The organism is Arthrobacter sp. Y3224198 (assembly GCF_059090025.1).
Window position 1 is genome coordinate 1 of sequence record NZ_JBNHFG010000021.1, and the last position, 48,303, is coordinate 48,303.

44 protein-coding genes are annotated in these 48,303 nt (G+C 67.8%); 19 read left to right on the forward strand and 25 right to left on the reverse strand.

Annotated elements, in window-relative coordinates; all coding sequences use genetic code 11:
• A partial coding sequence (locus AC5RUF_RS11800; RefSeq protein ID WP_494130699.1) for a DUF4129 domain-containing protein occupies positions 1–415 on the forward strand: 415 nt, incomplete at its 5' end.
• 443 nt (positions 416–858) lie between these two features.
• On the opposite strand, the gene AC5RUF_RS11805 is transcribed toward AC5RUF_RS11800, so the two are convergent.
• A complete protein-coding gene (locus tag AC5RUF_RS11805) occupies positions 859–2,340 on the reverse strand; it encodes an NAD-dependent succinate-semialdehyde dehydrogenase (RefSeq protein WP_494130700.1) in 1,482 nt (493 codons plus the stop codon).
• A 146-nt stretch (positions 2,341–2,486) separates the two neighbouring features.
• Positions 2,487–3,365: a 16S rRNA (cytidine(1402)-2'-O)-methyltransferase gene (rsmI, locus tag AC5RUF_RS11810; RefSeq protein WP_494130719.1), complete on the reverse strand. Its 879-nt coding sequence runs from the start codon at positions 3,363–3,365 to the stop codon at positions 2,487–2,489.
• A 133-nt stretch (positions 3,366–3,498) separates the two neighbouring features.
• On the opposite strand from rsmI, the gene AC5RUF_RS11815 reads away from it, so the two are divergent.
• Together AC5RUF_RS11815 and AC5RUF_RS11820 are read left to right on the forward strand one after the other, a co-directional pair.
• Positions 3,499–5,076: a dolichyl-phosphate-mannose--protein mannosyltransferase gene (locus AC5RUF_RS11815; protein WP_494130720.1), complete on the forward strand. Its 1,578-nt coding sequence runs from the start codon at positions 3,499–3,501 to the stop codon at positions 5,074–5,076.
• Positions 5,077–5,118: 42 nt separating this feature from the next.
• Complete coding sequence (locus AC5RUF_RS11820; protein ID WP_494130701.1) at positions 5,119–6,927, forward strand: AMP-dependent synthetase/ligase; 1,809 nt, start codon at positions 5,119–5,121, stop codon at positions 6,925–6,927.
• 85 nt (positions 6,928–7,012) lie between these two features.
• Here AC5RUF_RS11820 and AC5RUF_RS11825 read toward each other — a convergent pair whose 3' ends face one another.
• Positions 7,013–8,737, reverse strand: coding sequence for a TIGR01906 family membrane protein (locus AC5RUF_RS11825; protein WP_494130702.1), 1,725 nt, complete (start codon positions 8,735–8,737; stop codon positions 7,013–7,015).
• 96 nt (positions 8,738–8,833) lie between these two features.
• The gene (locus AC5RUF_RS11830; RefSeq protein WP_493998446.1) at positions 8,834–9,820 is read right to left on the reverse strand and encodes a stage II sporulation protein M; all 987 of its coding nucleotides are present in this window, start codon (positions 9,818–9,820) and stop codon (positions 8,834–8,836) included.
• A gap of 60 nt (positions 9,821–9,880) precedes the next feature.
• Between AC5RUF_RS11830 and AC5RUF_RS11835 the strand changes: the two genes are divergently transcribed.
• Positions 9,881–10,681 (forward strand): RDD family protein, encoded by an 801-nt coding sequence (locus tag AC5RUF_RS11835; RefSeq protein WP_494130703.1) that lies wholly within the window; start codon positions 9,881–9,883, stop codon positions 10,679–10,681.
• A gap of 55 nt (positions 10,682–10,736) precedes the next feature.
• Here the strand turns inward: AC5RUF_RS11835 and ahcY are convergent, their stop codons facing one another.
• The 3 genes from ahcY to AC5RUF_RS11850 form a co-directional block, all read right to left on the reverse strand.
• The gene (gene ahcY, locus AC5RUF_RS11840) at positions 10,737–12,203 is read right to left on the reverse strand and encodes an adenosylhomocysteinase (RefSeq protein ID WP_493998375.1); all 1,467 of its coding nucleotides are present in this window, start codon (positions 12,201–12,203) and stop codon (positions 10,737–10,739) included.
• A 43-nt stretch (positions 12,204–12,246) separates the two neighbouring features.
• Complete coding sequence (locus AC5RUF_RS11845) at positions 12,247–12,423, reverse strand: Trm112 family protein (RefSeq protein WP_493998376.1); 177 nt, start codon at positions 12,421–12,423, stop codon at positions 12,247–12,249.
• An 89-nt stretch (positions 12,424–12,512) separates the two neighbouring features.
• Entirely contained in the window at positions 12,513–12,902 is a 390-nt protein-coding gene (locus tag AC5RUF_RS11850; protein WP_493998377.1) for a DUF3499 domain-containing protein, read from the reverse strand.
• A 159-nt stretch (positions 12,903–13,061) separates the two neighbouring features.
• Here AC5RUF_RS11850 and AC5RUF_RS11855 point away from each other — a divergent pair, with 159 nt between their 5' ends.
• Entirely contained in the window at positions 13,062–13,565 is a 504-nt protein-coding gene (locus tag AC5RUF_RS11855) for a metallopeptidase family protein (protein ID WP_494130704.1), read from the forward strand.
• Between the two features lie 27 nt (positions 13,566–13,592).
• Here AC5RUF_RS11855 and AC5RUF_RS11860 read toward each other — a convergent pair whose 3' ends face one another.
• From AC5RUF_RS11860 to AC5RUF_RS11870, 3 genes are read right to left on the reverse strand one after another with little or no spacing between them, the layout of a single operon-like run.
• Positions 13,593–15,269, reverse strand: a complete 1,677-nt coding sequence (locus AC5RUF_RS11860; protein WP_494130705.1) for a DUF5719 family protein — start codon at positions 15,267–15,269, stop codon at positions 13,593–13,595.
• Complete coding sequence (locus tag AC5RUF_RS11865; RefSeq protein WP_494130721.1) at positions 15,266–18,748, reverse strand: glycosyltransferase; 3,483 nt, start codon at positions 18,746–18,748, stop codon at positions 15,266–15,268. The genes AC5RUF_RS11860 and AC5RUF_RS11865 overlap by 4 nt, the downstream gene beginning before the upstream one ends.
• Entirely contained in the window at positions 18,748–19,287 is a 540-nt protein-coding gene (locus tag AC5RUF_RS11870; RefSeq protein ID WP_493997957.1) for a WhiB family transcriptional regulator, read from the reverse strand. The genes AC5RUF_RS11865 and AC5RUF_RS11870 overlap by 1 nt, the downstream gene beginning before the upstream one ends.
• 347 nt (positions 19,288–19,634) lie before the next feature.
• On the opposite strand from AC5RUF_RS11870, the gene AC5RUF_RS11875 reads away from it, so the two are divergent.
• Positions 19,635–20,363 carry a TIGR03089 family protein gene (locus AC5RUF_RS11875; RefSeq protein WP_494130706.1) on the forward strand — a complete coding sequence of 243 codons (729 nt, stop codon included), beginning with the start codon at positions 19,635–19,637 and terminating at the stop codon, positions 20,361–20,363.
• Here AC5RUF_RS11875 and AC5RUF_RS11880 read toward each other — a convergent pair.
• A complete protein-coding gene (locus AC5RUF_RS11880; RefSeq protein ID WP_493997955.1) occupies positions 20,341–20,910 on the reverse strand; it encodes a GtrA family protein in 570 nt (189 codons plus the stop codon). The genes AC5RUF_RS11875 and AC5RUF_RS11880 overlap by 23 nt on opposite strands.
• Before the next feature lie 231 nt (positions 20,911–21,141).
• Here AC5RUF_RS11880 and AC5RUF_RS11885 point away from each other — a divergent pair, with 231 nt between their 5' ends.
• From AC5RUF_RS11885 to manA, 4 genes are read left to right on the forward strand one after another with little or no spacing between them, the layout of a single operon-like run.
• Complete coding sequence (locus tag AC5RUF_RS11885) at positions 21,142–22,260, forward strand: 5-(carboxyamino)imidazole ribonucleotide synthase (RefSeq protein WP_494130722.1); 1,119 nt, start codon at positions 21,142–21,144, stop codon at positions 22,258–22,260.
• Between the two features lie 3 nt (positions 22,261–22,263).
• The gene (gene purE, locus AC5RUF_RS11890; RefSeq protein WP_493997917.1) at positions 22,264–22,791 is read left to right on the forward strand and encodes a 5-(carboxyamino)imidazole ribonucleotide mutase; all 528 of its coding nucleotides are present in this window, start codon (positions 22,264–22,266) and stop codon (positions 22,789–22,791) included.
• Positions 22,792–22,798: 7 nt separating this feature from the next.
• Entirely contained in the window at positions 22,799–24,418 is a 1,620-nt protein-coding gene (locus tag AC5RUF_RS11895; RefSeq protein ID WP_493997916.1) for an LCP family protein, read from the forward strand.
• A gap of 49 nt (positions 24,419–24,467) precedes the next feature.
• Positions 24,468–25,784, forward strand: a complete 1,317-nt coding sequence (gene manA, locus AC5RUF_RS11900) for a mannose-6-phosphate isomerase, class I (RefSeq protein ID WP_494130707.1) — start codon at positions 24,468–24,470, stop codon at positions 25,782–25,784.
• 113 nt (positions 25,785–25,897) lie between these two features.
• On the opposite strand, the gene AC5RUF_RS11905 is transcribed toward manA, so the two are convergent.
• Complete coding sequence (locus tag AC5RUF_RS11905) at positions 25,898–26,926, reverse strand: lipid II:glycine glycyltransferase FemX (protein ID WP_494130708.1); 1,029 nt, start codon at positions 26,924–26,926, stop codon at positions 25,898–25,900.
• A 127-nt stretch (positions 26,927–27,053) separates the two neighbouring features.
• Between AC5RUF_RS11905 and AC5RUF_RS11910 the strand changes: the two genes are divergently transcribed.
• Positions 27,054–27,917 carry a TspO-related membrane protein gene (locus AC5RUF_RS11910; protein ID WP_494130709.1) on the forward strand — a complete coding sequence of 288 codons (864 nt, stop codon included), beginning with the start codon at positions 27,054–27,056 and terminating at the stop codon, positions 27,915–27,917.
• 111 nt (positions 27,918–28,028) lie between these two features.
• Here the strand turns inward: AC5RUF_RS11910 and glpX are convergent, their stop codons facing one another.
• Positions 28,029–29,069: a class II fructose-bisphosphatase gene (gene glpX / locus AC5RUF_RS11915; protein ID WP_493996919.1), complete on the reverse strand. Its 1,041-nt coding sequence runs from the start codon at positions 29,067–29,069 to the stop codon at positions 28,029–28,031.
• A gap of 156 nt (positions 29,070–29,225) precedes the next feature.
• On the opposite strand from glpX, the gene AC5RUF_RS11920 reads away from it, so the two are divergent.
• From AC5RUF_RS11920 to AC5RUF_RS11940, 5 genes are all read left to right on the forward strand, one after another.
• A complete protein-coding gene (locus AC5RUF_RS11920; protein ID WP_494130710.1) occupies positions 29,226–29,819 on the forward strand; it encodes a DUF4245 domain-containing protein in 594 nt (197 codons plus the stop codon).
• Positions 29,820–29,902: 83 nt separating this feature from the next.
• Positions 29,903–30,541: a carbonic anhydrase gene (locus AC5RUF_RS11925; RefSeq protein WP_493996926.1), complete on the forward strand. Its 639-nt coding sequence runs from the start codon at positions 29,903–29,905 to the stop codon at positions 30,539–30,541.
• A gap of 41 nt (positions 30,542–30,582) precedes the next feature.
• Positions 30,583–32,007, forward strand: a complete 1,425-nt coding sequence (locus tag AC5RUF_RS11930; RefSeq protein WP_494130711.1) for a class II fumarate hydratase — start codon at positions 30,583–30,585, stop codon at positions 32,005–32,007.
• A 132-nt stretch (positions 32,008–32,139) separates the two neighbouring features.
• Positions 32,140–32,841, forward strand: coding sequence for a TetR/AcrR family transcriptional regulator (locus AC5RUF_RS11935; RefSeq protein ID WP_493996922.1), 702 nt, complete (start codon positions 32,140–32,142; stop codon positions 32,839–32,841).
• Positions 32,838–34,538 (forward strand): MDR family MFS transporter, encoded by a 1,701-nt coding sequence (locus tag AC5RUF_RS11940; RefSeq protein ID WP_494130712.1) that lies wholly within the window; start codon positions 32,838–32,840, stop codon positions 34,536–34,538. The genes AC5RUF_RS11935 and AC5RUF_RS11940 overlap by 4 nt, the downstream gene beginning before the upstream one ends.
• Positions 34,539–34,655: 117 nt before the next feature.
• On the opposite strand, the gene AC5RUF_RS11945 is transcribed toward AC5RUF_RS11940, so the two are convergent.
• The 4 genes from AC5RUF_RS11945 to AC5RUF_RS11960 all read right to left on the reverse strand — a co-directional run bounded on the left by AC5RUF_RS11945 (position 34,656) and on the right by AC5RUF_RS11960 (position 37,984).
• Entirely contained in the window at positions 34,656–35,126 is a 471-nt protein-coding gene (locus tag AC5RUF_RS11945; protein WP_493996924.1) for an NUDIX hydrolase, read from the reverse strand.
• 4 nt (positions 35,127–35,130) lie between these two features.
• The gene (locus AC5RUF_RS11950; protein WP_494130713.1) at positions 35,131–35,655 is read right to left on the reverse strand and encodes a prepilin peptidase; all 525 of its coding nucleotides are present in this window, start codon (positions 35,653–35,655) and stop codon (positions 35,131–35,133) included.
• A 60-nt stretch (positions 35,656–35,715) separates the two neighbouring features.
• On the reverse strand, positions 35,716–37,038 hold the full coding sequence (gene phoH2 / locus AC5RUF_RS11955; protein ID WP_493998049.1) for an RNA 5'-3' helicase PhoH2: 1,323 nt from the start codon (positions 37,036–37,038) through the stop codon (positions 35,716–35,718).
• Between the two features lie 184 nt (positions 37,039–37,222).
• Positions 37,223–37,984, reverse strand: a complete 762-nt coding sequence (locus AC5RUF_RS11960; RefSeq protein WP_493998048.1) for an isoprenyl transferase — start codon at positions 37,982–37,984, stop codon at positions 37,223–37,225.
• 175 nt (positions 37,985–38,159) lie between these two features.
• Between AC5RUF_RS11960 and trhA the strand changes: the two genes are divergently transcribed.
• Entirely contained in the window at positions 38,160–38,909 is a 750-nt protein-coding gene (trhA, locus tag AC5RUF_RS11965) for a PAQR family membrane homeostasis protein TrhA (RefSeq protein WP_493998047.1), read from the forward strand.
• On the opposite strand, the gene AC5RUF_RS11970 is transcribed toward trhA, so the two are convergent.
• From AC5RUF_RS11970 to mca, 3 genes are read right to left on the reverse strand one after another with little or no spacing between them, the layout of a single operon-like run.
• On the reverse strand, positions 38,906–41,059 hold the full coding sequence (locus AC5RUF_RS11970; RefSeq protein ID WP_494130714.1) for a thioredoxin domain-containing protein: 2,154 nt from the start codon (positions 41,057–41,059) through the stop codon (positions 38,906–38,908). The genes trhA and AC5RUF_RS11970 overlap by 4 nt on opposite strands.
• Before the next feature lie 9 nt (positions 41,060–41,068).
• Positions 41,069–41,395, reverse strand: a complete 327-nt coding sequence (locus AC5RUF_RS11975; RefSeq protein ID WP_493997756.1) for a hypothetical protein — start codon at positions 41,393–41,395, stop codon at positions 41,069–41,071.
• A 51-nt stretch (positions 41,396–41,446) separates the two neighbouring features.
• Positions 41,447–42,364 carry a mycothiol conjugate amidase Mca gene (gene mca, locus AC5RUF_RS11980; RefSeq protein WP_493997755.1) on the reverse strand — a complete coding sequence of 306 codons (918 nt, stop codon included), beginning with the start codon at positions 42,362–42,364 and terminating at the stop codon, positions 41,447–41,449.
• Between the two features lie 66 nt (positions 42,365–42,430).
• Between mca and AC5RUF_RS11985 the strand changes: the two genes are divergently transcribed.
• Together AC5RUF_RS11985 and greA are read left to right on the forward strand one after the other, a co-directional pair.
• Positions 42,431–42,895: a DUF4307 domain-containing protein gene (locus tag AC5RUF_RS11985; RefSeq protein ID WP_493997754.1), complete on the forward strand. Its 465-nt coding sequence runs from the start codon at positions 42,431–42,433 to the stop codon at positions 42,893–42,895.
• 246 nt (positions 42,896–43,141) lie between these two features.
• Positions 43,142–43,633, forward strand: a complete 492-nt coding sequence (greA, locus tag AC5RUF_RS11990; RefSeq protein WP_493997753.1) for a transcription elongation factor GreA — start codon at positions 43,142–43,144, stop codon at positions 43,631–43,633.
• Positions 43,634–43,657: 24 nt separating this feature from the next.
• On the opposite strand, the gene AC5RUF_RS11995 is transcribed toward greA, so the two are convergent.
• From AC5RUF_RS11995 to AC5RUF_RS12015, 5 genes are all read right to left on the reverse strand, one after another.
• Entirely contained in the window at positions 43,658–44,236 is a 579-nt protein-coding gene (locus tag AC5RUF_RS11995) for a rhomboid family intramembrane serine protease (RefSeq protein WP_494130715.1), read from the reverse strand.
• A gap of 5 nt (positions 44,237–44,241) precedes the next feature.
• Complete coding sequence (ilvA, locus tag AC5RUF_RS12000; RefSeq protein ID WP_494130716.1) at positions 44,242–45,483, reverse strand: threonine ammonia-lyase; 1,242 nt, start codon at positions 45,481–45,483, stop codon at positions 44,242–44,244.
• A complete protein-coding gene (locus AC5RUF_RS12005; protein ID WP_493998105.1) occupies positions 45,480–46,778 on the reverse strand; it encodes an AI-2E family transporter in 1,299 nt (432 codons plus the stop codon). The genes ilvA and AC5RUF_RS12005 overlap by 4 nt, the downstream gene beginning before the upstream one ends.
• A 48-nt stretch (positions 46,779–46,826) precedes the next feature.
• A complete protein-coding gene (locus AC5RUF_RS12010; protein ID WP_494130717.1) occupies positions 46,827–47,801 on the reverse strand; it encodes an aldose 1-epimerase family protein in 975 nt (324 codons plus the stop codon).
• 40 nt (positions 47,802–47,841) lie between these two features.
• A partial coding sequence (locus AC5RUF_RS12015) for a GAF and ANTAR domain-containing protein (RefSeq protein ID WP_494130718.1) occupies positions 47,842–48,303 on the reverse strand: 462 nt, incomplete at its 5' end.

Here is a 48,303-nt window from a genome sequence, read left to right on the forward strand (position 1 = left end):
GGGCGCGGCGCTGGCCCCGTGGGCGCTGCGCCGGAACCGGACAGCCCGCCGCCGGGCGGGAGGAGGTACCGCCCCGGCCTGGGATGAAGTCGCCGACCTGGGCCTCGACTACGGCTATCCGGGCACGCCGTCGGACACACCTCGCGGCTACGCCCGCCGGCTGACCGCCGATGCCGGTCTTGCACCGGCGGCCGAGGAGGCGCTGAACCGGATCTGCCGTGCATACGAAGAGGAGGCCTATGCCCGCACCGGCACTGCAGCCCGCGGCGACGGGATGCCCGCCCGGGCCCCGGTGCCGGCGTGGTCCGATGTTGAGGCGCTCCACGCCGCCCTGCGGACGAATGCGGGCACGTTTACCCGGCTCAGGGCGCGGTTCCTGCCCCCGTCGCTGGCGACCCGCTTCCGGCACGGGTAACCGCGGGTAACCCGGCAGGAACAGCCGGAGCCCGCCCGCGGTGTTTAGCGGGCAGGCTCCGACTTCCCACGCTCTGTGACTGCTGTTACCTACGGGGTCACAGCAGCCACACACGTACCGAAGAGTGGGAAGTTTAGCGGCTCTGGTAGGCCCGTCCCGTCAGGCCCCGCCAGGCCGGTCCTTCCCGGACTCTGTGACTGTTACCTATGGGGTCACAGACGCCACATCCGTACCGCAGTGTGGGAAGTTCGACGCCAGGGAGGCCTCCGCCTGTTCCACCAGGCCGGTCTTTCCGCTCTGCGATACCCGTGCTGCTGGTGTGACCCCTGCGACCACACTGCCCACATGGAGGAAGTCTCCGGGGGGGGGGCAGGCAGCGGGATGGAACCGCTTCGGGCGCGCCGCAACCTGTTTCGGTTTTCCAGGGACGGGTCGGTACGGGTTTAGCCGGCGTAGGGATCGGCAATGCCGATGTACTGCGTGTAGAGGTACTCCTCGATCCCTTCGGCGCCGCCTTCACGGCCCAGCCCCGACTGCTTCACTCCGCCGAACGGAGCCGCGGCGTTGGACACCACACCGGCGTTCAGGCCAAGCATGCCCGATTCCAGCTTCTCCCCGATCCGGAGCCCGCGGTTCAGGTCCCGGGTGAAGACGTAGGAAACCAGTCCGTACTCGGTGTTGTTGGCCAGTGCCACGGCCTCGTCTTCGGTGGAGAACGTGACGACGGGCGCCACCGGCCCGAAGATTTCCTCCTGCAGGATCCGTGCACCGGGGGCCACGTCCTTCAGCACCGTCGGCTGGTAGAAGTACCCGGGGCCGTCCACGGGCTTCCCGCCCACCAGCGCCACCGCACCGCCGTCCACGGCGTCCGTCACCAGGGCGTGGACCTTATCCCGGGACTTGGCATCAATCAGCGGACCCACCTTGGTCTCGTCCTCGGTGCCGCGTCCGGTGGTCATGGCGCCGACCCGGGCGGCAAATTTTTCGGCGAATTCATCCGCCACGGTGTCCTGCACGATAAAGCGGTTGGCGGCGGTGCAGGCCTCACCCATGTTCCGCAGCTTGGCGGCCATCGCACCATCCACGGCCTTCTCCAGGTCCGCATCTTCGAAGACGATAAACGGCGCGTTGCCGCCCAGCTCCATGGACGTGCGCAGCACGTTCTCCGCGGCGTCGCGGATCAGGCCCTGCCCCACGGGGGTGGATCCGGTGAAGGAGACCTTGCGCAGGCGCTCGTCCTTGAGGATAGGTCCGGTCACGTCGCCTGCGGAGGTGGTGGAAACCACGTTGAGCACACCGGCCGGCAGCCCGGCTTCCATCATGACCGCGGCGAAGAGCTGGGAGGTGAGCGGAGTCAGCTTGGCCGGCTTGAGCACCATGGTGCATCCGGCCGCCACTGCGGGGGCGATTTTTCGCGTGGCCATCGCCAGCGGGAAGTTCCACGGCGTGATCAGCAGGCACGGTCCCACCGGCTTCTTGTTGACCAGCAGGCGGGACTTGCCGTCCGGAGAGGTGCTGTAGCGGCCCGAAACGCGGACAGCTTCCTCGGAGAACCAGCGCAGGAACTCTGCGCCGTAAGCCACCTCGCCGCGGGCCTCCGCCAGCGGCTTGCCCATTTCCAGAGTCATCAGCAGGGCGAAGTCCTCGGTGCGTTCGGTCACGAGTTCAAAGGCGCGCCGCAGGATTTCCCCGCGCTCACGCGGAGCGGTCCGCGCCCAGGAATCCTGTGCTGCGGCAGCGGCGTCCATGGCCCGGGCGCCGTCCTCGGTGCTGGCGTCGGCGATGCTGAGGAGGGTCTTGCCGGTGGCGGGGTCTTCGACGTCGAACGTGCGGCCCGTCGACGCGTCCTGCCACTGCCCGTTGATCAACAGGCCGGTGGGGACCTGCGCCAGGAGTTCGGCTTCACGGTCTGTGGGAATACCCATGGGGGTTGCCTCCAAAGTTCATCGGATCCACGCGGGCACTCCGCCCGCTGTCCCCTTCACCGTAGGCTTCCCCGATCGGCCGTGTAAATGCGGATGTGCACTAGGACACAGCGGAACCTCTGTGCAGATGTCCAGCCGGCCGCCGGTCAGCCCCGCGCTTCGAGCACCGCCGAATACAGCTCACGCTTGCTGATCCGGGCGTCCTCGGCCACGGCGGCAACTGCGTCCTTGAGCCGGATACCCTGCTGCACCAGTCCGTTGACGGCAGCCACATGGTCGGCGGCCTGCTCGGGGGCGGCATCGGGCGCACCCTCCACCACTACGGCAATTTCTCCGCGGACGTCCCCGGCCTCGGCCCATTCCAGCAGTTCGCGCAACGGGCCGCGCAGCACCTGTTCATGCAGTTTGGTCAGTTCGCGGGCAATGGCTGCCCGCCGGTCGGAACCGAACGCGGTGTCCAGTGCCCGGAGCATGGGTTCCAGGCGGTGCGGAGCTTCGAAAAACACCATGGTCCGCTGCTCCCCCGCCAACTGCGCCAACCGGGTGCTGCGTTCGCCGGGCTTGCGGGGCAGGAACCCTTCAAAGCAGAAGCGGTCCGTGGGCAGGCCCGAGAGTGCCAGTGCGGTCAGCACGGCAGACGGGCCGGGGGCCGCAGTCACGGTCAGGCCTTCCTCCGCCGCCGCTTCCACCAGCCGGAACCCGGGGTCCGAGACAGCGGGCATCCCGGCGTCGGTGACCATCAGGAGCGTGCTTCCACCACGGACCATGTCCAGGAGGTCCGCGGTGCGGGATGCCTCATTGTGCTCGTGGTAGCTGATGATCCTGCCCCGCGTGGTGATGCCCAGGGCGCTCACCAGCCGGTGCAGCCGCCGCGTGTCTTCCGCGGCAATAATGTCCGCGGTTTCCAACAGGCCGATCAGCCGGTTGGTCGCGTCTCCCATGTTGCCGATAGGGGTTGCTGCCAGGACGATCTGTCCGGGCCCCTTGGCTTGGTTGTCTGAACTGCCTGAATCGGTGCCCGCCATACTGCCGGTTATCTTGCTTGAGTCCACCCTCTAACCCTACGCGACAGGCTATAGAGTGGTGCGCGTGAGTCTCACCGCCGCCCCGAGAACCCGCCGCAGGTCCGCGCCCCTGCTTGACTCTCCGAACCGGGCCATGACCTATGAGGCACTTCGGGATCGCCTGCTGGGCGGGTTGGTCGTGCCGCTGGGGCGGGCCGGCTGGCTCCTGCCGCTGGTGATGGCCGTGCTGGGCGGCGTGCTGCGCTTTGTCCGGTTGGGCGAGCCCGGTTCGCTGGTCTTTGACGAGACCTACTACGTCAAGGACGCCTATTCCCTGCTCCAGTCCGGCTACGAGCGCGAGTGGCCCGAGGACGCCAACGATGCGTTCAACGCCGGTGCGCCGCAGAGTCCGCTCGACGGACCCGAATACGTGGTGCACCCGCCGGTCGGGAAGTGGATGATTGCCCTGGGCATGGCGCTCTTCGGCGCTGACAACGGTTTCGGCTGGCGTTTCGGCGCGGCGCTGACCGGCACTTTAACCGTCCTGGCCCTCGGGTTGATAGCGGCCCGGTTGTTCTCCTCGGCGACCCTCGGCGCCCTGGCGGGGCTGTTCCTGGCCGTGGACGGCCACCATCTGGTGCATTCGCGCACTTCCCTGCTGGATGTCTTCCTGACCTTCTGGCTGGTGGCAGCTTTCGGCGCCCTTCTGCTGGATCGGAGGGACGGACGGCTGCGCCTGGCCCGGGCCCTGTCGCGCGCTGCGCCGCCGGGATTGGCGGGCGGCGCCGGAGCCGGGCCTGCGGATCGGGCCCTGCTCTACGGTCCGTGGCTCCTGTGGCGTCCCTGGCGCCTTGTTGCCGGCGTCTGCCTGGGGCTGGCGGTGGGCACCAAGTGGTCGGCGCTGGCGTTTGTGGCGGTGTTCGGGCTGATGACGGTCCTCTGGGACGTCAACGCCCGCCGGGTGGCCGGGATCGTCCGCTGGGAGGGCGCTTTCCTGCGCGGCGGCGTGCCGGCCTTCCTGACCATCATTCCGGCTGCACTCGCCGCGTACCTGGCTGCATGGACCGGGTGGTTCCGGTCCGACGACGCCTACAACCGGCAGTGGGCGGTGGAAAACCCGGACTCGGGCCCGGGCTGGCTGCCGGCATCCCTGCGGTCCCTGGCTGAGTACCACCGCAGCGCATACGCCTTCCATAACGGGCTCTCCGCCGAGCACAGTTATTCCGCCTCCGCCTGGACCTGGCTGTTTATGGGCAGGCCCACGTCCTTCTATTACGAATCCTCGGCCTACGGCGAGGACGGCTGCGCAGTGGACAGCTGCTCCTCCGCTGTCACCTCCGTGGGCAACCCCCTGATCTGGTGGGCCGCGGCCCTGTCGCTGCTGGTAGTGCTCTTTTACTGGATCGGCCGGCGCGACTGGCGGGCAGGTGCGGTCCTGTCCGGAGTGGCTGCTGGATACCTGCCCTGGTTCGCCTATCCTGAACGGACCACGTTCTACTTCTACGCGGTGTCATTTGAACCGTTTCTGGTGCTGGCCCTGGTCTACGTCCTCGGCCTGGTCCTGGGCCGGAGCACCGACACGCCGCAGCGGCGGCGGACGGGGTTACTGGTTGTCGGCTGTTTCGCAGCGGGGGTCCTCCTGCTCTCGGCATTCTTTATGCCGGTCTGGACAGCGGAAACCGTCCCGTATTCTGTCTGGCGGCTGCGTATGTGGATGCCCAGCTGGATTTAAGTCTCGTTACCCATGTGCAACGGCACAGAAAGAGAGGGATAAGTGCGCGAGTCCGCCACTGACCTCCTGGTTAGTCTTCCCGCAGATTCAAACGTCACGGATCTGTTGCTCCAAATGCATTCAAAAGACCCATCCCGCGTGCTGTACGCGGTCAAGAACGGCAGTGAGTGGGAAGACATCACCGCCGCGCGCTTCCTGGCGGAGGTGACCCGCCTGGCAAAGGGGCTGATCGGGTCCGGTGTCCGTCCCGGTGACAGCGTTGCCGTGATGTCCCGAACATCCTATGAGTGGACCGTGGCAGACATGGCCAACTGGTTCGCCGGGGCGGTGACCATCCCGATTTACGAAACGTCCTCCCCCTCCCAGGTCGAGTGGATCCTCTCCGACTCCGGTGCCCGCCACGTCTTCGTCGAGGACGAGCGAAAGGCCGCCGTCGTGCAGGCGGGCATTTCCGGGCTTGAGGGCGAATTTGCCGTGTGGATGATGAACGACGGCGACGTCGCGGATTCGCTGACCGCCCTCGCCGCCGCCGGCAGCGAGGTCAGTGACGAGATGCTGGAGGCGGCCCGCAGCACCGCGAACCTCGACGACACCGCCTCCATGGTCTACACGTCCGGCACTACCGGCCGCCCCAAGGGTTGCGAAATCACGCACGGCAACTTTGCCCTCTTCGGCGTGAACGTCATCGAAGTGCTCCCGGAGATGCTGAAGGTCCCGAACCCGACCACCCTGATGTTCCTGCCGCTGGCGCACGTCCTGGCCCGCGCAGTCCAGGTGGGCTGCCTGCATGCCGGCGTCAAGGTGGGCCACTCCCGCAGCGCCTCGGACCTGATGTCCGATCTCAAGTCCTTCCAGCCGACGTTCCTGCTGGCCGTGCCCCGGATCTTCGAAAAGATCTACACCGGTGCCCAGGCCTCCGCCGAAGCCGCCGGCAAGGGCAAGGCTTTTGCCGCTGCCTCCGCCACCGCCATTGCCTACTCCGAGGCCAAGGACTCCGCAGCCCGCGGCGGCCGCGGGCCCTCCGCGGCGCTGACCCTGAAGCACAAGCTGTTCGAACGGCTTTTCTACCCCAAGGTCCGGGCGGTGCTCGGCGGAAAGGCCGCCTTCGCCATCTCCGGCGCCAGCGCGCTCAGCCCCATGCTGGCCCATTTCTTCCGCGGCAGCGGCGTGACCGTGCTCGAGGGCTACGGCCTCACCGAAACCACTGCCCCGGCAAGCGTGAACCAGGCCAGCCGGACGCGGGTGGGTTCGGTGGGGTTGCCCATGCCGGGCACCACCATCAGGATTGCCGACGACGGCGAGGTGCTGGTCCGCGGTGCAGTGGTCTTCAAGGGCTACCACCGCAACCCGGAAGCCACTGCTGCCGCCTTTGACGGTGAGTGGTTCAAGACCGGCGACGTCGGCGAGCTGGACGGGGACGGATTCCTGCGGATCACCGGCCGGAAGAAGGACCTGCTGGTCACTGCCGGCGGCAAGAACGTGGCCCCCGGCCCGCTGGAGGAGAAAATCCGTGAGAGCCGCCTCGTCTCCCAGGCCGTTGTGGTGGGCGAGGGCCGGCCCTTCGTGTCGGCACTGATCACCCTTGACGATGAGGCGCTGGAGGCCTGGAGCCGGGAGAACGGGGCCCCGTCCGGTGCCGCCGCTGATGATCCCCGTATCCAGCAGATGCTGCAGGAGGCCGTGGACGCCGCCAATGCAACGGTTTCCCGGGCCGAGCAGATCCGGAAGTTCGCGGTCCTGCCCAAGGACTTCTCCCTGGAGTCCGGACACCTGACGGCCACGTTGAAGCTGCGCCGCAACGCGGTCATCTCCGACTACGCCGACGAGGTGGAAAAGCTCTACGCGAAGTAGCCGGGCAAACACAAAGAATCCCCCGCACCGGAAACGGTGCGGGGGATTCTTTGCGTCCGGGCCGGGCCCGGTGCGTGCTGTGTGCCTAGAGCGCGTTCAGCGATTCCGCGTATCGCCGGCGGGCGTCCTCGCGGGCCTGGCGGACGCTTTCGCGGCGAGCCTTCGTGGGCCAGCAGGTGGCGAGGACGACGGCGCAGGCGGCCAGCACCAGCGCCGCGATCACAATTCCGGCGTCCATCCAGAACTGTGCGGGGAAGAGCCGGATCAGTGTGTCGTCCAGGCGGAACGTCCAGTTGCCGTTGGCGAAGAAAAGGGTATGCACCTGGGTGAAGAACTGTTCCCAGCCCAGGACGGCCAGGACCACCAGCACGGACATAAGGGCCAGCGTCGCCACCGCTCCGGCAAAGAGTGCGCGCCGGACGCCTCCCGGGCTCCGGCGCCTCAGGTACAGGAGGGCGAAAAGGCCGAGGACCACCATGACGGCAGCGGCCGCAAACGCCCCCGTCAGCACCGCTTTGACGTCGGCCATGTGGCTGACCTCGCTCGCCAGGTACAGGGGCTGCCCCCCGTCCCCCACCAGGTCGCCCAGATACCGGGACCCGCTCAGGTTAGTGAGGTAGTCCACCGCGTAGGAGCCGTAGGTCATCCGGTCATCGGTGGTGAAGCCGTAAGCGTCGCCGGGGAACCCCGGGCGGTGGTACTCGGCCCACAGGAAAAGGGGGGTGGCCACGGCGCGGATCGCTGCCGCCAGCACCACTACGGGGAAGAAGACGGCGACCATCACCTGCAGCACCCGGGCCAGCACGGGTTTGCCTGCGGCGGCCTTTTCCCGCTCCTTGGCCCGGCGTTCGGCTTCCTCCGGCGTTACCACGGCGGGATGGGCCTCAACGTCGGCATCCTCGCCAACACCGGCTCGGTCGGTTTCCCGGGCGTCGGCGGGCACATCCACGGCTCCGGCCGTGCCTGCCTGCCCGCCGTCCGCATCCGGGCCACCGGTACGGGCGGCCGGCTCTCCGGCCTGCTCTTCGCCGTCAACCGGCTGCGCTGTCCCGGCCCGTTCTGCGGTCGTGTCCTGTTCCATGGCGGGGGAAAGATCATCATCGGCCGTGACCGGCCGGTTGCCGTCGCCGCGGACCGGGCCGCGCGCCTGGTCCGGCATGGTTTCCAGGCCCGGTTCCGCCGCCGGATGCCTGTCCCGGCTGCCGTCGCGGTCCAGGGGGTCGTGACGGCCCTGGGGGTCGCCGCTGCCCTCAGCCACGTCGCCGTCATGACCGTCGTGGTTGTCCCGGCGCCCGTCAGGGCCGCCGTCGTGCTCATAAGCGCTGAGGTTCGGGAGCGTGCTGGCCCGGCGCATCGGAAGCTCGCTGCGCTGGGCCAGGCTTGGATGTCCGCCGGGCACGGTTGCAGCGGATGACCCCGGGGCGGCCGGTGCCGCGGAAGCACCGGAAGCGGTTGAATCAGCACTGCCGGCGGCAGGGTCCACAGGGTCGGGGACGTCTCCGTCAGCCCGGTCGCTTTTCCCGGCAGCCGAAACGTCGGAGGTTGTTCCCGGGGCCACGGCATCATCGGCGGCTGTTCCGGTGCGGTCCCCCTCCGCCGCTGAGCCGGCAAGAGTATTGAACTCCGCGTCCCAATCGGCGTGTTCATCCGGGCCCGGAAGAACGGGAGACCCGGCGGGACGGGCGGAGTGGGCTCCCGAGCGGGAACCGATCCGGGAATCCGGTTCGGCCGGCGCGGAATCGGCGGCACCGTTCGGAGGCTCTCCCGGCGTCGTCGGTCGATGCGTGGGGGTTTCGTCCTGGCTTGCCACTCTTCCTCTTTCACTTCCCTGAACTGTTGACGCTGGTCTTACCTCGACATTACCGGGACAGTACGGGTCAGTCGCGTACGCCACCCCGCCCGGGGCCTAGGCGGTGCGCAGCTCGGCGCCGGCGTCGCTTGCCGTAAGGTCCCCGCGGTGACCGTTTCGGTACGCGCGGCGGCCCAAAACCAAGGTGTAGGTCCAGTACGCGCAGAACACCAGGAACCCGATGGCCAGGCGCAGCCACGGGGGCAGCGGGCTGGGCGTGACAAACCCTTCCACCAGCCCGGAGACAAAGAGCACCAGGACCAGGCCAAGGCCGACGGTCATCAGTGACCGGCCCTCCCGGGCCAGCGCCGCCATGCGCGGACTGCGCCCGGGCGCCACCAGCGTCCAGAAAATCCGCAGGCCTGCGGCACCGGCGATGAAAATGGCGGTCAGCTCCATAAAACCGTGCGGGAGGATGTACGTGAAGAAGACATCCAGCCGGCCGTGGGCGGCCATCAGCGCAGCGGTCGTCCCCAGACTCACCGCGTTTTGCAGGAGGATCCACGGCACCCACACACCGGTGATGCCAAATGCCACCGCCTGCACGGCGATCCACGCGTTGTTGGTCCAGACCATGCCCGCGAAGGACGCCGTGGGGTTGTAGTAGCTGACGAAATCCTCTTCCACATACCGGCGGAGTTCCGCATCGCTTCCCATGGTGGCGAGCACCCCCGGCGTGTTGAACGCCCATACCCCGCTCAGCCAGGCGACGAGGAGGAACGCCGCGCCTACGGCCGCTGTCAGCCAGCGCACCCGGTAGAACGCGGCAGGAAGCCCCTGGACAAAAAAGCGGGCGGTTTCCTCCACGGCGTTGGAGCGGTTACCGGTGAACTTTGTCCGGGCCCTGGCCAGGCGCATGGACAGGGATGCGGAGAGGGGACCTTCAGGCGCCACCGAACGCACAATCGACAGGTGCGTGGAGGCACGCTGATAGAGCCGGAGAAGCTCGTCCGCCTCGGAACCACTCAGCCGGCGTCGGCCGGTCAGTTCATCGAGGCGCGTCCAATCGGCACCGTGTACGGCGGTGAAGGCATCCAGGTCCACGGGTACACCCTAACGGGTCGGTACAGTGGTCCTCACCAACGGCTTTCCAGGAGGACACGCGTGAGCAGCATTATTACCGGCGAGGCAGTGGTTCTGGACCTCCGCCCCGCCGGCTTCGCTCCCCGGATGGCCAGCGCCCTCATCGACGTCCTGGTAGCCGTCCTGGCCTATGTCCTTGTGGTGCTGCTGTTGGGGCAGGTCCTGGCGGAAGCGGACTTCAACCTGCTGCGGGCGCTCCTGGTGGGCTCGGCGGTCCTGGTGTTCGTGATCGCCCCCGCTACGGTGGAAACGCTGACACGCGGCAAGTCACTGGGCCGGCTGGCCTTGGGGTTGCGCATAGTGCGCGACGACGGCGGGTCGGTGCGGTTCCGGCACGCCATCATCCGGGCGGTCACGGCCGTGCTGGAAATCTATGCCCTGTCCGGGGCCCTGGCCTTCTTCGTCGCCGTGTTTAACGCCCGGTCCAAGCGCCTCGGCGACGTGCTGGCCGGCACCTATGCGCTGCAGGAGAGGGTGCACTCGGCCCCGCGGCAGCCGGTCGTTATTCCGCCCGAGCTCGCCGGGTGGGCACAGCTCGCGGATCTGGGACGGCTCCCGGACCCGCTGTCCCGGCGGATTTCCCGGTTCCTGGGCCAGACCGGCGGGATGGCCGGTCCGGCCCGGACAAAGCTGGCAGCGGAACTCGCAGCGGAAACGGTGCCGTATGTGTCCCCGCAGCCGCCGGCCGGCACCCACCCGGAAGCGTACCTGCGGGCGGTGACCGGCGCGCGGCGGGACCGGGACTATGCCCGGCTGGAACGTTCCCGCCTGCAGGCTGCGGTCCTCGGCGAACGGCTGCACCGGACGCCCTTCAGCCGCTAGGACCGCGCCGTGCCGGCGGGACCGGCGGGTTCCGGAGTGGGTTGTTCCGGAGTGCTTAGTAGCGGTAGTGCTCGGGCTTGAACGGCCCGGCCACGTCCACGCCCAGATAGTCCGCCTGGCTCTTGGTCAGCTCCGTCAGTTCGACGCCGAGGGCAGACAGGTGCAGGCGGGCCACCTTCTCGTCCAGCACCTTGGGCAGCACGTAGACCTGGTTGGCGTAGGTCCCGTCGCCGTGCTTGGTGAACAACTCAATCTGCGCAATGGTCTGGTTGGCAAAGGAGTTGCTCATTACGAAGGAAGGATGGCCGGTGGCGTTGCCCAGGTTCAGCAGCCGCCCCTCGGACAGGACGATGATGCTGCGCCGGGCATCCGTACCCTCGTCGAAGACCCATTCGTGGACCTGCGGCTTGATTTCCACCTTGCGGATGCCGGGAATCCGGGCCAGCCCGGCCATGTCGATCTCATTGTCGAAGTGGCCCACATTGCCCACAATGGCCTGGTGCTTCATGCCGGCCATATGCCGGGCCATGATGATGTCCTTATTGCCGGTGGTCGTGATGAAGATGTCGCCCTGGTGCAGCACCGACTCCAACCGGGCCACCTGATAGCCGTCCATGGCTGCCTGCAGCGCGCAGATCGGGTCGATTTCCGTGACGATGACGCGGGCACCCTGCCCGCGCAGCGCCTCCGCCGCGCCCTTGCCGACGTCGCCGTAGCCGCACACTACCGCCACCTTGCCGCCGATGAGCGTATCCGTGGCCCGGTTCAGGCCATCCGGCAGGGAATGCCGGATGCCGTATTTATTGTCGAACTTGGACTTGGTCACCGAATCGTTGACGTTGATGGCCGGGAACAGCAGCTTGCCTTCGGCGGCCAGCTGGTAAAGGCGCAGCACGCCGGTAGTGGTTTCCTCCGTGACCCCGCGGATGCCTTTGGCAATTTCCGTCCATTTACCGGGATGTTCGGCCAAACTGCGCCGCAGCCGGTCCAGGATGACGGTGAACTCGTAGGAGTAGCCCTCATCCCCTTCACGGGGGTTCTCCGGCACGAAGCCCGCGGCTTCGAACTCCACGCCCTTATGCAGGAGCAGGGTCGCATCGCCGCCGTCGTCCAGGATCATGTTGGGCCCGCCCGATCCCTCGGGCCAGGTGAGGATCTGCTCGGCCGTCCACCAGTAGTCCTCAAGCGATTCATTCTTCCATGCGAACACCGGGACCCCTGCGGGATTCTCCGGGGTGCCGTTCCCCACCACCACGGCCGCGGCGGCTTCATCCTGGGTAGAGAAGATGTTGCAGGAGGCCCAGCGCACCTCGGCCCCCAGGGCCGTAAGGGTTTCAATCAGCACCGCCGTCTGGACCGTCATGTGCAGGGAACCTGCGATGCGCGCTCCGGCCAGCGGCTGGCTGGGGCCGTATTCGCGGCGCAGCGCCATCAGCCCCGGCATCTCATGTTCAGCCAGGCGGATCTGGTGGCGTCCTGCCTCGGCTAGGGAAAGGTCGGCTACTTTGAACTCAATGCTCACGCGCACTTCCTCGGTGGTAGCGGCAGGACGGGCCCGTGCCCTCCTACCTGGGGTCGGAGGCCTTCAACAGGACGGGAATCCCTTCTTCCACCCGGTAGCGTACCGGCGTCCCTGACGCGTCGGGTTCGGTGGAAACCAGTTCGTCGCCGTCCTGCCGCAACTGGGAACCGGTAACGGGGCAACGCAGGACGGCTAGGAGTCCGGCTGACAATGTGGCCATGGTGAAAACAGCACTTCCTTGAACTAAGGTGCCGCGGCTGGCGGCGCATCACAGCCCAGCCTATCCCTAGGACGGGCGCTGCGGGCGGCCTAGTTCTGTTCGCGGAGGACGCGCAGGTGCGCCCGGCGGCTGCCCGGAGTCTCGGCCGGGGGCTCCAGGGCGTGCTTTCCGCTGCGCTTGGGTTCGTCTTCCTCGTCGCCGGAGGCCTCGGCGGCCTGTTCCCGCACGGCATCTACAAGGGCGGAGAGTTCATCGCGGCTGGGAGTGCGCGGCTGTCCGTCCAGGTTCAGGCGGACCAGTTCCCAGCCCCGCGGAGCGGTCAGGCGGCCGGAGTGGGCCGCGCATAAATCGTAACAATGCGGTTCGGCATAGGTGGCCAGCGGCCCCAGGACGGCGGTGGAATCCGCGTATACGTAGGTCAGGGTAGCTACTGCCGGCTGGCGGCAGGCTGATCTGGAGCACTGACGTAAGGATTCCACGGAGGACCACTTTACCCGCTTGCCCGCAGTGTGGGTGCAGGCGCGCCGTGACCGGAGGGCCGTTGCCGCACCGGCAGCGCGGGCAGGCAGCGGATGCCGGCAATTCCCGCCGGCACCGCGGGGTCCCCGCCGTCCGGGTCAGCGGTTAGAGTTCTGTACATGTCCATGGGATCCTCTTTCCGGGTGCGCCTCGATGCGGAGCAGGCTGCCGAAGCCTCCTCCCCGGGCGCCCGGTCCTTCCGGCAGCGCCGGCGCAACCGGCACGGCCGCGGCCTGCGCGGAGACCTTATCCCGCCGCACCTGGCCGGAGCACGCACGCGGTCAGAGCGCTTCGACGAATGGGTCCTGGAGTCGGCCCAACGCCTGGAGCGGCTTTGGGGCGAACGGATACAGGGCTACCAGTTCGTGGTAGCCGAAATCCCACCGGGGCTTGAGGAGCTGGCCCGCGACGGCGGGCCCATACCGCTGGGGGCAGGTACCGGACCGGAGCCCGGCCGCCCGGCCGTCATCACTATTTACCGTCACGCCGTGGAAACCGCGGCCCGCGGCCTGGTTCCGGTCAGCGAACTGCTTCACGACGTGGTCGTCGAACAGCTGGCCGCGTTGATGGGCATGGACCCGGAAACAGTCGATCCCGCCTACGGCAGGTTCCGGCCGCTGTAAGTTTCCCTCCGGTCGGCCATGGCGGACCTAGTGGCCCACTCCCACCTGCACGCGGTTTCCGCCGACCGTTCCCTTGGGCAGGATAAGGACGCTCAGGCCGCGGTCTCCTCCGGTGACCACCTGGGCGCCGTAGACCGGGGCCCCGGTGGCACGGACCAGGACGGCGACGGCGGAGCCTCCCAGGTCTGCCGGTGCCAGCGAGGCCGTGGCTCCGGCCGCCAGCGGCACGGTTTTCCCGGGCTGCAGCGTTCCGTCAGCCGACACAGCGGTCAGTTGCACCTCCGCGGCCCCTTCCGGAGCGGTGAAGGACAGCCTGCTGTCCGCAGACGGCAAGACCGCCAGATGCTCGCTTCCCAGCCGCTCCCCCGCGGTGGCCACCGCAAGGTCGGTGCCGGCAGCGGCGTCGGTCCCCCGACTGAAGACCGCCGCCGCGGAGACGGCAACGTCCGACGAAATATCCACGGTGTAGGTTCCCTCGGGCAGCGAATCCAGCGGAAGCCTCGTGACCGTGCCGGCCGCCACATTGTAGCTTCCGCCGCCCTCAAGGGCCACTTCCCCGGTCGCGCCGAAAACGCGTACGTTGACCACGGCGTCCCCTGCGCCGGGGACGGCAATCTGAAGGGTCGGCGTCATCGACGCATAGCCCTCCTCCGCTGCCATTGCCCGGGTGGTTGAAGGGTTCTGGATCCAGACTCCGCCGATCACCTGGCCGGGCCGCGGAGCCGCGGTGGGCTGGATCAGTTCCACTCCGCCGGGCGTCAAGCCGCGCAGCAGGTTCTGCGAAATGACCGCTGCCACCGGCCCGCCCGAGCTGCGCACCCGGACTGCCAACGCCTCCTGGTTGGCGGCCAGGCCTGCCAGCACCACCGAGCGGGTCTGGCCCGGAGCTACGGAAATGCCCCGGCTTCCCGGACCGCCCAGCGGCCCGGCGGTGCCGTACAGCTCCAGGTCAACATCGGCCGTCGTCTGCGAGGGGTTGGTCAGCTGCAGCACCGCGGTTGCACCGACCGTTGTCCGGGCTCCGACGAGCCACTGGTCATTCACCGGTGCGCGGCAGTTGGCTGCCGCCACTCCGGCCAGGTCGCCGTCAGCAGCCGAATAGGTGAGGGCAGCACCTGCCGTCGCTTCCAGGGCCCCGTTGGGCTCCGCGCTGAGCAACGTTGCGGCGGTAACCTGCTGGTCCCTGGCCACGCCGGCCGTCCGGGATCCTGCCAGCGGCAGTTCGGTGCCGCCGCCCATGCCCGCCAGCACCGAGCCGTCGGCCACGGACGCCAGCGCGGTTGCCGGCAGCGGGTTCCCCGCAACCGGAAGCGCCACCGCATTAACAACACTCTTGGCCGATGATGACTCGGCACTGAATTCCGCATCGGTGCCCGCTACGTTCCCGGAAAGCAACCGGGGCGGCTCCGGACAGACGCCGGTCAGCGGGCCGGCAGGCACATCGGTATACGGCACGTCCACTGTCCGGCCGGCAGCACCGGTGCCGGCGAGGGTGGAGCCGGCTGCCAGGGCCCCGGTGCAGGCCAGCAGCAGCACTCCCGAGGCCCAGCGTCCGGCCGTTCCGGTGGCTTTCCGCCGGTTGCGGTTCCGTGTGCCGGCGGGCTTGCCCCGGCCTTCCGGATCGGTTGCGCCGCCCGCCGCACCGGTGTCCTGCTGCGCGGCCGGCTGCTGACCGTCGTCGTCGTTGGGATTCGCTGTGCTCATGGCTGGTTTCCTTCTGCGGTCCGGGTTTCCTGCCATGCACCTGCGCCGGAGTGCGCCGGCGATGCTGCGGGTGACCCGCTCGCCGGTTCCGGCGTCCCCACAGGTACCGGGACGCCGTCCCCGGAGCTGCCGGCAGCACCGGCAGGCACAGCCGCCTCGGTTGCTTCAGCAGGCTCCGTGCGCGGCCGCTGCTTGCCGGGCAGGCGGATGGTCCGACCGGTGGTCGGAGTGGGCAAGGCCAGCAGAACGGTCAGGGCGATCACCAGGATCTGCAGAGCCTCCACCCACGGTTCCCAGACACTGGTGTACGTGATTTCCAGCTCTCCGCCGTTGGCCGGGAGTTGGAAAGCCTGTTCCCAGTCCCGGTCGGCGGTTGCCAGGGGTTTCCCGTCCAGGCTGGCGCTCCAGCCCGGGTCGGAGCGTTCGGCGAGGACGAGGATACGCCCCTCGGCCCCGGCGGGAACCTGGGCCCGGACCTCTTCGCTCCCGGAGGGCACCGCGGCGGCCGTCGTCCCGTCGGAGTTCAGGACACGCACGCGCGCCCCCGCCCCGGACTGGGTTTCGGTTCCTGCTTCGTTGAGCGGCTCGGTGACCCGCCAGAGCCAACCGGAACCGGTTTGGCCGACGGATGCCAGCCCCGGCACGGAATCCATCCGGCCGGCCAGCAACTCGGCGGCAGTATCGGATTCCTGCAGGACCACGAAGGCAACGCCAAGGCGTGCCAGTTCCCCGCGGGGATCCACACCTGTTCCGGCGGTGATCACGGCGACGGCACGGCGCAGGTCCGCGGTGGCCGGATCGTCGGCGCCGGGTGTGCCCGGAAGCCCCGACAGGGTTCGGGCCCCGTCAATGGTGGAGAGCTGTTCCAGGGTGGTTCCGCCACCGCGCATCAGGACTGCGGTGGCCTTCCCCTCCGCGTCGACGCGGAGGACAATGCTGCGCGACTGCGTGTCGCCGTATCCGGCGTCGGCCGCGGTGGCGGGAAGGGTACGTGCGTCCGCTCCGTGGAGTGCCGTATCCAGCCCCGGCAGGACACCGGCGGAGCCCGCCTCGTTGCTTACGGTCCCGGTTCCGCGGTCCCCGGGGAACCCGGAACCGGTGAATTGCGGTATGACCCACAGGCCGAGGCTTGCTATCGGGCCGGCGGCAAGGATCAGGCCCAGGACAGCGGCCAGCACAGGCCTGCTGCTGCGCTGCCGGGAGTCCTTGGCCGCTACCCGCCCCGCTGCCAGCATGTCTGCCGCGGCGGCCAGCGCCGCTGTCATCAAGAGGAGAACGGTTGCCGAAACCAACGGCCCGGTGAAGGGCGTCACCACGGCGTCTGCCGTGGCGGCGGTGCCGAGATAGGACGCGGCGATGTTGATGCCCAAGGCGGCCAGGACCAGCACCCACGCCAGGCGTGCCAGCCGGGCCGTAGCGCTGCGGAACAGGCCGGCGGCGGCCAGCATTGCCGTCGGAGCGCCCACCAGCAGGGCCAGGATGAGGGGCCAGGGTCCGGCCGGCAGGAGTCCGGCCAGGGTTCCCTCGGGCGCAAATGCCACCGGGTAGCCCAGCAGCTGCTGCCACGCTTCGGAGCGTTCAAACGCCAGCGGCACACCGGGATCTGCCAGGACGGCGCGCAGGTTCTCCGGCATGGCAGACAGGACCTGCGGAAGCAGGAGAACCGCGGCCGGCAGCAGGGCCCACCAGAGCGTCTTCGCCCGGCGGCGCAGGGCCAGCACAAGGATCAGGACCGCAACAACCGCCAGGACAAAAAGGATCGGCGCCGCTGCACACACGGCGGCCAGCAGGAGGCCGGCTGCTCCGGCTGCCGTCCATGACGCAGTCGGTCCGGCAGCACCCGCGGACGCCTCTTTGCCGGCACCCACCGCTTTGCCGCCGCCGACTGCGCGTGCAAAGGCCAGCACGGTGAGCGGAAGCAGGATATGGGCAAGCAGGCTGCCCAGGCGGCCGCTGCCCAGCGCTGTCTGGAACGCCGGAACCGATGCCCAAAAGAGGGCGGCCCAGAAACGCAGCCCCCGGTGGTCCGTAAAGGCACCCGCTGCGAACCAGGCCGTCAGCCCGGCCAGCGGAAGTGCCAGCAGCAGCAACACCAGGACGGCGGCGTTCCCGTTGCCGAACCCGGCTATGGCCAGCAGGGACAGCATAAAACCGAAGGGGTCTCCGTGTGCGGGATAGCCCGACCCCAGCTGCGCCCACCACCCGGTTGCGGCGGACCAGACGGCACCCACGCCCTGGCCCAGCGGAAGCAAGGCGTCCCCGGCGACGGCGGAGGCACCGAACAGCCGGTGGAGGCCGGTGAAGGACGCTGCTGCGAGCAGCAACGCGGCGGCCAGGGCCCCCAGCCCCACCCAGCTGCGGCCGGGACCTTCCAGGGCGGCAAAGTCGTCAGTGGCGTCGCCGCTGGGAACATACTCCTGGCTTCCGGAGTCCGCTGTTTCGCTGCCGAGTGAAGCGGCCTGGGCTTCTGCCAGGGAGCGCCGGTGTTCGCGGACCTCACGGGCTCCGCTGCGCAGGGCGGACACCGCGTTGCGCGGACGGGTACGGGTGGCCGCGGCGCTCCGGCGCGAGCGGTAGAGGTCCATGGGCCGGCACACCGCAGCTGCGCTGGTGACCAGCGACGACGCCGCGTACCCGGGGTCCTTGGCCAGCATGCCCAGGAAAAACCGGCCGACCCCGCCTAGCACGGCGCCCACGGCCAGGAACGGCACCTGCCACAGCGGCGCGTGCTTGAGCCGCAGGAAGATTTCCGCCCGGCGGGTGGCGGCCTCCGACGCCGCCGGGTTGGGCCTGTTGCCGGCATGCCGGACGCTGGCGGCCGGAACCACCACCACGCGGCTTCCGGCCAGGCGATTCCGCCAGCACAGGTCAATGTCATCGCCGCTGCCGGGAAGGGCCGGATCGAATCCTCCGAGCTGGTCCCAGGCATCCCGGCGGATCAGCATGCCGGCTGAGTTAACCGCGAAAATATCGCTGCGGGAATCATATTGGCCTTGGTCCAGCTCGTCGGCGTCGATCATCGTGAGCCGCTCGGCCCACCGGTTGATGCTGATTCCCACGTCGACCAGGCGGCGGTCGTTGTCCCACTGGACCTGCTTGGTACCGGCAATAGTCACTGAAGGGGCACGTTCAACGGCCAAAAGGAGTTCTTCCAAAGCCGTGGGAGCAGGAGCGCTGTCGTCGTGCAGCAGCCAGATCCATTCGCTGGAGGGATCGGTTTCCGGGCGCCGTGGCAGCTCTGCCAGCCCGGCTTTGACTGCCGCTCCGAAGCCGCCGCGGGCCGGGGCTGCAATGACCGGGCTGCCCACCGGCAGTCCCAGCTGCAGACGGGACGCGCTTGCATCCGTGGAACCGGCGTCAACGCCAATGACGAAATCAGCCGGCCTGGTCTGGGCCGCCAATGCGGACAGTGTTTCGGGGAGGTACCGCTCACCGTTGTGGGCTACGACAACGGCACAAACGTGGACGTGCGAAAGAATTAGACTGCCTGCTTCCGGAGCCGGCGTCGTTCACGCTCGGAGAGTCCGCCCCAGATACCGAAGCGCTCATCATTGGCCAGCGCGTACTCCAGGCACTGGGACCGGACGTTGCAGGCCGCACAGACTTTTTTCGCGTCCCGGGTGGAGCCGCCCTTTTCCGGGAAGAACGCTTCGGGATCGGTCTGGGCGCACAGTGCGTCCGCCTGCCAGCCCAACTCGCCTTCGTCGGCGTAGTCCTGGCCGGTACCGGGCAGCCCGATCCAGACCGGACGGGTTTCGGTGGCAGCAGGGAAGAGCGAGACGGGAGGATCCAGGACGGTTTCCTCTTCGGCCGGGGTCTCGGCCAGGGCCTCATGGGCTGCCAGGAACGCGGTGGCCTGGTCTTCCAGGGAGCCCGCAGCCTCACGCCGGTACCGCTCGGCAGCAGCCGGATCGGCAGGATCCACATACCAGTCCACGGGGACACCCCGCGAACCGTAGCTGGCAGAAGCCTGCTCGGCTATGACGGTATTGTCCTGCTGTTCTTCTGCTTGCCCCATGGAGTCCTCCCGGTGTTACTGCCCCAGCGGCGGCTGTGTGGCGGCCCCAGGCGCCGGGCCTGCGGGTCGTCCAAGTGGCTGGAACAAATCCGATACCTAATTACACGCGTGTAATACGGCTCCGTCAAGCTGTTCAGGCATCTTATAGAGTTCATTGAGCGGATGCGGGCAACGCCACGCCCGGGATTTGCACCGTTTTCCCGGCGCGTCGGACTTTACCTGACACCACCAACTGTGGGAATCGGCATCCGGGCTGCATCCGGCGCCGAGCCAAAAAGGAATCACCGCCGCCGTGTCCGGATGTACGGATACGCCAAACGCACCACCCAAGGAAAAGAGCAACAGATATGAGCACACCGGCATCCACCCTGCTGGCCTCGCTGCGGACGCACCAGGCCACCTCTCCGGCACTGATCTGGTACGGCCCGGAGGGCGAGCGGATCGAGCTTTCCGGAAAAGTGCTGGACAACTGGGTGGCCAAGACGGCCAATTTCCTGGTGGACGAGCTCGATGCCGAACCCGGAATGCGGCTCCGCGTGGACCTCCCCGTGCATTGGAAGACGCTGGTCTGGGCACTGGCCGGATGGCAGACGGGCTGCACCGTGGTGTGGGATCCGGCAGGGACCGCCGCGCCTGCCGCGGTCACAGTCACTGCAGCTCCCGGCAACGCGGCCCGCGGCACCGTGGTGGCCGTGGCCCTTGGCGCGCTGGATCTGGCCTTCCCGGGCGAGCTGGCCCCCGGCGTCGTTGATTATGCGGCCGAAGTCCGTTCCTATGCCGACACGTATATCGAGGATGCGGTGCCCGGCCCCGGCGTGCCGGCGCTGGAGGTGCACGGTGGAACTGCGGCCGCACTGCTGAAGGAAACCGTTCCGTATGCCTCGCTCCCGGCAGGGGCGCCGGCGGCGGAAGCGCCGGGGGTGCTGCTCGCCTCCTCCACGGACCTGCCGCTGGTGCTGGAGGCGGCACTGCAGATGTGGGCGTCAGGCGGCGCGGTGCTCCTGACCGCCGAGGGGGTGCAGCCGAGCGCCAAGGTGCTCGACTCGGAGCGTGTTACGAAGCGTTTGGGGGCCTGAGCGCACTGCGCGTCGGAGAAGCTTCCCCGCGGGGGGCGGCTTCTCCGCGCGGAGCGGGTTCCTCGAGCAGTTCGTAGTCCTGCTCGAAGCCCGGCTCACTGTCCAGTTCGGCGTTAAAGACCCAGAAGCGGTAGGCGAAGAACCGCAGCACGGTGGCGACGCCGATGCCGATCACACCGGCCAGGAAGAGCAGGTTCTTGTCCTGGATACCCATGGGGTACCGGGCTACCCAGGTGAACCCGGTGGAGATCAGGATGCCGACTCCGTTAATGAGGACGAACAGTCCAAGCTCGCGGGCCACGTTGTTCTGGTTGCGGCGGCGGCGGAAGGTCCAGTACCGGTTGGCTACCCAGGAAAACATGGTCGCGACGACGGCACCCACAAAACGTGCCTTGACCTCGCTGCCGGACATGGGCCCGTGCATCAGGAACAGGGTCAGGCCGTTGTCGATGACGAATGCCAGTGCACCTACGGTTCCGAACTTGGCAACTTCCCGCCAGAACAGGGAAACAAGGCCCCGAACCCAGGACGACAGCGATGTAAACATGACCCTCCGAGGCCGATCAGCGACAGGGGCCCGAAAGAAAGCGGACGGCTGCCTGTACCCGACGCGCGGACGCACGGCGGTCGAGAGACAATATTACCGCCAGTTCATGGGAGTTCGCTGGAGCTGCTCTTCCATCCGGCGTCGCAGAGCGGGAACTACACAGTCGTTCGGTACCCTTAAGGCGTGGATTTTCCAATTATCGGCGTGATAGGCGGCGGCCAGCTCGCCCGGATGATGGCCCCGGCGGCCACCGCACTCGGATTCGAGCTGCGCGTGCTCGCGGAGGGACCCGACGTATCGGCTGTGCCTGCAGTGGCAAACGCCACAGTCGGGGACTACCGGGACCTGCAGGTCCTGGCCGACTTTGCAGCCGGCGTCGACGTGGTGACCTTCGATCACGAGCATGTGCCCGGGGAACACCTGCTGGCCCTGGTCGAGAAGGGCATCAACGTCCAGCCCGGCCCCGCCGCACTCGTCCATGCCCAGGACAAGCTGGTCATGCGGGCCGCCGTGGAGCGGCTCGGACTGCCCAACCCGCGCTGGGCCGCGGTGGACGACGTCGAGGAGCTGACGGCCTTCGGTGACGCCGCCGGGTGGCCTGTGGTCCTGAAAACCCCGCGCGGCGGGTATGACGGCAAGGGCGTGCGTATTGTTGCGGACAGCGCGGCAGCGCGGGAATGTGCGGACTGGTTCGGCGCCGGCCCGCTGCTGGCCGAAGAGAAGGTCCCGTTCACGCGCGAGCTTTCCGCCCTGGTGGCCCGGACCCCCGGCGGCCAGAGCAAGGCCTGGCCCGTGGTCCATTCCATCCAGGTGGACGGCGTGTGCGACGAAGTGATCGCCCCTGCCCAGGACCTGGATCCGGCGGTGGCCGGGGCCGCCGCCGAAGCGGCCCTGCGGCTGGCCGCCGAGCTGGAGGTCACCGGCGTGATGGCTGTGGAAATGTTTGAGACACCGGGCCGCGGCCCGGGCTTCCTGATCAATGAACTGGCCATGCGGCCGCACAACTCGGGGCACTGGACCATGGACGGCTCCCTGACCGGCCAGTTCGAACAGCACCTGCGTGCGGTGCTGGACCTGCCCCTGGGCGACACCGGCCTGCTGGGCGGGGCAACCGTGATGAAGAATTTCCTCGGCGGCCGCAATCCGGACCTTTTCGCCGCCTATCCCCTGGCCCTGGCGGCAGAACCTGCCGTCAAGGTGCATGCCTACGGCAAATCCGTCCGCCCGGGACGTAAGATCGGGCACGTTAACGCCGTCGGCGCCGCCGGCGACCTTCCCGCCCTTCGCCGCAGCGCCGGCCGGGCAGCTGCCATCATCCGTGACGGCAGCGACCCCCTGAAGGAGAACTGAAGCATGCCCCGTGCTACCACGCCGCTGGTCGGCCTCGTTATGGGTTCGGACTCCGACTGGCCGGTCATGGACGCTGCAGCGGCGGCACTGGCCGAATTCGACATTCCCTACGAGGCCGACGTCGTTTCCGCGCACCGGATGCCGGAAGACATGCTGAACTACGGACGGGAAGCCCACCGGCGCGGATTGCGCGTAATCATTGCCGGCGCGGGCGGCGCCGCGCACCTGCCCGGCATGCTGGCCTCCGTGACCCCGCTGCCCGTCATCGGTGTCCCCGTCCCGTTGAAGTACCTGGACGGCATGGATTCCCTGCTCTCCATCGTCCAGATGCCCGCCGGGGTACCCGTGGCAACCGTATCCATCGGAGGCGCACGCAATGCCGGCCTCCTTGCAGTGCGGATGCTGGCCGCCGGGACCGATCCGTTGGCTGCACGGTTGCAACAGCAGCTGATCGACTTCGCTTCCGCCCTGCGACAGACAGCCATGGCCAAGGGCGCAGCCCTGCGCACCACCCTGACCGGTACGGACTAACGGCGAAATGAACCAGCACCAGACCGCCACCGGCAGCAGTATCTATACCGATCCCGTGCGGTATCCGCAGAGCGCCGACTACGGGGTCCGCACCAAGCGCGCCTTCATCCTCCTGCTGCTGACGTTGATCCTGCCCGGTGCCGCCCAGGTGGTTGCCGGCGACCGCCGGCTGGGACGGCGCGCGCTGCGCGTCACTTTCGCCGCGTGGGCGCTGGTGCTGACCGGCCTCGTCCTGGCCTTGACCAACCGGGCGCTGGTCATCAATATCCTCACCCACCGCTGGGCTTCCCTGCTGATCATGGTGGCCCTGATCCTGCTGGCCGTCGGGTGGGCGCTGCTGTTCCTCAATACCCTGCGCATCATCCGCCCCCCGCTCCTGCAGCGGAACGTCCGGCCTGTCGTGGCAGGTGCCCTGGCCCTGCTGATGGTGCTCACCAGCGGAAGCCTTGCCTACGGCGCCTACCTGATGAACGTCAGCCGGCATGCCTTCGGATCCATCTTCGCCTCCGGACCTTCACTGGACCCGGTGGACGGACGCTACAACTTCCTGCTGATGGGCGGCGACGCCGGCGCGGACCGCACCGGACTGAGGCCCGACAGCATTTCCCTGTTCAGCGTCGACGCCAAGTCCGGCCACACGGCGGTCTTCAGCATCCCCCGCAACTTCCAGAACGCGCAGTTCCCCACCGATTCGCCGCTTTACGACATCTATCCCGACGGGTACAACTGCGGCGACGAATGCATCATCAACAGCCTCTACCAGACGGTCACGGAGAACTACGCGGACCTTTACCCCGATGCCGCCGACCCCGGTGCAGAGGCCATGATGGATGCCGTCAGCGGCAGCCTGGGCCTCGAAGTGCAGGCATACGTCATCGTGGACATGGGCGGCTTCGAACGGCTGGTTGACGCCATGGGCGGCGTCACGATCAACTCCGGCGGCTGGGTCCCGATCACCGCGGGGGAAATCCCCGGCACCAACAGGCACTACCCGCCGGACGGCTGGATTCCGCCGGGAACCCAGACCCTGGACGGCTATCACGCCCTCTGGTACGCCCGGTCGAGGGAGTTCGTCACCGACTACCACCGGATCGCCCGGCAGCAGTGTGTCCAGCAGGCCATGGTGGCGCAGATGGATCCTGCCACCCTGCTGACCCGTTTCCAGGCCATTGCCGCAGCCGGCGAAGAGATTGTCATCACCGACCTGCCGCAGGACCAGCTGGGCAGCTTCGTTGACCTCGCCTTGAAGGCAAAGGGCCAGCCGATGGACCGGATGACCATCGGCCCGCCGGACTTTGGCACGGCGGCGGACAACTTCGTTACCTACCCGGACTTCAACCTGATCCGGGCCCGGGTCCAGGACCTGCTGTCCGGAGCCGAGGCTGCGCCGGAAGCCCCTGCGGAAGAGCCGGCACCGGACGGTGCCGTCCCGGATCCGGGCACGGAGACCGGTGCGGAAACCGGTGAAACGGAGGGCGAAGCGGCGGACGGCACCTCCATCACCGGCGCCCCGGAGACCGAGGAAACGGAAATCACCGTCGAGTACCTGCAGTACCTGGCCGAAATCCAGGACGACGCTACCTTGGGTACGCTCCTGAACAACAACGGTGAGTGCAGCCCCGGATAGACCGCGGCCGTGCTTTGCCTCCGACCCCTCCTGCAGCCGAAAGAGACCCATGTACCTGCTCCGGAACACCCTTCGACCCTATGCATGGGGATCGACGACGGCCATGGCCGAACTGTTTGGGTACGAGCCCTCCGGTGACCCCGAAGCTGAACTCTGGATCGGTGCGCATCCCGGAGCACCCTCAGCGCTGGTACCGCCCGTGGCCGGGGCCCGGACCCTCGATGAGCTGATCGCTGCGGACCCGGAAACCGTCCTCGGCGCCCGGACGTGTGCACGCTTCGGCGGCGAACTGCCGTTTCTGGCCAAGATCCTGGCGGCCGGCTCTCCCCTCTCCCTCCAGGTCCACCCCACGCCGGCACAGGCACGGGCCGGCTACGCAGCCGAAGAAGAGGCGGGCGTGGACCGCGCAGCGCGGGAGCGCAACTACAAGGACGAAAACTCCAAGCCGGAAATGATCCTGGCGCTGACCCCCTTCGAAGCGCTGTGCGGCTTCCGCGACCCCGCGGAGTCTGCCGACATCTTCCGGTCCGTCCGCCAGGCGATCACGGCCTCCGGCCGCCCGGTGCCGGAACTGCTGGATTGGATCGTTGCGGAACTGTCCTCCGGACATCCCGCTCCCGAGCGGCTGCAGTCGGTGTTCCGGACCTTGATCAACGACGGCGGGCCGGTACGCCGGGCCGTGGAGACGGCAGCCTCCGTGACGGTCTCTTCCGAGGACCGGTTCGCCCGGGAGCTGGCCACGCTCGCCGAGCTGAACGGTTTTTACCCCGGCGATCCCGGCGTGCTGATTTCGCTCCTGCTCAACCGGGTCTCCCTGCAGCCCGGCGAAGCGGTGTACCTGCCCGCCGGCAATGTGCACGCCTACCTCAGCGGCTTGGGCGTGGAGGTCATGGCGGCATCGGACAATGTCCTGCGCGGCGGCCTGACGCCAAAGCACGTGGACGTTCCGGAATTGCTCAAGACAGTGGATTTCCGGCCGCTTGGTGTCCCGGAGCTGACATCCGAGCACACGGGCGCGGGGCAGGAAGTGTTCCGGCCGCCCTTTGAGGAGTTCCAGCTCCAGCGGCTGGAGCCCGTGCAGGGCCCGGAGACCGACGCCGCTGGGCCGGCCGAGGTCCCGGTGCTGCAGAACGGGCCGGCCGTGGTGATCGTTGTCCGCGGCACTGTTGCCCTGTCCTCCCCCGCCGGCAGCCTGGTGCTCGAGGCAGGCCAAAGCGCCTTCCTCACCGCCGCTGACGCGCCGGCCACCGTCCGCCTGGCCTCGGACGCGGCCCAGCACGACGACGGGGCCCTGGCGTTTGCCGTCACCGTGGGCTCGGACCTGGAACGGGACGATGAGGCGCCCCGCCTGGACGTCCCGGTCTGAGTCCGGCATCGCGCCAGGGCTGACCGGCCCTGGTGTTGGCGGCGCTGGCCCGGCGTCGGCGTGCACATCTGCGGTAGCGGCGCACGCCGGGCCTTAGCGGCGCAGGCGAGGCCCTAGCGGTGCAGGCGCCCCTTCAGGGATGCGACGACGGCGCGGGCCTTGCGCATTCCCGTCTTGGCCAGCGGCAGCGCCGTGGCAAAGAGCGGATAGAGCGGTGACAGCGGCTTGTCCCAGGTGCCCGTCAGCTGGTCCTCGTGTTTGGCCCAGCCCATCTTGAACTTGGACACCCCGTCGTTGAGCAGTCCGTTGAAGTCGTACCGGGTAATCCCCCGCTCCTTCATGTCCGTGATGGCATGCCATTTCAGCGCGTAATTGGCGCGCAGGCGCTCCCCTTCCTCGGTCATGCCGCCGTACAGCTCGAACGAGGTGTAGTCGCTCGTGGAGAGCCAGAGAAAAGCCACCACGTCGTCCCCGCTGAATGCCGCGTAGACCGGGGAATCCTCGCCGAGGTTGTCGAAGATATCCAGGTAGTAGGCGTCCTCGTGGATGCCGAAGTCCGCCCGGCGGGCGGTGAGCTTGTAGACCTCCAGGCATTTGGCGATCTCATCGCGGCTGACCCGGCGGTAGGCCAGGTCCTCGCGGCCGGACTTGCGGATGTATTGGCGGTGCTTTTTGCTCATGTCCCCGGACAGGTCCTCGAGGCTGCGCCGCAGGTCCAGGATCAGGGTCCGGCCGATGAGGATGGTGTTTTCGCTCCGGCGGAACCCAAGTCCGGGCAGCCCGGCCGCCAGCGTGCCATCGTCGTCCCAGTCCGGCTCAATGGACAGCGCGACGGCGCAGTGCGCGGTCTTGACGTACCCGCTCACGGCATCGAGGACGTCCAGTTCCCGGCCCGGTTCCCCCTGCGGCCCGCGCGGGATGTACGCCAGCGCCCGGAAGGGGAAGGGCAGTGCGCGCAGGAGCACCTGCGCACAGCCCACCACGGCGCCGGCGTCGTCACTCACCAGTACGCGGTCCACGCTCCAGCCATGCTCTGCCTTGGTCTTGCCCCAGCCCCACAGCTGCTGCGGGTGCCCCCGGAAGCGGTTGACGGTTTCATTCCAGGAAGCAGCATCGGAGCAGGGGGTAACGCGCAGTGTCATGTCTTCCAGACTACTTGTCGGCGCGGCCCGGCCGCGAAACGGCCCCTGCCTGCGGCCTGGCACCGGTACGGTACGTGCTGCCCGGGCGGGCTTGCCCTGCCGTGCCGGGTCCTTGTTAGGCTCGACCATGGTCCCTTCCTCATCCAGCCACCGGTCCGGAACCCCCTCGCGGACATCAAACCCGCGCGCCGACCTTGCCCGGCGGATCACCGTCACCGTCTGCTTTCTCGTGTGCATTGCCGGCTCCATGATCGGTGTCGGAGTTTTCGGCGGCACCCCCATAGCCGAGGCAGCCGGCGGAGCCTTGAGTGCTGATGCGACATATCTGGCTCCGGCAAGTTCCGCGTTCTCCATCTGGTCTGTGATTTACACCGGCCTCGGCCTCTTTACCGTTTACCAGTGGTTCCCCTCGCAGCGGGGCTCGGAGCGCCAGCGTTCCCTGGGCTGGCTGGTCGCGGCGTCGCTGCTGCTGAATGCCGCCTGGATCCTCTCCGTACAGGCCGGTTCGGTGATCCTGAGCGTGGTGGTGATTGTGGCGCTGCTGGCCGTACTGGCCGAATGTTTCCGGCGCTACGCCGTCCGGCACCGCCCGGACGGGTCCGGCCGCCGGGCCGAGTGGGTGGCGGTGGACGGCACCCTGGGGCTCTACCTGGGCTGGGTGTGCGTGGCGACCGCCGCGAACACTGCCTCGGCGCTGACCTCCGAGGGATTCCGCGGTTTCGGCATTGCTCCGGCGGCCTGGGCAGCCGTGGTCCTGGCCGTGGCCGCCGCCGTCGGAACCGGCCTTGCCGTGGCCGGCCGGGGCAGGCTGGTGCCTGCCGCCTCCCTGGCCTGGGGGCTGGCCTGGATCGCCGTCTCCCGCGTCAACGGCGGCCTCGAATCCGTGCCCACCGCCGTGGCCGCAGTCATCGCGGCCGTGATCGTCGTGGCAGCCACGCTTTTCATCCGCTTCCGTACCGTGCCGTCCGGCCGCCCTGCCCTGCAGGTTTGAACGCCGGCAGGGCATAACGCCCGGACGGCCGCCCCTGACCCATAAAAAAGTCCCCGCAGGTGATCCTGCGGGGACTTTTGTGCCGCCGTCGAAAACGGCAGGCGTTACGGCTTAGTTGGAGCGGGCGTAGGACTCCCACTTGTGTGCCTGGTGCTCGCCGTCAACCACCCGGATGGTACCGGACTTGGAGCGCATCACGATGGACTGGGTCAGGACGCGGTCCTTCTTGTAGCGCACTCCGCGCAGCAGGTCGCCGTCGGTGATGCCCGTGGCGGCGAAGTAGCAATTGTCACTGGTCACCAGGTCATTGGTGGACAGCACCCGGTCCAGGTCATGGCCGGCGTCGATGGCCTTCTGCTTTTCATCATCCGAAGTGGGCCACAGCCGGCCCTGGATAACGCCGCCGAGCGTCTTGACCGCGCACGCCGCAACAATGCCTTCGGGCGTGCCGCCGATGCCCATCAGGGCGTCGACGTCGGTGCCTTCACGGGCTGCGGCAATGGCACCGGCAACGTCGCCGTCGAGGATGATCTTGGTCCGGGCGCCTGCATCCCGGATCTCCTGGATCAGCGGCTTGTGCCGGTCGCGGTCCAAAATGGTGACGTTAAGCTGGTTGATCTTCTTGCCCTTGGCCTTGGCAATGAGGTGCAGGTTCTGCTTGACGGGCAGGCGGAGGTCCACCATGTCCGCGGCCTCGGGTCCGGTCACCAGCTTCTCCATGTAGAACACTGCGGACGGGTCGAACATGGTGCCGCGTTCGGCAACGGCCAGCACGGCCAGGGCGTTGTTGATGCCCAGGGCCGTCAGCCGGGTTCCGTCGATCGGGTCGACGGCGACGTCGCACTCCGCCCCGCTGCCGTCGCCCACGTTTTCGCCGTTGTACAGCATGGGAGCTTCGTCCTTCTCACCCTCGCCGATCACCACTACGCCGTTGAAGTGGACCGTTGAGATGAGCGAACGCATGGCATCCACTGCTGCGCCGTCGGCGGCGTTCTTGTCCCCGAAGCCCACCCAGTGGCCGCCGGCAATGGCGGCCGCCTCGGTGACCCGGACAAGCTCCAGGGCCAGGTTCCGGTCCGGCTCGGAGTCGCCTACTGCCAATGCAGGGGAAAGTGTTGAGTACTGGGCACCTTTGGACACGTCAAACCTCATCTTCGAAATTCCGATGTAAACCGTCTGCGGACACCCGTTGGAGCAGATGACCTTTGTCCGATCATAGTCGGAGTGGCATTTGCCACCACCCCGGTGCCGGCCGCGCCGTTGCTTTGCGGAGTAGGAGTTCGGCGGCGCATAAGAGATTATGGAGGGGTGAGTGAAACGCAGCCCGAACCCCAGCGGACCGATGACGCCGTAACACCGGTCCTGACAACCAAACAGGCCAAGCGCGCCAATGCCACGGTGATGGGCATGCTCATCGCCACGGGCCTTACGCTCGCACTGTGCCTGGTGCCGGTGCTGCTGAACCCCGCCCCCAAGATGCAGGCCCGCAACGTGGACGTGGCCGCGGCCGCCAACCAGGCTGCAGGGGACGCCGGTTACGCTCCGCTGGACCCCGATCTTCCCGACGGCTGGACCGCCAACTATGCCCGCTGGAACACCGGAAGCAATGACGGCGTACCCACTTGGGAAGTGGGATATGTCACGCCGGAGACCGAATTCATTGCGCTGACCGAGACCAACGCGGCCAACCCCACCTGGGTCTACCAGACCACCGGAGACGCGGCCGTGGCCGGGGAGCGGCAGGCCGGCGGCGTGACTTGGGAACTGCGTGATTCCTCCAGCGGCAAGGCGTCGATGGTCGCCGAGATCGAAGGACTCACGGTGGTGCTTACCGGCTCCGGCGAGCTCAGCGAATTCGACGTTTTGGCCGAGCACGTGGTGCAGGACATCCGCGGCAACTGACGCCCCGGGCCGCGTAACGGCCAAGGCGCCTGCCCCGCCAAAGGAGTAACCTCGGAAGCGTGGAAACAGCGACCGAAAAGATCATGACCCCCGCCCAGGCCTGGGAGCGACTGCGCGAAGGCAACGAGCGATTTGTTGCCGGCACCTCAAACCACCCCAACCAGGATGCGCCGCGGCGCAGTTCCCTGGTGGAGGGCCAGAATCCGTTTGCCGTGATTTTCGGCTGCTCGGATTCCCGCCTGGCCGCCGAGATCATCTTCGACCTCGGCCTCGGTGACGCATTTGTGGTCCGCACCGCCGGGCAGGTCATCGATGATGCAGTGCTGGGTTCACTGGAGTACAGCGTCGGCACCTTGAATGTTCCCCTGATCGTGGTGCTCGGCCACGACAGCTGCGGCGCAGTGACAGCCGCCAAGGAAGCCGTTGACACCGGCGAAACCCCCACCGGATACGTCCGGTCACTGGTGGAGCGGATCACCCCGTCAGTGCTCGCCTCGCACCGCAAGAACCTGTTTGAAGTCAATGACATGGTGGTGGAGCACACCCGGCAGACCGCCGGGCGCCTGGTGGAAAGCTCGCGCGTTATTTCCGATGCCGTGGAAGACGGCCGGGTGGCCGTGATCGGCCTTTCCTACCGGCTCGCCGAGGGACGGGCGGACCTGGTGTCCGGCTTCGGCGCCCTGGAGCACCCGGCCGTGCTCCGCTCTGCGCTGCCCAAGTAGCAGTTTCTACTGCGGTGCCTTCGGAGATTAGGCTTGGGGGCATGACTTCTGACACCTCCGATTACCGCATCGAACACGACACCATGGGTGAGGTCCGGGTTCCGGCCTCCGCCCTCTACCGCGCCCAGACCCAGCGCGCGGTCGAGAACTTCCCCATTTCCGGCACCACGCTGGAAGCCTCGCACATCGAAGCGCTCGCCCGGATCAAGAAGGCCGCCGCAACCGCGAATGCCGAACTGGGAGTGCTCGACGAAGAGCGCGCCCGGGCCATTGAGAAGGCCGCCGACGCCGTTGCCGGCGGTACCTACAATGACCAGTTCCCGATCGACATCTTCCAGACCGGTTCCGGCACCTCCTCGAACATGAACACCAACGAGGTCCTGGCCGAGCTGGCGACCCGGGCGCTGAAGGACGCCGGCAGCGAGACCACGGTCCACCCCAATGACCACGTGAATGCCTCGCAGTCCTCCAACGATGTCTTCCCCACGTCGGTGCACGTGGCTGCCACCTCGGCACTGCTGAACAACCTGATCCCGGCCCTCGAGCACCTTGCCGTCTCCCTGGAGCGCAAAGCCGAGGAGTTCAAGGACGTAGTCAAGTCCGGCCGTACGCACCTGATGGACGCCACCCCGGTCACCCTGGGCCAGGAATTCGGCGGTTATGCGGCCCAGGTGCGCTACGGCATCGAGCGCGTACAGGCCTCGCTCCCCCGCGTGGCCGAGGTCCCGCTGGGCGGCACCGCCGTCGGCACCGGCATCAACACCCCCGCCGGTTTCCCGCAGCGCGTCATCGAACTGCTGGCCCAGGACACCGGCCTGCCACTGACCGAGGCACGGGACCACTTCGAAGCCCAGGCCAACCGCGACGCCCTGGTTGAGGTGTCCGGCATGCTGCGCACCATCGCCGTGTCCTTCTCCAAGATCGCCAACGACCTGCGCTGGATGGGCTCCGGCCCCAATACCGGTCTGGGCGAAATCGCCATTCCGGACCTGCAGCCGGGCTCCTCGATCATGCCGGGCAAGGTCAACCCCGTCATTTCCGAGGCCGTCCTCCAGGTGGCCGCCCAGGTGGTGGGCAACGACGCCGCCGTGGCCTGGGCCGGTACCTTCGGCTACTTCGAACTCAACGTGGGCATCCCGGTCATCGCCGCCAACCTGCTGGAGTCCATCCGCCTGCTGGCGAACTCCTCCCGCGTCATGGCAGACAAGATGATCGACGGCATCGAAGCCAACGTGGAGCGCGCCCGCTACCTTGCCGAGGCTTCCCCGTCCATCGTGACCCCGCTGAACAAGTTCATCGGTTACGAAAACGCGGCCAAGATCGCCAAGTACTCCGTCAAGGAGGGCAAGACCATCCGCCAGGCCGTCGAGGACCTCGGCTACCTGGAGCGCGGTGAGCTGACCGAGGACCAGCTGGACAAGGCCCTGGATGTCCTCTCCATGACGAAGCCGCCGCAGGCCAAGTAGGAGCAGGCCAAGTAGGAGCAGGCCGGCCCCCGCACCGCCGGAGGCAGCACGACGCACAGTGAGGGCGTCCGGATTCGTCCGGACGCCCTCACGCATTTGCACACACAGTGCCGCAGTGCAAAACTTTACTTTGTGAGTGATAGTGCAAATGAACCTGCGGGCTGCGGCCTGCGCGAACGCAAGCGCAGGGCCACCCGGGCCGCCATTTCCGCTGCAGCCCGTACCCTGACGGCGGCACGCGGGGTCAACGGCTTTACGGTGGAACAGCTCTGCGAGCAGGTCGGCATCTCCCGGCGCACGTTCTTCAACTATTTCTCCGCCAAGGAAGACGCCATCCTCGGCGCTCCCGCCGACGACATCCCGGAAGATCTGGCCCGGCGTTTCACTGCCGGCGGCGCCGGGTCCTGTCCCGGAGAACCTTTCGCCACCCTGGTACCGGCCTTCGTGGACCTGGCCACGGCGATGGTCGAGCGGATGGCCATGTCCCGCAGCGACATGGCCATGCTCAAGGACGCGATCAGCGCCGAACCGCGGCTCCTCCAAAAGGCCATGCACACCTCCCAGGAAGCTGACGCCGCATTCGCCGGAATGATCGCGGCCCGGGAGGGACTGCCGCCGGAGGATCCGCGCGTGACCGCAGCCGTGGCGGTGTTCAGCGCCATGGTCCAGCACGCCGGTTTGGTGTTCTTCGATCCGGAGAACACCGCCTCCTACCGGAGCATCCTCGCCGGACAGGTGAACGCTGCTTTGGAAGTCTTCGCCTCGGCGCAGCCCGTGAACCCGGATGCCGCCTCCGACTCTCCCACCCCCGCCACAACCAAGGACACCGAATGACAACCACTGCTAAAGGCGCCTCCGGGCCGCTTTTGCTGACCCAGAGACGCATCTGGATCATTTTCTCCGCACTGATCGCGGGCATGCTGCTCTCCAGCCTGGACCAGACCATCGTCTCCACCGCCATGCCCACCATCGTGGGCGAACTCGGCGGCGTGGAGCACCAGACCTGGATCACCACCGCGTACCTGCTGGCCACCACCATCGTGATGCCCGTCTACGGCAAGTTCGGTGACGTGCTGGGCCGGCGGAACCTTTTCCTGTTCGCGATCGCCCTGTTTACGGCAGCCTCCGTGGGCTGCGCCTTTGCCACGGATTTCTGGGGTTTCGTGATTTTCCGTGCCATCCAGGGCCTGGGCGGCGGCGGTCTGATGATCCTCTCGCAGGCGATCATCGCCGACATTGTCCCGGCTAACCAGCGCGGCAAGTACCTCGGCCCGCTGGGCGGTATTTTCGGTCTCTCCGCCGTAGCCGGCCCGCTGCTCGGCGGCTTCTTCGTGGACCACCTCACCTGGCAGTGGGCGTTCTACATCAACATCCCGATCGGCATCATTGCCTTCCTGATCGCTTTCTTCACCCTGACCCTCCCCGGCAAGAAGGCACAGAAGCGGATTGACATCGGCGGCGTGCTCTTCCTGTCCATCGCCACCACCTGCCTGATCTTCTTCACCGACTTCGGCGGCCGTGACGATTACGGCTGGACGGATCCCCTCACGCTGGGCTTTGGTGCGGGGATGCTGGCCGCCGCCCTGATCTTCGTGATGGTCGAGCGGCGGGTGGAGGACCCGATCATCCCGCTCAGCCTGTTCCGGAACCCCATTTTCGTCAACAGCACGGCCATCGGCTTCACCTTGGGCATGGGCATGTTCGCCGCCCTCGCCTTTGTCCCCACGTTCCTGCAGATGTCCACCGGTACCTCCGCGGCCGTCTCCGGCCTGCTGATGCTGCCCATGATGGTGGGCATGATGGGCACGTCCATCTACTCCGGCCTGGCGATCACCAAGACCGGAAAGTACAAGAAGTACCCCATCATGGGTGCCGTGCTGGTGATTGCGGCAATGCTGTGGATGACCACGCTCTCGGCCGACACCCCGGTATGGGTGATCTGCGCGCAGCTGTTCGTTTTCGGCGCCGGCCTGGGCTACATCATGCAGGTAGTGGTGCTGGTGGTGCAGAACTCGGTCCCGGTGGACCAGATCGGCACCGCCACCTCCAGCAACAACTACTTCCGCGAGGTCGGTGCTTCCCTGGGCGTGGCGATCTTCGGCGCCATGTTCACCTCGAGGCTTTCCGAGAACCTGACGGGCGTCTTCCGCCAGGCCGGCTTCGACCCGGCGGCTGCCGGGCAGGCCACCGCCACCCTCGAACCGTCCTCCCTCGAGGCCCTGCCGGAGCCGGTACGGGACGGAATCGTCACGGCCTACGCCGATTCCCTGGCACCGGTCTTCTGGTACCTGATCCCGTTCCTGGTTATCGCCCTGGTCCTGGCCTTCTTCCTGAAGCAGATCCCGCTCTCCGACGTGGCCGGCATGGTGGCACGCGGCGAGGCCGTCGGCGGGGCCGAAGCCGACCGGCTTGAAGCCGAGCGGCTGGCGGCACTGAGTGGAACAGCCCGCTCCGACACGCCGGAGGCCGGACATCCGCCCCTGGACAACAGCAGCGGAACGGACGACGACGCCGCAGACACCCGCCGGTAGCCACCGGACGGCGCTGATGAAGGAGCCCGCCTGCAGCATTGCTGCGGGCGGGCTCCTTTTGCACCCACTGTTCATCCGCGGTTTTGTCCGCCGGCGTCCGGAGCGGCTGTCCTGCGCTCAGCGCTCGAAGACGGGCACGCCGTCGGACGATAAGGCCAGATCGATCAGCATGCGGTGACGCTCACTGAGCGGAGGCAGGTCATCCAGGGAATACCAGCCCACAGCGGTGGACTCGTCGTCGTTCACCCGTGCGGTTCCGGAGACATACCGGCAGCTGAAGGCCAGATTCAGGAAGGAACAGACATCGCCGTTGGGAAAGGTGACCGGACCGTGCGCCCCGACGTGGATCAGGTGCTCGATTTCGGCCCGGATGCCGGCTTCCTCCTCGACTTCCCGCAGCGCGCCCGGACCGGCTTCTTCGCCGGGCTCCAGCATGCCGGTAATCAGGGCCCACCGGCCGTTGTCTGAGCGGCGTCCCAGCAGCACCTGCCCCTCGGAGTTGAACACGACGGCGGTGACCCCGGGAAGCCAAAGCGGATCGTGTCCGATCCGTTCGCGCAGGGACAGGACAAAATCAGGCGTAGGCATGCTTCTACTGTAGGGCCGGCAGCAGCATGGCCGCGGCCGCCCCCAGGAGCATAAACGGCCCGAAGGGCAGGGTGGACGACGCCGTGCCGCGCCGGAAGACGATCAGTCCAAGCCCCCACAGGCCGCCGCCGACAAACGCGGCCACCGTTCCCGCCAGCACGTGCCCGGCGCCGAGGAAACCCAGGTACAGCCCCAGCAGGCCGGCCAGCTTCACGTCGCCGAAGCCCATTCCGGCCGGATTGAGCAGGCGCAGCAGGAAGTACCCCGTCCACAGCCCGACGGCGCCCAGCACTGCACCGGTGATCCGGCCCGGCTCCCCTGCAGCCAGCGCCGCCCCGGACAGCAGGACCCCTGCCACCGGGTAGGAGGGAAGCACCAACGCGTCGGGCAGCCGCCGGGTCCGGATGTCGGCGGCGGCCAGCCGGACGGCCGCCACGGCATACCAGGCCAAGGCCAGGGCAAGGAGCCAGCCGGCCGCCATACCGCCGGGCGCAGTGCCGTCCCAGTACGCCGCCATCATCCCCGCCATGGCCCCACCGTAGCCCGGCCGGGGCCAGGCCGGCGGGCATGGCCCCCGCCTGTGGAGAAGTCAGCCGATTTCGCCCTCTTCCAGCAGTTCGGTCACCAGCGCCGCAATCGGCGAGCGCTCCGACCGGGTGAGTGTGATGTGGCCAAAGAGCGGATGCCCCTTGAGGGTTTCCACCACGGCGGCAACCCCGTCGTGACGGCCCACCCGCAGGTTGTCCCGCTGCGCAACGTCGTGGGTCAGGACAACCTTGGAGTTCTGCCCGATCCGGGACAGCACGGTCAGCAGCACATTCTTCTCGAGCGACTGCGCCTCGTCCACGATCACAAATGAGTCATGCAGGGAACGGCCCCGGATATGGGTCAGCGGCAGCACCTCCAACATGCCCCGGTCCAGCACCTCTTCCACCACCTCCGGGGAGACCACGGCTTCCAAGGTGTCGAACACCGCCTGCCCCCACGGGCCCATCTTTTCCGACTCGGTGCCGGGCAGGTAACCGAGTTCCTGCCCGCCCACGGCATAGAGGGGCCGGAAGACCACCACCTTCCGGTGTTCCCTGCGCTCGAGCACCGCTTCCAGCCCCGCACAGAGGGCGAGGGCGGATTTACCCGTGCCGGCCCTGCCTCCCAGCGAGACAATGCCGACGTCGCGGTCCATCAGCAGGTCTATGGCCAGCCGCTGCTCCGCCGAGCGGCCGTGGAGGCCGAAGACGTCCCGGTCTCCGCGTACCAGCCGCACCCGCTTATCCGCACCCACGCGTCCCAGCGCCGACGCGCGTCCGGCCATCAGTACCAGGCCGGTACGTACCGGCAGCTCGGCTGCTTCGGGGAGGAACAGTGCCTGGTGGTCATACAGCAGGGCCATGTCCGCGTCTGAAATCTCCAGTTCCGCCACGCCGGTCCACCCGGTGTCGCGGACCAGTCCGTTCCGGTACTCATCGGCTTCCAGTCCCATGGCCGAGGCCTTGACCCGCATCGGCAGGTCCTTGGACACCACAGTGACGTTGCGGCCCTCGTCGGCAAGGCTCTTGGCCACGGCCAGGATCCGGCTGTCATTGTCGCTGCCCCGGATTCCTGCCGGAAGGACATCAGTGGAGATGTGGTTCAGCTCCACCCGGAGCATCCCGCCGCCGGTACCCAGCGGTATGGGCGACCCCAGTCCGCCGTGCTGCACCCGCAACTCGTCAAGCAGCCGCAGGGCGTTCCGTGCGAAGTATCCCAGTTCCGGGTCCTGGCGTTTGTGCTCCAGTTCGGTGATGACCACCAGCGGGAGGATTACCTCATGTTCCGCGAAACGCAGGATGGCACGCGGGTCGGAGAGCAATACCGAGGTATCCAATACGAAACTGGCCCGTTCGCCGGCCTGAGGGACTTGTTCAACTGCCACTCCGGACTCCCGTCAGGGGCCGCCCCTAAGACAGGAAGGCAAAGGCCCCGGTTGCTGGAACTGTTCCGATTTTCTCACCGGCGCTGCCGCCGGATAGCACCAACGTACGCCCGGCCCGACCCGTACCGCAGCAGGACACGGCCCGCCCTTCTCCGGAGCGCGGGTTTCGGGAGGGTCAGGAGAGTCAGGAACCGAAGCGGCGCTGCCTGTTGGCGTAGTCCCGCAGTGCACGCAGGAAGTCCACCCGCCGGAAATCCGGCCATAGCGCTTCACAGAAGTAGAACTCGCTATAGGCGCTCTGCCACATCAGGAACCCGGAGAGGCGCTGCTCCCCGGAGGTGCGGATCACCAGCTCCGGGTCCGGCTGGCCCCGCGTGTACAGGTACTCGGATATCCTCGCCGCACTGATTTCCTCCGTGACCCTGGCAATGTCCTTGCCCTCGGCCTCGGCGTCCCGCAGCAGCTCCTTGACGGCGTCCACAATCTCCCGGCGTCCACCGTACCCAATGGCCACATTCACGTGGAGGCCGTCGGCGCCGCCCGTGCGGTCCCCCAGTTCGGCGAGCTTCTTAGCCAGTCCGGCCGGGAGGATCTCCAGCGCCCCGACGGGACGGACCCGCAGGTTCTCTTCCTCGCAAAGCCGGTCAAGGAGGTTGCCGATAATGTCCAGCAGCGGTTCAAGCTCATCCGCGTCCCGGTTAAGGTTGTCGGTAGAGAGCATGTACAAGGTGACCCGTCGGATCCCGAGCTCCCGGCACCACCCGAGGAACTCAAGGATCTTGTCCGCCCCGGCCTGGTGTCCGTCGCTGGTGGGTGCGCCGGCAAGCCTGGCCCACCTTCGGTTCCCGTCCACCATTACCCCGATGTGTTCGGGCAGCTTGGCCCCGCTGAGGGACCGGCGGAGTTTACGCTCGTAGTAGGCGTAGACAATACCGGGGAATTTCATAGCTTGCCTCACCTGCCAGGGATCCGGATCGGAACAGAAACGGGACTGCGTCTGCCCCAAAGTCGAAAAAATCTTCTCCTAGGCTACCGCTAGCGGCACTGCCCCCAGCGCCAAACGCCCCCGGCTGCTAGTTACGGAAGCGTAAGTTACCGGAACGTAGGTTAGAATTTCCGTTATGGATTCGTCACCATCCGCCGAGCAGGCCGCCGGCATTCCCGCCCAGCACGACCCCGAGTCCCGGACGGCGCCGGGACCGCTGGAAAGCGCCGTCGAAGCCGTCGCCGAAGAACTTGAAATCAAGCCCCGTCTCCGCGGCTGGCTGCATGCGGGGGCTGCGCCGCTGGCGCTGGCCGCCGGCATTGTGCTTGTGGTCCTCGCACCGACCACCGGCACCCGGATCGCGTCGGCCGTATATGCCCTGACCGGGGTGCTGCTGTTCGGAACCAGCGCGGTCTACCACCGCGGCAATTGGTCGCCCAAGGTGAAAAAGGTGCTTAAGCGCCTGGACCACACCAACATCATGCTGGTCATTGCCGGTTCCTACACTCCCCTGGCCTGGTCCATGCTGCCGCGCGGCAGTGCCGTAACGCTGCTCTGGATCATCTGGACCGGGGCCGTCCTCGGCGTGGCTTTCCGGCTGTTGTGGCTCAACGCCCCCCGGTGGCTGTACACCCCCGTGTACATTGCCCTGGGCTGCGCCGCGCTGTTCTACATTCCGGACTTCTACGGGACCAATCCTGCTGCGGCAGTGCTGATCTGCGTTGGCGGAGCCATGTACATCACCGGAGCGGTTGTCTACGCCATGAAGAAGCCGAACCCGTCCGTGGACTGGTTCGGCTTCCACGAGATCTTCCACGCGTTTACGCTGGCCGGTTTTGCCTGCCACTATGTCGCCATCATGCTGGCGGTCCTGGCCGCCGCCTAGGATGCGAACTGGGCTGTGAGCTCCTGGGGATCGGAGACCGGCCGGTTGCAGACCATGCCCCGGCACAGGTAGGCCATCGCTGAGCCTTCCGGCGCGGGCCGGTCCCGAAGCAGCGGCACGGCAGGTTCGGCGCCTTCCGTGCCCGTTGTACGGAAAGCGGTGACGACGGCGGGGCCGCCAGCGGTCCTGCCGGCCCGCAGCAGCCGCCGGACCAGATCCGCGTCGTCCCCCGTGACGGCCAGTTCCCGTGGTCCTTCCAGTACCTGCACCAGGACCGACAGCGCCCAGCCTCCGGCCCGCGGCGCCCGTACCCCTACAAGCTGCACGTGGGCCAGCAGCGCTTCCGCGAGGGCACGGTGCCGGGTGGAGCCGGAATAAGCGGCGTAGGTGACCAGCACGCCGGCAAAAAGTGCCGTGCCGCTCGGCGTGGGACCGTCCAGCGGATCGGCGGCGGACACCGACCCTTGTGCGGCGGCTAGCTGCCCGGTCCGAACCGCCGTGTCCTGCAGCACGCCGTCGGCAATGAACCGGCGCTCGGCGGCCAGGACCAGTTCCTCGGCCGCGAGGTACCACTGCTCCTCCCCGGTGGCGGCAAACAGCGCAAACAGTCCCTCAGCGGCGCCGGCGTAATCCTCCAGCAACCCCTCAATTCCCTGCGCCTCGCCGTTGTGGGATACCCGCAGAAGGATCCCGTCGCGGTAGTGGACGCGCAGCAGGTACGCCGCGGCATCCTTCGCCAGGCCCAGCAGGAGGGCGCCGGAGGCGTTGCCGCCGCCCGGCTCGGAACCGTTCTCCGCTGCGGCGTCTTCCAATGCCAGAGCCGCATCGGCCAGGCCGGCGACGGCCAGTCCGTTCCAGCCCGCCACTACTTTGTCGTCCCGCTCCGGCTGCGGACGCCGGTCACGGGCGGCCAGCAGTGCCGGACGCCAGCGCAGCCACAGCTGTTCCTGCCCGTCTTCCAGGCTGCGCCCGAAGTGCAGCGTGGACCCGCCTTCGGGCATACGTCCGGTCTCCAGGTCCAACAGCGCCGTTACGGCATCCGCGTCCGGTCCGGCTCCTGCGGAGGCCAGGACGGCCCGAAGCTCCTCAGCCGTCCAGACGTAGGTGGCACCTTCGCGGCGCCGGCCGTCCACCAGTGTGTCGGCGTCGAGCGAAGAGGCAAACCCCCCGCCGTCGACCAGGAGCCGCTTGGCCAGCCACTGCCCGGTATCTTCAGCCACCTGCAGGGCGAGCCTGCGTTGCCCGGCCGTGGCGGCGGAACGGCTCCAATGCGCATACAGCCTCAGCAGCTGGGCGTTGTCGTAAAGCATTTTCTCGAAATGCGGCACGGACCAGGCCCGGTCAACGGTGTACCGGGCAAACCCGCCCTCCAACTGGTCATACAGTGCGCTGCGGGCCATCGTTTCGAGGGTGCGGTCGGCGAGGCCTGCCGCCGTTCCCGCGTTCGGCCCGCCGGACGTGCCGTAGGCAAGCAGGAACCGCAGCAGCGGCGACGGCGGGAACTTGGGCGCTCCTCCCAGCCCGCCGAAGCGGGTGTCCTCCTGCTCGGCCACCGCATCCACGGCGGCGGGCAGCACCCCGGCAGACAGCGTGCCGGCTGCCGCCGGGGCGGAAAGGTCCAGGGCACCGACCAGCCGCCGGTTGCCGTCCTGGGCGGAGGCCAGGTGCGCCGCTATCTGGGCGGCGCTGGCTTCTACTTCCTGCGGTCGGTCGCGCCATGCGGTGGACACCGCTTCGAGGACCTGCCGGAAGGAGGGAACACCCTGCAGCTGCTGCGGCGGGAAATAAGTGCCGGCGTAGAAGGTGCGCCCGTCCGGAAGGGTGAAGACGCTCATGGGCCAGCCGCCCTGCCCGGTCAGCGCCTGGGTGGCGGCCATGTAGACGGCGTCGACGTCCGGGCGCTCTTCCCGGTCCACCTTTACCGGGACAAAGTGCTCGTTGACGTAGGCCGCGGTGGGTCCGTCTTCAAAGGACTCGTGCGCCATGACATGGCACCAGTGGCAGGCGGCGTAGCCCACCGAGATAAAGACCGGCACATTCCGGCGCCGGGCTTCGGCGAAGGCATCCTCGCCGAAGGGCCACCAGTCCACCGGGTTGTCGGCGTGCTGGCGCAAATACGCTGATGCCTGGTCCCTGAGCCTGGTGGCCATGTCTGTGTCCTACCTCGGGTTGTCTCCGGCGCCGGGCTCCGTGCCCGGTGCGCCCTTCGAAAGTCCGGCCGCCGTATCCGCAGAGGGTGCGGCGCCGGCGGTATTGTCTTCTCCGCGGGCAGCTTCGCTGCGGGCCGCCAGGGCCTGCTCGCGGTAGCGGACGCGGCGGATGCGCTTGGTCATGTCGCGGATCAGGAAAATGATCGCGATCACCAGGAAAAGCGTGACAATAAAGCCCAGCGTGCCCGGTGTAACATCCTTCGGATCCACCCCCGGCGCGAGGGTTTCTTCAGGTGCCGGAGTGACGGCAAGAGGCAGGCTGTACAGGAAGTTCACGGTATATCTCTCTCTAAGCCGGTACGGCGGCGGAACAAGTGTTCCCGGGATCTATCGTATGCCAGCAAACAGATCGGTCTCGGGGAGTTCGGTTTCCACCCGGGACTCGATCAGGGAGTAGTCCTCCCAGGGCCAGACCTTTCGCTGCAGGTCCGGGCTGACGGCGAAGAAGAATCCGTCGGGATCCACCTGGGTGCGGTGGCTGCGCAGTGCCTCATCCCGGACCTCGAAGAAGTCCCCGCATTCGATCTGGGTGGTGGTGGGATGCACCGGGACGGGCGGCTGGTGGCCCTCCGTATCGGCCTCCTGCGACGCAGCGATCCGCTCGGCGTACGGCGACTGCAGGCCGGCCTCCTCCAGTGCAAAGTGCAGGGCCCGGAACCGTTCGGGGTTGAAGGCACGGTCGTAGTACAGCTTCAGGGGCTCCCAGGCCGGGCCGGTGCCCGGGTAACGGTCCGGGTCGCCGGCTGCGGAGAATGCCTCCACGGCAACCTTGTGCGCCATGATGTGGTCCGGGTGCGGGTACCCGCCGTTTTCGTCGTAGCTGACAATCACGTGCGGACGGAATTCACGGACCAGCTTGACCAGCGGAGCTGCCGCCCGCTCCAGCGGCTGCAGTGCAAAGCATCCAAACGGGAGTTCGGGCAGCGGGTCGCCCTCGGGCAGTCCCGAGTCGGCGAAGCCGAGCCAACGGTGCCGGATGCCCAGGGCGGCCTGCGAGGCTGCCATTTCCAGCCGCCGTAAACCGGCGAGGTCACGCTTGCCGGCCGGATCGTTTTCCGCTCCGGGGTTCAGGATGGACCCCTGTTCGCCGCCGGTGCAGGTGGCCACCATCACCTCGACGCCGGAAGCGGCGTACGCGGCCATCATGGCCGCACCCTTGCTGGCCTCGTCGTCGGGGTGGGCATGCACGGCGAGCAGGCGCAGCGGCGCAGCGGGCCGTGATTCAGTGCTTTCGCGGGCAGACAAGGCAACTCCTGGGGTCAGCGTGATGTGGCGGCGGGACCGACGGCTAAAGACGGCTAAAATGGGCATGTGAGCACACCCTTTGGTCAGCCCGAGAGGTCGGCACCCCAGCAGCCGGACGTTTCAACGTCCGAGTCCAGATTAGCCAATCGTTACGGCGCTCCCAAGCGGCGCCTGTCGCGGCGGGCCGGGATCATTGCCTCCTCCGTGGCGGTGGCGGCTGCCGTGGTGATAGCCGCCCTCATGAACATCCCCTCTTCCACCGGAAGCGTCACGTCCAAGGACGTGGGGTTCTGGTTCCCCGAGGAGGGCCGCGCCGTCGTGGACTTCCGGGTGGATAAGTCCCCGGACACCACGGCCGCCTGCGCCGTGCAGGTGCTGAATGAAAGCTACGCCGTGGTGGGCTGGAAGACCGTGGTGCTGGGACCCGACGCCCCGGACAGCAGCGCGCATCAGTTGGAGCTGCGCATCGACTCCCCCGGCGTCACCGGCGGGGTCGCCTCCTGCTGGCTCGTCGACGACGGCGACGCCTGAGGCCTGCCGGCCCGTCGCCGCTGACGGCACAGCGTGTCCCGCCCGGCATCTTGGGTTAAGTCGGCGGGCAAACTAGTATGGAGAGCACGACTTGCCCCGCCCAGGTGTCCGGGAACTGCAGAGAGCAACCTGCAGGCCAGCCCGGACCCGCCCGGCGGGGTCTTTGCTTGTCAGGCCGAACCGGCCGCGGGCACATACAGCCATGCCGGACCAATCGGTGGTCCGGACGTACCTAAGGAGATACCCGTGTCAACCAACAGCGCATCTGTCGCCTGGCTCACGCAGGAGTCTTACGACCGCCTGAAGGCGGAACTGGAGCACCTGTCCGGCCCCGGGCGGACGGAGATTGTTGCCCGCATCGAGCAGGCACGCTCCGAGGGCGACCTCAAGGAAAACGGTGGCTACCACGCAGCCAAGGAAGAGCAGGGCAAAACCGAGGCCCGCATCCGCCAGCTGACGCAGCTCCTTGAGAACGCGCACGTTGGCGAGGCTCCGGCCGATGACGGAGTGGTGGAGCCGGGCATGCTGGTCGAAGCCCGGGTGGCCGGCGACGTTGAGACCTTCCTGCTGGGCAGCCGCGAGATTGCCGGCGACAGCAGCATCGACGTCTACAGCGAAAAGTCCCCCCTGGGTGCCTCCATTTCCGGGCTGAAGGTAGGCGACACCACCACCTACACCGCCCCGAACGGCAAGAGCATTTCCGTGGAGATCATCTCCGCCAAGCCGTACGCAGGCTAGGTCCGCCGGTTGCAGCGGGTCCTCCTAACGGAGGGCCCGCCTTTGCGTTAAGCCCGGTGTGCGCCGCAGGACGACGGCGGCCAGCACGCCGCCGGCGGCCCCAAACAGATGGGCCTGCCACGACACGCCAAGGGCCGTGGGGAACAGTCCCCAGAGAATCGATCCGTAGACCAGGAACAGCACGGCGCTGAGCAGGATCTGGGGAACGTTGCGGTTGTAGAAGCCCCGGACCATCAGGTAGGCGAAGAGTCCGAACACTACCCCGGAGACTCCGACGGTCAGTCCGCTGCCGAACAGCCACACCCCTATCCCCGAGGCCAGCCAGGAGATCGCCAGCACCGCGAGGAACCGGCGCACCCCCTCAAGCAGGGTGAGGAACGAAAAGACGATCAGCGGCAGCGTGTTGCCCAGCAGATGGCCTGCGCCGGCGTGCAGCAGCGGCGCAAACACCACGCCGTCGAGCCCTTCCACGTGCCGCGGCAGGATGCCCAGCAGCTGAAGCAGCACCGGTCCCAGCACCACCGTCAGCAGGTAAACCGCCCACAGTACCGCCGCAAATCCAAGCGATCCGGCCAGCGCGGTCCGTGCCCGTTGGGCGAGCACGGTTGTCAGCCTTCCAGCACCACGGGCTGGAAGCCTTCCGCCCGCAGGTTCTTCAGGACCAGCTCGCAGTGTTCATGACCCTTGGTTTCCATGTTGATGGTGATTGCCACGTCTCCCATGCTGATGGATCCTCCTACCCTCGTGTGGTCCACGCCGGTGACATTCGCGTCCGCTGCGGCAATGATCCGCGAAATGGTTGCCAGCGACCCGGGGCGGTCATCGAGCAGGATCCGCACCACCAGGTACCGTCCGGCAGCGGCCAGGCCCCGCTGGATGACTTTCAGCATCAGCATCGGGTCGATGTTGCCGCCGGAAAGGATCACCGCCGTGGTTCCGGGGTTCTCGATCTTCCCGTCCATCAGGGCAGCCACCCCCACCGCACCGGCGGGTTCCACCACCATCTTGGCACGCTCCAGCAGGAAAATCAGGGCCCGGGCGAGGGAATCCTCGCTGACGGTCACCACATCGTCCACCAGTTCCCGGATGATCGAGAACGGCAGCTGGCCCGGCCGGCCGACGGCGATGCCGTCGGCGATGGTGGACACCCGGGTCAGCGGGACCAGGGCGTCGGCCGCCAGCGACGGCGGGTAGGACGCCGCGTTTTCGGCCTGCACGCCGATGATGCGGATCTCCCGGCCCAGCTCCCGCGCCCGGGATTTGAGCGCGACGGCGACCCCGGCGAGGAGCCCGCCGCCGCCCACCCCCATCACCACGGTGTCCAGGTCCGGAATCTGGTCCAGCAGTTCCAGTCCGATGGTGCCCTGCCCGGCGACCACATCCACATTGTCGAAGGGGTGGACGAAGACGGCTCCGGTCCGGTCCGCGTAGCGCTGGGCCTCGGCCAGGGCCTCATCCACGTTGTGTCCGTGCAGGATGACTTCTGCTCCATGCCCCCGGGTGGCGGCGAGCTTGGGCAGCGCAACCCCCAGCGGCATGTAGATGCGGGCGCTGATGCCCAGCCGTGCCGCTGCCACCGCGACGCCCTGGGCGTGGTTTCCGGCCGATGCCGCCACCACCCCCCGCGCTTTGTCCGCAGGTGAGAGTTTGGCCATCCGCACATAGGCGCCGCGGACCTTGAAGGACCCGGCCCGCTGCAGGTTCTCGCATTTGAAGTAGACCGGGGAACCCGTGTCGCGGGCCAGGGCCCGGGACATTTCGATGGGGGTGTTGGCAATGATGCCGTCCAGCAGCTTGGCAGCCGCCCGGACGTCGTCGAGGGTTACCGGGAGATTGGGGAGATCGGTCACGGCCGGGGATTTTCCTCTGCGTTGGTGGTGGGTGCCTGGTCCTTCGTGGCGCTGTCGGCGTCTGTTCGGCCGTTGTCCGGGCCGGGCTCGGTTTCGCCGGCGTCGGTTCTGCCGGGCTCCGGGCCCGGGTCCGGACGGAGCTCCGCGGGGAGGTCCCCGTCTGTCTCCACGGCGGGGTCGCCTTCCCATTGGCGGCCGGCTATGTAGCGGACCATGGTGTTCAGGATGGCCAGCAGCGGTACGGAAAAGAGTGCACCGGGAACACCGGCGGCCAGGGTGCCGCCGGTGACGGCCAGGATCACTGCCAGCGGGTGCAATGACACGGCCCTCCCCATGATCAACGGCTGCAGGATGTGGGATTCAAGCTGCTGCACCAACAGGACGATGCCGAGCATAAACAGCGCGTTGACTCCGCCGTTGGCCACCAGCGCCAGCAGGACGGCGACGAAGCCGGTGACGAAGGCACCCACCAGCGGAACGAATGAACCGAGGAACACCAGCACGGCCAGGGGCAGGGCGAGGGGCACGCCGATCAGTGCGGCGCCGCCGCCGATGCCGATGGCGTCGATCAGGGCCACCACCATCTGCACCCGCACGTAGTTCACCATGGATTCCCAGCCCCGGATGCCTGCCCCGAAGGCGGCAGGGCGGGCGCTGCGGGGCAGCAGCCCGGTAGTGAACCGCCAGATCCGGCGTCCGTCCAGCAGGAAGAAAACCAGCGCAAAGAGGGTCAGCAGCACGCCGGCGGCGAAGTGGCCTGCGCTGCTGCCCACACTGAGGGCACCGGAGAGAATGTTGGCTGAGTTGTCCTGCAGCGTGGTGCTTGCTTCGTCGAACAGCGAATCCATCTGGCCGGCGCTGATGTGCAGCGGCCCGGACGAGAGCCAGTCCTGGACCTGGCGTACACCCTGCTGGGTTTCACCCCACAGGCTCTGGAAGCCCAGCGCAAGCTGCCGGCCCACCAGGGTCAGGGCCGCCACGATAATGCCCAGGAACGCCACGATGGTCACGGCCACGGAGAGGCCGCCGGGCAGGCGGTTGCGGCGCAGCCAGTTGGAAACCGGGGCCAGCAGGCCGGCGAGCAGGGCCGCGATCATCAGGGGGATGATGAGCAGGGAGAAGTGGCTCAGTACCCAGATCAGTCCGGCACCGACAATCAGCACGATTCCCAGGCGCCAGGCCCAGGCTGCGCTGACCCGTAGCGCGAAGGGCACGTCCTCGCCGGTCCGGGCGGGGTGAGCCGCTGCAGCCTGCAGTGCCCGGGGCGCAGGGGCCCGGCGTGCATGGGATTTCATGGGGCCATCTTTCCACACCGGGGCCGTGACGGAGCCGACTTTACGCGCCTATCCCCCGCTGTTACCGCCGCCGTCCGCCGTCCCGGCCCGGATGCCCCACTGCATGGCAAAGGTTTCCCCCGGCGGAAGCCAAACCAGTCCTTCGCCGCTGTTGAGTGCGTTGGCCGGTGCGGTCATCGGTTCCAGTGCAACGGCGCAGTCCTGTCCGGGGAATTTGTCCGTCACGAAAACATGGACGTAACCGCATTCGGGACCCGTCCATAAGCTGACCGTCCGCCCGTCCGGCGCGCTGAGCGTGTGCCGGTAGGCGGCGCCGTCCGTTTGCGGCCCGGTCCGTTCCAGGTCGGTGTACGCACTGTCCAGGTCCAAGCCGCCCACCCGCCGGCCGCGGCGCAGGTCTGTGTCTCCCGATGGTTCCCGGCGCCCGTTGGGAATGAGGCGCTCGTCGGTGGTCAGCCGGGTGCCGGCCGCAACCGTGAGGACCAGGTCTTTGGTGGGCACCTCTCCCAGCCGCAGGAACGGATGGGCGCCAAGGGCCACCGGTGCGGGTTCGCTGCCGCGGTTCGCCAGCGCCTGGCGCACCCGCAGCCCGCCGTCGTCGTCCAGGCTGTAGCGCACCGTGTGGAGCAGGTGGAAGGGGTACCCGTGCTGGGGGAAGATTTCCGCGGCCAGCGACACGGATGCCTGCTCCTGCGCCACAACCGAATACCCGGTGTTGCGGAGCAGTCCGTGGCTGGCATGGCCGCGGGACGGCTCGGTGATGTCCAGTTGCTGGGGAGCTCCGTTCAGGATCCAGCGGCCGTCCGCCACACGGTTTGGCCACGGTGCCAGGAGCACCCCGTTGGCCGAGGGCGGAATGGCGCTGTCCGGATAGGACTGGAACAGCTCCGTCCCCTGCACCGAATAGTGCCGGATCGCTCCGGCCAGGGAGCCGATGACGGCCCGGGCGCCGGCCCGGCTGATTTCGTACTGGGTGCCGGTGGCGGGCCAGGCCGCTGCCGGTTCTGTGCCGGTTCCAAACATGGTTCCCAGCTTACCTGCGGGGACGTCCCCGGTGCCGGGATCACTCGTCAAAATGGGTGTCCACCCGGTCGCTGACCGCTGCAACGACGCCGGCGGCAACGTTGCGGATCTTGATATTGCGGCTGTTCGAGACACTGCGCAGGATATCGATCGCTGCCTGCTGGCTGCAGCCGTTCTGGCCCATGATGATGCCGGCGGCCAGGTCCACCACTGTCCGGGATTCCAGCGCCGCCTGCAGGTTGGCGGCCCTGGCTGCCTGCGCGTCCAGGAGCAGGGCGAGGCGCAGCGGTCCCGCGGCTTCCGCGGCCAGTTCGCGGAGGCCTTCCATTTCCGCCGGCCCGAAGAAGTTCGGCCGGGACGAATAACAGGCCAGGACGCCCCGCTGGCCCTCAAGCGCCAGGGGAACGGCAGCAACGGACCGGACGCCGGCGGGACCCGCCCCCGCGACGGAAGCCCACCGCTGCTCCACGCAGACGTCGCCGACGACGGCCTCAGGCCCGCC

Bases quoted from the DNA above. Each gene is read 5' to 3' on its own strand.
- AC5RUF_RS11805 (WP_494130700.1), bottom strand. From the start codon at position 2,340: ATGGGTATTCCCACAGACCGTGAAGCCGAACTCCTGGCGCAGGTCCCC.
- rsmI (WP_494130719.1), bottom strand. From the start codon at position 3,365: ATGGCGGGCACCGATTCAGGCAGTTCAGACAACCAAGCCAAGGGGCCC.
- AC5RUF_RS11815 (WP_494130720.1), top strand. From the start codon at position 3,499: ATGACCTATGAGGCACTTCGGGATCGCCTGCTGGGCGGGTTGGTCGTG.
- AC5RUF_RS11845 (WP_493998376.1), bottom strand. From the start codon at position 12,423: ATGGCCACATTGTCAGCCGGACTCCTAGCCGTCCTGCGTTGCCCCGTT.
- AC5RUF_RS11855 (WP_494130704.1), top strand. From the start codon at position 13,062: ATGTCCATGGGATCCTCTTTCCGGGTGCGCCTCGATGCGGAGCAGGCT.
- AC5RUF_RS11860 (WP_494130705.1), bottom strand. From the start codon at position 15,269: ATGAGCACAGCGAATCCCAACGACGACGACGGTCAGCAGCCGGCCGCG.
- AC5RUF_RS11870 (WP_493997957.1), bottom strand. From the start codon at position 19,287: ATGGGGCAAGCAGAAGAACAGCAGGACAATACCGTCATAGCCGAGCAG.
- AC5RUF_RS11875 (WP_494130706.1), top strand. From the start codon at position 19,635: ATGAGCACACCGGCATCCACCCTGCTGGCCTCGCTGCGGACGCACCAG.
- AC5RUF_RS11880 (WP_493997955.1), bottom strand. From the start codon at position 20,910: ATGTTTACATCGCTGTCGTCCTGGGTTCGGGGCCTTGTTTCCCTGTTC.
- AC5RUF_RS11885 (WP_494130722.1), top strand. From the start codon at position 21,142: ATGATGGCCCCGGCGGCCACCGCACTCGGATTCGAGCTGCGCGTGCTC.
- purE (WP_493997917.1), top strand. From the start codon at position 22,264: ATGCCCCGTGCTACCACGCCGCTGGTCGGCCTCGTTATGGGTTCGGAC.
- AC5RUF_RS11895 (WP_493997916.1), top strand. From the start codon at position 22,799: ATGAACCAGCACCAGACCGCCACCGGCAGCAGTATCTATACCGATCCC.
- manA (WP_494130707.1), top strand. From the start codon at position 24,468: ATGTACCTGCTCCGGAACACCCTTCGACCCTATGCATGGGGATCGACG.
- AC5RUF_RS11905 (WP_494130708.1), bottom strand. From the start codon at position 26,926: ATGACACTGCGCGTTACCCCCTGCTCCGATGCTGCTTCCTGGAATGAA.
- AC5RUF_RS11910 (WP_494130709.1), top strand. From the start codon at position 27,054: ATGGTCCCTTCCTCATCCAGCCACCGGTCCGGAACCCCCTCGCGGACA.
- glpX (WP_493996919.1), bottom strand. From the start codon at position 29,069: ATGAGGTTTGACGTGTCCAAAGGTGCCCAGTACTCAACACTTTCCCCT.
- AC5RUF_RS11925 (WP_493996926.1), top strand. From the start codon at position 29,903: ATGACCCCCGCCCAGGCCTGGGAGCGACTGCGCGAAGGCAACGAGCGA.
- AC5RUF_RS11930 (WP_494130711.1), top strand. From the start codon at position 30,583: ATGACTTCTGACACCTCCGATTACCGCATCGAACACGACACCATGGGT.
- AC5RUF_RS11940 (WP_494130712.1), top strand. From the start codon at position 32,838: ATGACAACCACTGCTAAAGGCGCCTCCGGGCCGCTTTTGCTGACCCAG.
- AC5RUF_RS11945 (WP_493996924.1), bottom strand. From the start codon at position 35,126: ATGCCTACGCCTGATTTTGTCCTGTCCCTGCGCGAACGGATCGGACAC.
- AC5RUF_RS11950 (WP_494130713.1), bottom strand. From the start codon at position 35,655: ATGGCGGGGATGATGGCGGCGTACTGGGACGGCACTGCGCCCGGCGGT.
- AC5RUF_RS11960 (WP_493998048.1), bottom strand. From the start codon at position 37,984: ATGAAATTCCCCGGTATTGTCTACGCCTACTACGAGCGTAAACTCCGC.
- trhA (WP_493998047.1), top strand. From the start codon at position 38,160: ATGGATTCGTCACCATCCGCCGAGCAGGCCGCCGGCATTCCCGCCCAG.
- AC5RUF_RS11970 (WP_494130714.1), bottom strand. From the start codon at position 41,059: ATGGCCACCAGGCTCAGGGACCAGGCATCAGCGTATTTGCGCCAGCAC.
- AC5RUF_RS12005 (WP_493998105.1), bottom strand. From the start codon at position 46,778: ATGAAATCCCATGCACGCCGGGCCCCTGCGCCCCGGGCACTGCAGGCT.
- AC5RUF_RS12010 (WP_494130717.1), bottom strand. From the start codon at position 47,801: ATGTTTGGAACCGGCACAGAACCGGCAGCGGCCTGGCCCGCCACCGGC.